This window comes from Pseudomonas sp. SJZ103 (genome assembly GCF_007828335.1).
In the GTDB taxonomy this organism is placed as follows: Bacteria; Pseudomonadota; Gammaproteobacteria; order Pseudomonadales; family Pseudomonadaceae; genus Aquipseudomonas.
In genome coordinates, this window is record NZ_VIUN01000011.1 from 113,758 (window position 1) to 171,428 (window position 57,671).

At 61.2% G+C, this 57,671-nt stretch carries 45 protein-coding genes, 1 tRNA gene and 3 pseudogenes (2 of these 49 only partly in view); 26 read left to right on the forward strand and 23 right to left on the reverse strand.

The window, feature by feature from the left end; translation table 11 throughout:
* A pseudogene (locus tag FBY10_RS32260) lies at positions 1–2,144 on the reverse strand (ATP-binding protein); its annotated part reaches 169 nt to the left of the window's first position; the annotation flags it as partial.
* Positions 2,145–2,159: 15 nt separating this feature from the next.
* Positions 2,160–3,260 (reverse strand): ABC transporter substrate-binding protein, encoded by a 1,101-nt coding sequence (locus tag FBY10_RS22060; protein WP_145337777.1) that lies wholly within the window; start codon positions 3,258–3,260, stop codon positions 2,160–2,162.
* Positions 3,261–3,721: 461 nt separating this feature from the next.
* Between FBY10_RS22060 and FBY10_RS22065 the strand changes: the two genes are divergently transcribed.
* Positions 3,722–4,327, forward strand: coding sequence for a cysteine hydrolase (locus FBY10_RS22065; protein ID WP_131696186.1), 606 nt, complete (start codon positions 3,722–3,724; stop codon positions 4,325–4,327).
* An 86-nt stretch (positions 4,328–4,413) separates the two neighbouring features.
* On the opposite strand, the gene FBY10_RS22070 is transcribed toward FBY10_RS22065, so the two are convergent.
* The 4 genes and pseudogenes from FBY10_RS22070 to FBY10_RS22085 form a co-directional block, all read right to left on the reverse strand.
* The gene (locus FBY10_RS22070) at positions 4,414–4,611 is read right to left on the reverse strand and encodes a hypothetical protein (protein WP_027606646.1); all 198 of its coding nucleotides are present in this window, start codon (positions 4,609–4,611) and stop codon (positions 4,414–4,416) included.
* Between the two features lie 295 nt (positions 4,612–4,906).
* A pseudogene (locus FBY10_RS31845) lies at positions 4,907–5,119 on the reverse strand (AraC family transcriptional regulator); the annotation flags it as partial.
* A gap of 5 nt (positions 5,120–5,124) precedes the next feature.
* The gene (locus tag FBY10_RS32265; protein ID WP_371920988.1) at positions 5,125–5,436 is read right to left on the reverse strand and encodes a hypothetical protein; all 312 of its coding nucleotides are present in this window, start codon (positions 5,434–5,436) and stop codon (positions 5,125–5,127) included.
* 90 nt (positions 5,437–5,526) lie between these two features.
* Complete coding sequence (locus tag FBY10_RS22085) at positions 5,527–6,009, reverse strand: Lrp/AsnC family transcriptional regulator (RefSeq protein WP_131696185.1); 483 nt, start codon at positions 6,007–6,009, stop codon at positions 5,527–5,529.
* Positions 6,010–6,152: 143 nt separating this feature from the next.
* On the opposite strand from FBY10_RS22085, the gene FBY10_RS22090 reads away from it, so the two are divergent.
* The 5 genes from FBY10_RS22090 to FBY10_RS22110 all read left to right on the forward strand — a co-directional run bounded on the left by FBY10_RS22090 (position 6,153) and on the right by FBY10_RS22110 (position 11,850).
* Positions 6,153–7,193, forward strand: coding sequence for a zinc-dependent alcohol dehydrogenase family protein (locus FBY10_RS22090; protein WP_145337776.1), 1,041 nt, complete (start codon positions 6,153–6,155; stop codon positions 7,191–7,193).
* A 243-nt stretch (positions 7,194–7,436) separates the two neighbouring features.
* The gene (locus FBY10_RS22095; RefSeq protein WP_131696183.1) at positions 7,437–8,288 is read left to right on the forward strand and encodes a sugar phosphate isomerase/epimerase; all 852 of its coding nucleotides are present in this window, start codon (positions 7,437–7,439) and stop codon (positions 8,286–8,288) included.
* A gap of 13 nt (positions 8,289–8,301) precedes the next feature.
* Positions 8,302–9,354 (forward strand): isopenicillin N synthase family oxygenase, encoded by a 1,053-nt coding sequence (locus FBY10_RS22100; RefSeq protein ID WP_145337775.1) that lies wholly within the window; start codon positions 8,302–8,304, stop codon positions 9,352–9,354.
* A 77-nt stretch (positions 9,355–9,431) separates the two neighbouring features.
* A complete protein-coding gene (locus FBY10_RS22105) occupies positions 9,432–10,235 on the forward strand; it encodes an ABC transporter substrate-binding protein (protein WP_131696639.1) in 804 nt (267 codons plus the stop codon).
* A gap of 106 nt (positions 10,236–10,341) precedes the next feature.
* Complete coding sequence (locus tag FBY10_RS22110) at positions 10,342–11,850, forward strand: amino acid ABC transporter permease/ATP-binding protein (protein WP_145337774.1); 1,509 nt, start codon at positions 10,342–10,344, stop codon at positions 11,848–11,850.
* Positions 11,851–11,924: 74 nt separating this feature from the next.
* Here FBY10_RS22110 and FBY10_RS22115 read toward each other — a convergent pair whose 3' ends face one another.
* From FBY10_RS22115 to FBY10_RS22135, 5 genes are all read right to left on the reverse strand, one after another.
* Positions 11,925–13,004, reverse strand: coding sequence for a GlxA family transcriptional regulator (locus FBY10_RS22115; RefSeq protein WP_145337773.1), 1,080 nt, complete (start codon positions 13,002–13,004; stop codon positions 11,925–11,927).
* Complete coding sequence (gene gabP, locus FBY10_RS22120) at positions 13,001–14,410, reverse strand: GABA permease (protein ID WP_145337772.1); 1,410 nt, start codon at positions 14,408–14,410, stop codon at positions 13,001–13,003. The genes FBY10_RS22115 and gabP overlap by 4 nt, the downstream gene beginning before the upstream one ends.
* Positions 14,411–14,612: 202 nt before the next feature.
* Entirely contained in the window at positions 14,613–15,998 is a 1,386-nt protein-coding gene (locus tag FBY10_RS22125) for an efflux transporter outer membrane subunit (RefSeq protein WP_145337771.1), read from the reverse strand.
* The gene (locus tag FBY10_RS22130; RefSeq protein ID WP_145337770.1) at positions 15,995–19,108 is read right to left on the reverse strand and encodes an efflux RND transporter permease subunit; all 3,114 of its coding nucleotides are present in this window, start codon (positions 19,106–19,108) and stop codon (positions 15,995–15,997) included. Before FBY10_RS22130 ends, FBY10_RS22125 begins: the two co-directional genes overlap by 4 nt.
* A 2-nt stretch (positions 19,109–19,110) precedes the next feature.
* Positions 19,111–20,280, reverse strand: a complete 1,170-nt coding sequence (locus FBY10_RS22135; protein ID WP_145337769.1) for an efflux RND transporter periplasmic adaptor subunit — start codon at positions 20,278–20,280, stop codon at positions 19,111–19,113.
* Between the two features lie 147 nt (positions 20,281–20,427).
* Between FBY10_RS22135 and baeS the strand changes: the two genes are divergently transcribed.
* A complete protein-coding gene (gene baeS / locus FBY10_RS22140) occupies positions 20,428–21,813 on the forward strand; it encodes a sensor histidine kinase efflux regulator BaeS (RefSeq protein ID WP_131696175.1) in 1,386 nt (461 codons plus the stop codon).
* 3 nt (positions 21,814–21,816) lie between these two features.
* Positions 21,817–22,512, forward strand: coding sequence for a response regulator (locus FBY10_RS22145; RefSeq protein WP_131696174.1), 696 nt, complete (start codon positions 21,817–21,819; stop codon positions 22,510–22,512).
* A gap of 47 nt (positions 22,513–22,559) precedes the next feature.
* Here FBY10_RS22145 and treS read toward each other — a convergent pair whose 3' ends face one another.
* Together treS and FBY10_RS22155 are read right to left on the reverse strand one after the other, a co-directional pair.
* Complete coding sequence (gene treS / locus FBY10_RS22150; RefSeq protein ID WP_145337768.1) at positions 22,560–24,623, reverse strand: maltose alpha-D-glucosyltransferase; 2,064 nt, start codon at positions 24,621–24,623, stop codon at positions 22,560–22,562.
* Between the two features lie 105 nt (positions 24,624–24,728).
* A complete protein-coding gene (locus FBY10_RS22155; RefSeq protein WP_131696172.1) occupies positions 24,729–25,496 on the reverse strand; it encodes an AraC family transcriptional regulator in 768 nt (255 codons plus the stop codon).
* Between the two features lie 209 nt (positions 25,497–25,705).
* On the opposite strand from FBY10_RS22155, the gene FBY10_RS22160 reads away from it, so the two are divergent.
* From FBY10_RS22160 to FBY10_RS22170, 3 genes are read left to right on the forward strand one after another with little or no spacing between them, the layout of a single operon-like run.
* Positions 25,706–26,632, forward strand: a complete 927-nt coding sequence (locus tag FBY10_RS22160; protein ID WP_145337767.1) for a 4-hydroxyproline epimerase — start codon at positions 25,706–25,708, stop codon at positions 26,630–26,632.
* Positions 26,633–26,672: 40 nt separating this feature from the next.
* Positions 26,673–27,611, forward strand: a complete 939-nt coding sequence (locus FBY10_RS22165) for a dihydrodipicolinate synthase family protein (protein ID WP_145337766.1) — start codon at positions 26,673–26,675, stop codon at positions 27,609–27,611.
* Positions 27,612–27,614: 3 nt separating this feature from the next.
* Positions 27,615–28,874: an FAD-dependent oxidoreductase gene (locus FBY10_RS22170; RefSeq protein ID WP_145337765.1), complete on the forward strand. Its 1,260-nt coding sequence runs from the start codon at positions 27,615–27,617 to the stop codon at positions 28,872–28,874.
* 118 nt (positions 28,875–28,992) lie between these two features.
* Here FBY10_RS22170 and FBY10_RS22175 read toward each other — a convergent pair whose 3' ends face one another.
* The 4 genes from FBY10_RS22175 to FBY10_RS31560 form a co-directional block, all read right to left on the reverse strand.
* The gene (locus tag FBY10_RS22175) at positions 28,993–29,913 is read right to left on the reverse strand and encodes an ADP-ribosylglycohydrolase family protein (RefSeq protein WP_145337764.1); all 921 of its coding nucleotides are present in this window, start codon (positions 29,911–29,913) and stop codon (positions 28,993–28,995) included.
* Positions 29,914–29,961: 48 nt separating this feature from the next.
* Complete coding sequence (locus FBY10_RS22180; protein ID WP_131696167.1) at positions 29,962–30,969, reverse strand: GlxA family transcriptional regulator; 1,008 nt, start codon at positions 30,967–30,969, stop codon at positions 29,962–29,964.
* 316 nt (positions 30,970–31,285) lie between these two features.
* Complete coding sequence (locus FBY10_RS22185) at positions 31,286–31,894, reverse strand: LysE family translocator (RefSeq protein ID WP_145337763.1); 609 nt, start codon at positions 31,892–31,894, stop codon at positions 31,286–31,288.
* 281 nt (positions 31,895–32,175) lie between these two features.
* Positions 32,176–32,334, reverse strand: coding sequence for a hypothetical protein (locus FBY10_RS31560; protein ID WP_167361111.1), 159 nt, complete (start codon positions 32,332–32,334; stop codon positions 32,176–32,178).
* A gap of 153 nt (positions 32,335–32,487) precedes the next feature.
* Between FBY10_RS31560 and FBY10_RS22190 the strand changes: the two genes are divergently transcribed.
* Entirely contained in the window at positions 32,488–32,745 is a 258-nt protein-coding gene (locus FBY10_RS22190) for a hypothetical protein (protein ID WP_131696165.1), read from the forward strand.
* Between the two features lie 131 nt (positions 32,746–32,876).
* On the opposite strand, the gene FBY10_RS31565 is transcribed toward FBY10_RS22190, so the two are convergent.
* The 3 genes from FBY10_RS31565 to FBY10_RS22200 all read right to left on the reverse strand — a co-directional run bounded on the left by FBY10_RS31565 (position 32,877) and on the right by FBY10_RS22200 (position 35,938).
* Positions 32,877–33,035, reverse strand: coding sequence for a hypothetical protein (locus tag FBY10_RS31565; protein WP_178116783.1), 159 nt, complete (start codon positions 33,033–33,035; stop codon positions 32,877–32,879).
* Positions 33,036–33,363: 328 nt separating this feature from the next.
* A tRNA-Cys gene (locus FBY10_RS22195) sits at positions 33,364–33,437 on the reverse strand.
* A 212-nt stretch (positions 33,438–33,649) separates the two neighbouring features.
* Complete coding sequence (locus FBY10_RS22200; RefSeq protein WP_145337762.1) at positions 33,650–35,938, reverse strand: acylase; 2,289 nt, start codon at positions 35,936–35,938, stop codon at positions 33,650–33,652.
* A gap of 237 nt (positions 35,939–36,175) precedes the next feature.
* Here FBY10_RS22200 and FBY10_RS22205 point away from each other — a divergent pair, with 237 nt between their 5' ends.
* Positions 36,176–36,556, forward strand: a complete 381-nt coding sequence (locus tag FBY10_RS22205; RefSeq protein WP_145337761.1) for a fe2+ zn2+ uptake regulation protein — start codon at positions 36,176–36,178, stop codon at positions 36,554–36,556.
* Positions 36,557–36,564: 8 nt separating this feature from the next.
* Here the strand turns inward: FBY10_RS22205 and FBY10_RS22210 are convergent, their stop codons facing one another.
* The gene (locus tag FBY10_RS22210) at positions 36,565–36,753 is read right to left on the reverse strand and encodes a hypothetical protein (protein ID WP_027606724.1); all 189 of its coding nucleotides are present in this window, start codon (positions 36,751–36,753) and stop codon (positions 36,565–36,567) included.
* A gap of 353 nt (positions 36,754–37,106) precedes the next feature.
* On the opposite strand from FBY10_RS22210, the gene FBY10_RS22215 reads away from it, so the two are divergent.
* On the forward strand, positions 37,107–40,628 hold the full coding sequence (locus FBY10_RS22215) for a hypothetical protein (protein ID WP_145337760.1): 3,522 nt from the start codon (positions 37,107–37,109) through the stop codon (positions 40,626–40,628).
* Between the two features lie 32 nt (positions 40,629–40,660).
* Here FBY10_RS22215 and FBY10_RS22220 read toward each other — a convergent pair.
* Both FBY10_RS22220 and FBY10_RS22225 read right to left on the reverse strand, forming a co-directional pair.
* Positions 40,661–40,753: pseudogene (locus tag FBY10_RS22220) on the reverse strand (ABC transporter permease); the annotation flags it as partial.
* Positions 40,754–40,755: 2 nt separating this feature from the next.
* Positions 40,756–41,667, reverse strand: coding sequence for a LysR family transcriptional regulator (locus FBY10_RS22225; RefSeq protein WP_145337759.1), 912 nt, complete (start codon positions 41,665–41,667; stop codon positions 40,756–40,758).
* 118 nt (positions 41,668–41,785) lie between these two features.
* Here FBY10_RS22225 and FBY10_RS22230 point away from each other — a divergent pair, with 118 nt between their 5' ends.
* From FBY10_RS22230 to FBY10_RS22285, 12 genes are all read left to right on the forward strand, one after another.
* Positions 41,786–42,781 carry an aldo/keto reductase gene (locus tag FBY10_RS22230; protein WP_145337758.1) on the forward strand — a complete coding sequence of 332 codons (996 nt, stop codon included), beginning with the start codon at positions 41,786–41,788 and terminating at the stop codon, positions 42,779–42,781.
* 166 nt (positions 42,782–42,947) lie between these two features.
* Positions 42,948–44,552, forward strand: coding sequence for a M91 family zinc metallopeptidase (locus FBY10_RS32035; RefSeq protein ID WP_306100635.1), 1,605 nt, complete (start codon positions 42,948–42,950; stop codon positions 44,550–44,552).
* 169 nt (positions 44,553–44,721) lie between these two features.
* Positions 44,722–46,716, forward strand: a complete 1,995-nt coding sequence (locus FBY10_RS22240) for a methyl-accepting chemotaxis protein (protein ID WP_131696159.1) — start codon at positions 44,722–44,724, stop codon at positions 46,714–46,716.
* 90 nt (positions 46,717–46,806) lie between these two features.
* On the forward strand, positions 46,807–47,265 hold the full coding sequence (locus tag FBY10_RS22245) for an SRPBCC family protein (protein ID WP_131696158.1): 459 nt from the start codon (positions 46,807–46,809) through the stop codon (positions 47,263–47,265).
* 81 nt (positions 47,266–47,346) lie between these two features.
* Positions 47,347–47,793 carry a DUF411 domain-containing protein gene (locus FBY10_RS22250; RefSeq protein WP_145337757.1) on the forward strand — a complete coding sequence of 149 codons (447 nt, stop codon included), beginning with the start codon at positions 47,347–47,349 and terminating at the stop codon, positions 47,791–47,793.
* Positions 47,794–47,796: 3 nt separating this feature from the next.
* Complete coding sequence (locus tag FBY10_RS22255) at positions 47,797–48,240, forward strand: YqaA family protein (protein WP_145337756.1); 444 nt, start codon at positions 47,797–47,799, stop codon at positions 48,238–48,240.
* A 44-nt stretch (positions 48,241–48,284) separates the two neighbouring features.
* Positions 48,285–49,286 carry an alpha/beta fold hydrolase gene (locus tag FBY10_RS22260; protein WP_145337755.1) on the forward strand — a complete coding sequence of 334 codons (1,002 nt, stop codon included), beginning with the start codon at positions 48,285–48,287 and terminating at the stop codon, positions 49,284–49,286.
* A gap of 25 nt (positions 49,287–49,311) precedes the next feature.
* The gene (locus tag FBY10_RS22265; RefSeq protein ID WP_145337754.1) at positions 49,312–50,265 is read left to right on the forward strand and encodes a D-2-hydroxyacid dehydrogenase family protein; all 954 of its coding nucleotides are present in this window, start codon (positions 49,312–49,314) and stop codon (positions 50,263–50,265) included.
* A gap of 492 nt (positions 50,266–50,757) precedes the next feature.
* Positions 50,758–52,314 carry a glycogen synthase GlgA gene (gene glgA / locus FBY10_RS22270; RefSeq protein WP_131696153.1) on the forward strand — a complete coding sequence of 519 codons (1,557 nt, stop codon included), beginning with the start codon at positions 50,758–50,760 and terminating at the stop codon, positions 52,312–52,314.
* A gap of 19 nt (positions 52,315–52,333) precedes the next feature.
* Entirely contained in the window at positions 52,334–54,079 is a 1,746-nt protein-coding gene (treZ, locus tag FBY10_RS22275) for a malto-oligosyltrehalose trehalohydrolase (protein ID WP_145337753.1), read from the forward strand.
* The gene (gene malQ, locus FBY10_RS22280; protein ID WP_145337752.1) at positions 54,076–56,160 is read left to right on the forward strand and encodes a 4-alpha-glucanotransferase; all 2,085 of its coding nucleotides are present in this window, start codon (positions 54,076–54,078) and stop codon (positions 56,158–56,160) included. The genes treZ and malQ overlap by 4 nt, the downstream gene beginning before the upstream one ends.
* On the forward strand, positions 56,157–57,671 hold the 5' portion of the coding sequence (locus tag FBY10_RS22285; protein ID WP_145337751.1) for a malto-oligosyltrehalose synthase. It continues 1,236 nt past the right edge of the window; only the first 1,515 of its 2,751 coding nucleotides appear in the window; its start codon is at positions 56,157–56,159; its stop codon lies off the right edge, out of view. The genes malQ and FBY10_RS22285 overlap by 4 nt, the downstream gene beginning before the upstream one ends.

The window sequence follows — 57,671 nt, forward strand, 5'->3', positions numbered from 1 at the left end:
GACGCGATGCCAATGCCCGAGTCTTGCACCGCGAGTTCAAATCGCTCGTCATCAAGCGCAGTGACGGCCAGATGCACGGTACCGCCAGCGGGGGTGAACTTGATGGCATTACTCACCAGGTTGAGCAGAATCTTCTCGAAGTGTCGGGGGTCCAGGAACACGGTACCGAGGGCAGGATCGATGCTGCAGGTCAACGTGCAGCCTTTGCCCTTGGCCACCATGGCGGCGTCCTCGGCCAGCACGCCCACTGCCTTGTTCAAATCAACGGGCGCCGGACACAGCTCAAACTTGCCTGCTTCGGCCTTGGAGAAGTCAAGGATATCGTTCACGCGGTTCATCAAGCGCAGTGCGTTTCGTTGTGCGCGGTCGATTTGCACGTGCCAGTCCGCCGGCGGGGTCATCGCCACCGAAAGCTGCTCCAACGGGGCGAGAATAAGGGTCAGGGGGGTACGCAGTTCGTGGCTGACCGTGGCGACGAAATCACTCTTTGCCTGGTTGGCCGTCTCGGCCTGGTTGCGCGCCTGAATAAGTGCGACCGCCTGTGCCTCCAGCACCTCGGTCTGTCGGTGCAGCGTGTCGGTCCGTTCGGCGACCATCCTCTCCAGAGAGGCCTGCACCTGTTGTCTTTCGGCTTCGGCCTCGGCCTCCAGCACCCGGATGCGCAAAGCATTCTCCTGGAACACCCGGACGGCCCGCGTCATGATCCCAATCTCATCGCCGCGTCCAGCGCTGGCGATCTCGGCGGTCAGGTCACCGGCAGCAAGCCGGCGCATGACCGAGGCCAGGGCGACGATGGGCTGCGCGACAAACCGCGAGGTGCTCCAGGCGATGGCACCGGCCAGCAGGATGGCGACGGTACCCGCGATGATCGCCGCAAGCATGCCGCGATCCTTGTGGGCCAAGGCGTCTGAGCGCGCCTCGCCAGCGAAGCGCGCAACCAACAGGCCCGCGCTCCGTGCCTCATTGCGCACTTGGTCGCGCGCGTCGCTCAAAGCGTTGCTCGCCTGATGGAACCTGGCAAATGCCGCTCGGTAGCCAGCGATCTGATCGCTGACCGTCAGGGGCGTAGCGTTGGCCTGCGGCCCCACAGAAGAAGGGAGAACCCGCGCGAGACGGGAGAGCTCATCGAGGATGACGCCTACAGAGCTGGCGACCTCGGCCGACGGCGCCAGGCGAAACGACAAGGTCTGCGCCTCCAGGGTGGCAACACGTTCGGCGAAACGCTTGGACAACGCGGCTGCATTTTGCAGTAAACCGGTGGCGGCCTGAATGTCACTTGCGTCATGGGCAATATGCTCGTCCACTTCAGCCAACATGACTTCAAGGCGCTCTGCCACACCTCCAACAGCACCCAGATACCGCAAAGCCTCGCCTCCCCGAAGCTTGGGAGCCTCGCCAAGCTGCTCGAGCGCCAGGCTGGCTGCAGCCACCGCCTTCGCCAACTGCTCCAGGGTCTCCACCTGCTGCGGCGCTCCCATCAACTCGCGCAATTGCTCGACCACAGGCGGCAGCGCCGCACAGGCGCTGCGCGCCGCAGTGGCGGCCGCACCATCACCGGTCACCAACACCTTGGCTACATTGGCGGTAATGATGCGTTCACCGTTGCGCAGGATATCCAGGATGCGATGGGCGCTCTGGGCGTTGCTCACCCGCGCCTCGTGGTCGGCGGCGCGGGAATCCAGGCCCTTCAGCCCATCGGCGATACCCTTCTCAACGAGGGCCGTCGCCTCTCGCATCCGGGCGTAATGGGCCGTCATATTCTCGGTTTCGCCATCCATGGTCAGGGTCGCCGCCCGCAAGGACGCGATCGCTGCAGCGAGCCTCTCCAGGCTGCCCTTGAGCGATTGCGCCTCTGCCGCCGGAATAGCGTTAAGGCCGCTGATAGCGGTCGCTACCAAGCCTTCGGCCTGGGACAAGCTTTCCTGATCGCGGGTGGCAATGAAGTTTTCCACTCGCCCGGTGGCCCCGTTGACCGAGGCCAGAATTTCCGCGGAATGGCTGGCGGAATCCACCGCACGTACCATGCCTCGCAGACCGTAGAGGTTCACGAGCGATACCGCCAGCATCAGCAACACCAGTGCGGCAACCGCCAGGCCAATCCTGACGGCAATAGGCCTGGCCGTGGCTGATTTGAATGTCAACATAGACCTCGCCCGCCGCTACTGCTTCGGCACCTCCGGCAAAAACGCCGGCGGCGCCGTATGGTTGATGGCCGCATCGATCATCGCCGCAACGGAAGCCTGGCCGTAGAAAGGATTGGCGGCGCCCCCCACCGGCATGGTGGCGAGCCAGGCGTCCAGGTCTTTGGCATCAATACGTACCAGCGGCACCTCGACGAACTTCGGCACCTGCTTGCCCGCCAGTATCTGCTGGGCCACCCAGAAACCCATCTGGGAGACGCTCGGGGAGGCAGAAACAGAGACGGTCTCGTAGCCATTGGCATCGCGTTCCTGTTTCCACAGGGCAAGTTCGTCCTGACGGTTCCCCATCACAATGATCGGCAAAGGGCGTCCCGCCGCCTTGAACGCCATGGCCGCGCCATATCCGTCGCCACCCTGAGTCGCCACGGCATCAATAGTGGGCAGCGACGGCAGCGCCAGCGTCACTTCCTTGCGGGCGACAGAAGCCGTCCAGTTCCCGTATACGGTCTTGACGAATTTCAGGCCCGGATAGTCGCTGGCGGCCTTGCGAATGCCATCGCTGATGTTTTTATCCGTGGCATCGCCAGCGATGCCACGGATCTCCAGCAACGTCCCGTTCCCCTTCAGGCGCTCGGCGATGTAATCCATTTCCACACGGCCCATGGCGGACCAGTTGTAATCCACGGTATAGACACAGGGCTCGGTGACCAGACTGGCCATGACAACCACCACGATGCCGGCGTTGCAGGCATCGCGGATCACCCCGTTGAGGGCCGTGTCAGAGGCAGCGAGGACCACGATGGCATCGACGCCCTTGACGATCATGTCCTGGATATGGGCCGCCTGCTCCGAAGCCGAGTTATTGGCGCTGACGACGGGAGCCTCACGGATCAAGCCGTCTTTTTGCGCCTGGAGCGCAATTTCCTGCCAGTTGCGCACCATCACCTTGCGAAAATCGCTGCCCGCATAGGAATTACTGAAGGCAATGCTATAGCTTGCGGTAGGGCCGCTGGCGATGCCGTCGTCGGCAGCATGGGCTGGGTTGGCGGCAACTATCGCCAGCCCCGCCACGCAGCCGGCGAAGCGCCCCAAGATCGTGTAGATCGGTTTGGTGTTCATGCTGTTCTCCATCATGCTTGGCATTTACCAACAGTCATCCATCTGCACCTGCCTACAGCCTGGATCGACGGCTTGTCCTGGTTGGAGCGGTTGGCCCCCGGTTTGGAGATTTTCGAACATGTAGGTTTGGGGCAGGCATTGAACGTATCCCCGTATGCCGCGTGCAGGTTGTTGCGTAGTGCCGTTGAAAAAGCCCGAAGCCCACCCCCCGGCTGTCTTGCCGATACAAGGCTGCTGGCCAACGTCAATGATTTCGATAAGGTCAGTGCCCTTGGCAGCCGAACATTGAAACCCGTATAGGGCTCGCATTGGCAATGAGCATAGTATCAAAGTGCCCGCTACGCCCGCGGTCTGTGAACGGATACGGCGTTCTGAGCCACGGTTATGTGTTTACTGCTGCCCTACTCAAACCCGCTTGCTGTTCTACGCTTGCTGCTTGACCCACTTATCGGAGACCCGACATGAACCCCCACACCACCGCCCTTGTGCTGATCGAATACCAAAACGACTTCACCACCGAAGGCGGCGTGTTCCATGACGCCGTCAAAGACGTGATGCACACGTCCAATATGCTCGCGAACACCGCCACCACGGTTGAACAGGCGCGCACGCTCGGCGTGAAGATCATCCACCTGCCGATCCAATTCGCCGAGGGCTACCCGGAGCTGACCACCCGCGACTACGGGATTCTCAAGGGCGTTGCCGATGGCAGCGCCTTTCGCACCGGCAGTTGGGGCGCCGACATCAGCGAAGCGATTACCCGGGAAGCCGGCGACATCCTCGTGGAGGGCAAGCGCGGGCTGGACGGTTTCGCCACCACGGGCCTGGATTTGGTGCTGCGCAACAACGGCATCCAGACCCTGGTGGTGGCGGGCTTCCTGACCAACTGCTGTGTCGAAGGCACGGTTCGATCAGGTTATGAGAAGGGCTATAACGTGGTAACGCTGATCGATTGCACCGCGACCTTCACCGACGAGCAACAACAGGCTGCCGAACGCTTCACGCTGCCGATGTTTTCCAGGACGTTGCAACACACCGAGTTTCTCAACGGGCTGAACGCCCGCTAGCCATCGCCCAGGAGGCGGCTTTACAGCCGCCTTCGGATTCGCAGTCACCTGCGACACCCTGGCCGGGTTCGTTGAACTGAAACACCTCAGTTGTCAGGGTGTTCGCTCGCCACTGAATCGGCGGCGTCCACATCAGACATATCCTCTTCAAGGGGGGCATCGTCGTCCGGCGGCAGCGGGATCTTATCCTCATCACGCTTCGGGTCGTGCCCTGTCTCGTTGTCCGTGCCGCGCGTTACAGCCTGCTGTGAAATGTTGCCCGGGGCATTCTCATTGATTTCCATGCTGGCTCTCCGTTCTTGGGCTCGGGATATCCGTGCTTAAGGTTGAGAAACGCCATGCCCCCCAGAGTGCCGGGCAACAGACGAATGGACGCGCCCAGACTGGCACAAGGTGACCCTGCCGGTGTGTATTTCGATCCATTCGGCGCCGTGGGTATTTCCCGGATGGCGCGGCTGGAGGCATTGCGATGTGGTGAACTGAAATTGAATGAGTCATCCAGCAGGCTCCAGCGGGGCTGCGTAAACGGTAGCACTAACGCCAGACGGCCTGGTCCGGTACCCATCGGTAAACGTCAGCACCTGGCTCGCGCCCGGCCGGCATCAGAATCAGATGCTGAGGCCCTGCGCGCATTTCCCGGTCATCCCATTGCAACAGTTTTTCCCCCTGCCGCACTCGACACAAAGTGGTCACGAACACCGGCACCTTTGGCAAGGTAAGGGCATGTCGCGCCCGTATGACAGATGCATCGATAATATTTTCCCGGTGCTGTATGCCGTCCCAACGGCACATCGTGCTTAACGTCCGTAAGTTGAAGTAATGGTCGCTTTGGCCAGGACGTTGGCGTTGAGCATGTAACCTACCAAGGCTCCGCTGGCCTGGTTGTCGAGCGGTAGCTTGTCGGCTTTCAAGGCCCACACGGTGAATTGATAGCGATGGGGTTTATCCTCGACAGGAGGGCAAGCGCCACCGAACCCCGGCTGGTCAGTGAGAAGTCCGCAGCGTAGCCACTGAGTGTTACGGCCATGGAGAGTGCAGGCAGGATTAATCTGATGTTCATCGCCGCTCCAGCTGAGTCTGAAAGTGAAGCTCGAGTCTAGGTTGAACAAAGACGGGGGACTGTGCCGAAATGCTCGATAACAGTGCCGAAATGCTCGATTGTCCGGGCGAACGATGACTCTCGTCCTGCCTGACAGCCTTCAGATACTCAAGAGCTCGCTGACGGGCAGTCGATGGGTGGTCTTCATCTCGCGCAGGGAGAGGTTCGAGCGAATACTTGAAACCCCAGGGAGCTTCCTCAGCACTGTTTCGACAAAGCGGCTATAGCTGTCCAAGTCCCGTGCAACCACCTCAAGTAGAAAGTCCGCCTCCCCCGTTGTGTTATGGCAACTCAATACCTGCGGGGCCGCCTGAATAATCTTTTCAAACCTTGCCGTGGCTTCTTCGCTGTGATCCGTGCAGGAGATCTGGACAAAGGCCTTCAGGCCCAACCCGAGTTTCTTTCGATTGAGAATGGCTTGGTATCCCTCGATAACCCCGCATTCTTCCAGCCGTCTTTGCTTGCGCCAACAGGACGCTTCGCTGAGGGACAACTGCTCGGCCAGCTTGACATTCGACAGCTTGCCGTCCCGCTGCAAACGCTCCGATATTGCAATGTCCGCCTTATCGAGCTGCTCAATCATGAAATAACTCCTCAAATTCTGACTTTAAAATGAAGGTTAATTTCAATTCTTGCGTTCGGTCAATTGCAACTTGAAAGGTAATTTCAAGGCGCTCATTCATAATGGCAATACCTGAATCGCCCCTCCAAGCCTAGGTAATTTGAATGAAAGCAGTCGTCTACGAAGCCTTTTCCAAGCCGCCGCGCCTGATGAACGTGGCAGACCCATCCCCGGAACGTCATGGTGTGGTGATCCAGGTGCTTGGCACCGGGGTGTGCCGCAGCGACTGGCATGGCTGGAAAGGTCACGACCCCGACATTGAACTGCCCCATGTACCGGGTCATGAACTGGCGGGCATCGTGGCCGAAGTGGGCAACGACGTCACGCGGTGGAAGGTCGGTGACCGCGTGACCGTGCCGTTCGTGGGCGGGTGTGGTGCTTGTGCGCAGTGCAACAGCGGCAATCAGCAGGTCTGCCACACGCAATTCCAGCCGGGCTTCACTCATTGGGGTTCTTTTGCCGAGTACGTCGGCATCCACCAGGCCGATCTGAACCTGGTCGCGCTGCCTGAGAGCATGGACTTCGCTACCGCCGCAAGCCTGGGTTGTCGCTTCGCCACCTCGTTCCGTGCAATCGTCGACCAAGGCAACGTCAGCGCCGGTCAGTGGGTAGCGGTTCACGGCTGTGGTGGCGTAGGCCTGTCTGCGGTGATGATCGCCCAGGCCATTGGCGCAAACGTGATCGCCATCGATATTTCCCAGGAAAAACTCGACCTGGCACGCGCGCTCGGCGCTGTCGCCACCCTTAATGCCCAGTGCGTCGCAGACGTCACCGAAGCCGTGCTGGAAATCACCCAGGGCGGTGCCCACGTCTCGCTGGACGCATTAGGCCACCCAACCACCTGTTTCAACTCCATCAACAACCTGCGCCGTCGCGGCAAGCACGTCCAGGTCGGGCTGATGCTCGCTGATCACGCCACGCCGGCAATCCCCATGAGCAAGGTTATCGCCCATGAACTTGAGATCTACGGTAGCCACGGGATGCAAGCGCATCGCTATGGCGCCATGATCGAGATGATCACCTCAGGCAAGCTGGCACCTGAAAAACTCGTGGGTAAAACCATCAGCCTGGCGCAGTCCATCGATGCGTTGACGAACATGGACCGCTTCGAGACGGCAGGTGTAACCGTCATAACCGAGTTTTAACGCATGACGCCACCCTGAGCCGCACTGAACAATAGTTTAGAAATCTCTGAACTATCTATTTGCACTTCCCTATTCTTTCCGCCAACCGCCCCTCCCTACTATTGGCGGCAACAAAGGAGCCTTTCCACAGAGATGCGGCCCGAAGATTGCCTTTTCTGATTGTCACTGCCGTTTTTTGTGCGTTTCGGTTAACGCCGCAACGCCGCTGTGTCAATCATGCGAAGGCACCTTTGGAGCAGATCGATGAAGTTGGAAATATTCCGAACGTTGTGGGGCTACACCGCGAGCAAGGCACAAGCGCTGGAGGAGCTGCTTGAAGCCGGGTTCGATGGCATGGAAGCTCGCCTGCCGATGACCGCCAGCGAACGCGCCGAGTTCGCAGCCTTTCTACGCGCCAACCACGTCAGCTATATCAGTACCGTCTTCAGCGCCTACGATGTTCTGCCGCAACAATCGGCGAGCGTCGACGAACACCTTCTGGACCTCGATAAAAAACTCGGTTGGGCGGCTGAGTTATCGCCGCGCTTCATCAACCTGCTGGCTGGCAACGACCGCTGGCCACTGGCACAGCAAGTCGACTTCTTTGGCCGCGCGATGGACGTCGCGCGCAAGCACGGCCAGGTATGCGCCTTTGAAACCCATCGTGCGCGCTCGTTGTTCAACCCCTGGGTCACCCTCGAGCTGATTCGTCAACTGCCGGACCTGCGCTTCACCAGCGACATCAGTCATTGGGTCGTCACCTGCGAGCGCCTGCTCAACGATCCGGAAGACGACCTCAGCGCCTTCGTCGAACGCGTTCACCACATTCAAGCCCGGGTCGGTTATGACCAGGGGCCCCAGGTTCCCCACCCCGCCGCCCCCGAGTATGCCCAGGCGCTGGCCTTCCATCAGCAACATTGGGAGGCCATCTGGCGATCCCAGGAAAACCGCGGCTATCAGGTCAGCACGCTGACACCGGAGTTCGGTGCCGACGGCTATCTGCATCACCTGCCCTTCACCAATGTGCCGGTGGCCGACCTGTGGTCGCTGAATGTGTGGATGGCAAACACCGAGCGCGAGCATTTCCGCCGCTTCAGCGGTGCCTCAACCCGATAAGGAGCGTTCCCACATGCCTGACAAAACGCCAAAGGCCGCCAACTTCAATCGCATTCCGCTGGTGGACATCGCCGGGCTGTACAGCGACGACATCACACAGCGCCAGGCAGTGGCCGAAGAGCTCGGTAACGCCGCCCGCGCAGTGGGTTTTCTGTACATCAAGAACCACGGCATCGAGTCGTCGCTGATCGACGGCTTGCGTCACGCGGCAAAGGACCTGTTTGCGCAATCCCTTGCGTACAAGATGCAGCACTACATCGGCACCTCCCGCAGCCACAAGGGTTTTGTGCCTGAAGGCGAAGAGGTCTATGCCAAAGGCAAACCCGATCACAAGGAAGCCTTCGATGTCGGTTTTGAAGTAGGCGAAGACGATCCGCTGGTCATGGCCGGGACCCCATTGATCGGCGCCAATGAATGGCCAGACCTGCCGGGTTTCCGTCCCGCCGTCGAAGCTTACTACGCAGCGGTGTTTGCGTTGGGTCGTCGCCTGTTCAAGGGCTTCGCGCTCGCATTGGGCCTGGAAGAGGACTATTTCGAAGCACTGGTTACCCGCCCACCGTCGAAACTGCGCCTGATTCACTACCCATTTGACCTGGCCGCCCAAGACGCACCCGGCATTGGTGCGCATACCGACTATGAGTGCTTCACCATTTTGCTTGCCGACAAGCCAGGCCTCGAGGTGATGAACGATCAGGGGCACTGGATTGATGCGCCGCCCGTGGAAGGTGCCTTTGTGGTCAACATCGGCGACATGCTGGAGGTCATGACTGCGGGTACGTTCGTCGCTACGGCTCACCGAGTGCGAACCGTCAGTGAAGAGCGCTACGCCTTCCCACTCTTCTACGCATGCGACTTCCATACGCAGATCAAGCCACTGCCACAGTTTCTTGAAGGCGCTAAGGATTACGAGGAAATCACCATCGGTGAGCACATGTTCGGCCAAGCGCTGCAGACCTATCAGTACCTGCGCCGCAAAGTCGAACGGGGCGAACTCAAGCTGTACGAGAAAGCGCGCAAGCCATCGAGCTTCGGTCACTTAAAGAGCCAGGCGCAGGACGCGTCCTGATGCAACCCTCAGCCTGGTCACACCGCCCTGTTTAACCACCCGCCCAGCCCTACTTTACCGACGTGGAGTCATCGATGATGCGCAATCCAATCAATAATGCTGTCCGCTTGACCCTGCTGGCCGTCGCACTCCTTGGTGCAGCTGGCGCCCATGCCGCAACGACGGTGACACCCGGCATACTCAAGGTCGGCATGGAAATCACCTATCCGCCCTTCGAGTCATACGACGAACATAAAAACGTCGTCGGTTCCGACCCCGAGCTGGCGCACCTGCTCGCCAAGCACCTGGACCTCAAGGCCGACTTCGTTGACACCAAGTTTTCCAACCTGATCCTCAGCCTGAACGCCGGTCACTACGACGCGATCATCTCCGGCATGTACATCACGCCCCAGCGGCAGACGCAAGCGCAAACCATCCCGTACGCCAAGACCGGCGCAGCGATCATGGTGCTTAAAGACAGCCCGCTGAAACCGAAAGTACCGGAAGACCTCTGCGGCCTGAAAGTCGGCCTGGAAAAAGGCACCACGTGGGTGGCGCAGTTCAACACGCTCTCGACGGACTACTGCACCCCGAATAACAAGGGCGCGATTATGGTCAGCGAGTTCCCGTCCGCACCCGAAGTGACCCAGGCGCTGCTCTCCGGCAATGTGCAGGCTCAGGTCGAGATCGACGGCGCCGCCGGCATGATCGCAGAACGTACCAAGGGTCGCGTCGTGGTCAGCACCGAGCACTCGATCTACCAGCAAACGCTGGGTATTTACGTCAAGAAAGGCAACGACGCGCTCTATCAGGCACTGCTCAAGGCCTTTGAGGCGAGCAAGGCGTCCGGTGAGTACGCCGCGCTGTTGAAGAAATACAACCTAGAAGAACCGACTAACTGACTCAGTGCAGCCCTGTGGGAGCGAAGCCGCTCCCACCGTCGGCGGCTTTCGCTTGACTGCCCGGCCCAGGTGAAGCCTGCGTCGACGCCAGCAGTTGGAGGTACACATGCAATTTGAATGGCCTTACTTTTTTTCTCTGTTTTCGCTCTCGGACTTCTGGAAAGCCTGCATTACGGTGGTGGAGCTCAGCACGTTGGCCTGGTTCATCGGCATGCTGCTGGGCTTCCTGCTGGCTTGGGCCAAGCTTTCGGCCACGCGTTGGATCAGCGTGCCGGCGTCGATTTATATCTGGTTCTTTCGCAGCGTGCCGCTGCTGGTATTGGTGGTGTTCGTCTATAACCTGCCGCAGATGTTCCCGGTCACCCGGGGGGTACTGTCCAACCCGTTCTATTCCGGCCTGTTGGCCCTGGTGGTCACCGAAGCGGCCTATATGGCGGAAATCCACCGTGGCGGCTTGATATCCGTGGCCAAAGGACAAAAAGAGGCCGGCCGCGCGCTGGGCATCGGCCTGCTCGGTTTACAGCGTCTGATCGTGATCCCACAGGCGTTCCGCATTTCCCTGCCGACGCTGATCAACGAATACATCACCGTGGTGAAACTGACCTCGCTGGTCTCGGTGATTTCCTTGACCGAACTGTTGACCGTGGGCCAGCGCCTTTACGCGCAAAACTTCCTGGTCATGGAAACCCTCTCGGCTGTGGCGGTGTATTACGTGCTGATCGTGACCGTGCTCGGCTGGCTGTTTCATTGGCTGGAGCACCACCTGGAACTCAACAACCGCACACCCCAAACGCTGGATGACATCAGCGTGGGGCGTCTACGCGCGTCACGGGCGACGCCCCCTTCGACAAGCGCTGGTAAAGCGCCTGGGCCTGGCTCCGCACCCGCCCTGCAACTGGTCAACATTCACAAGCGCTACGGCCAGCATGCTGTGCTCAAGGGCATCAACCTTGATGTAAATGTGGGTCAGGTGATTTCCATCATCGGCCCCTCGGGCTCGGGAAAAACCTCGCTGATTCGCACCGTCAACGCCCTGGAAAGCATCGACCAGGGCGAGATCATTCTGTTCGGCGAAAGCTATATCCACGCCGGTGACAACACCAACACGCAACAAGTACGCTGTGGGGTACAGCACATCGGCATGGTGTTCCAGAGCTTCAACCTGTTTCCTCATCGCACGATTCTCGACAACGTTACCCTCGCGCCGCGCTATCACGGCCGCGACCAACTCATCAGCGAACAGCGCGCCTACGCCCTGCTGGACAAGGTCGGACTGCTGGCTCACGCACAAAAATATCCGCATCAGTTATCTGGGGGTCAGCAACAACGCGTGGCAATCGCCCGCGCATTGGCCATGGACCCGCACATCATGCTGTTTGATGAGCCGACGTCAGCCCTTGACCCGGAACTGGTGGGCGACGTGCTCAAGGTCATCGGCGACCTGGCAAAAGAAGGCATGACCATGCTGATCGTGACCCACGAGATGGACTTCGCCCTGTCCATTTCCGACCGGGTGATTTTCATGGAAGACGGCCTGGTTGCGCTGGATGCGGCGCCTGGGATGATTCGTGCCGATCAGTGCGGCGAGAGAATCAAGGCATTTATGCGGGTTTAAACCCGGCGTGAGTGGGGCCTGAAACTCGAAACGCAAGCGTCGCTGATCAGCGCTCACACCCACTCACTGTGCTCTCAGCTCCGTGCCTTGAGCCGGACACTGGCAAACGTCGATTCCCCCCGCGCCTGCTCCAAGGCACTCATCGGCATCGGCATCGGTACGGCGCGAATCATCGGCTTCAGAATGACGGCTCGCTCTCCTGCCGTCACCAGGCGCTCGTCACTGGGCGGCACACCAAAGTACTCGCGGTAGCATTTGGAGAAGTGCGGTGTGGACACAAACCCGCAGAGCAAGGCCAGCTCCACGATCGAAATGGGGGTTTGCTTGAGCAACTGGCGCGCGCGGATCAGCCGCAACCGCAGGTAGTAGCGCGAGGGTGAACAGTGCAGGTACTTCTGGAACATTCGCTCAAGCTGACGCCGTGACAGGGCCACATACTCCGCCAGTTCATCCAGGTTGATCGGTTCTTCCAGGTTGGCCTCCATCAGCGCGACGATTTCCTGCAGCTTCGGTTGCTGGGTGCCGAGCATGTGCTTGAGCGGCACGCGCTGATGGTCTTGCTCATTGCGCATGCGCTCGTACACGAACATGTCCGAAATCGCCGCCGACAGCTCGTGCCCATGCTCACGCCCAATCAGGTGCAACATCATATCCATGGGCGCGGTGCCGCCCGAGCTGGTCAGGCGATCGCGGTCGAGGGTAAACACGCTGGCGCTGAGGCTCACCCGTGGAAAGGCTTCCTGCATGGCCGCCAGCCATTCCCAATGCACACTGCATTCAAACCCGTCGAGCAACCCCGCCCGGGCCAATACCCAACTGCCGGTACAAATACCACCCAGACGCTTCGAATAACGTGCCTGGGTACGCAACCACTTCATCAACTCGTCGGTCACCGTGCCTTGAATGCCCGTACCGCCGCACACCAGCACGATATCGGCGCAAGGCGCACTGCCTATCGAACAGTCAGGTGTGATGGGCATGCCATCGCTTGCCCATACGGGATTACCGTCGGTGCTGGCCGTCTGCCAAGAGTAGAGTTCCTGGCCTGATAGCTGGTTGGCCATGCGCAGCGGCTCTACGGCAGACGCCAGTGAGATCAGGGTGAACTGGTCCAGCAACACAAACACCAGGCGGGTCACCGGCCGAGCGTTCATGGCTGCGAGGCGACCGGCATCGACTTGCGCTCAGGTTCGGGTTGGCGTGCAGTCAGGACGCCGACCAAGGAAATCAGCAAGGCCAGGATGATCGTCGAAGACACCTCGAAGCGATGCTCGGGGGTCAACAGCATCACCGCCAATGCGCAACAGATGAAGACAATGACCACCCAGGTCAGCCAGGGAAACAGCCACATCTTGAACGTCAGCGTGACATTGCGGCGCTGCAGGACCTTGCGCATGCGCAGCTGCGAAACGGCGATCACCAGGTACACCAGCAAGGCGATGGCCCCCGAACTGGCCAGCAGAAACTGGAACAGCCCGGCCGGCATGAAGTAACTGAGCAAGGTCACACCGGCACCGAGGACCGTGCTGGCGATCACGGCGGCCCTTGGCACACTCGCCGCCGAGGTCTTTTTCATCAGCGCTGGCGCGTCCCCACGCTTGCCCAGGGAATACAGCATGCGCGAAGCAATGTAGATGGACGAGTTCATGCAACTGGCCACGGCGATCAACACCACCACGTCCACCAGTAACTTGGCGTGGGGAATGTTCATCAGTTCCAGGGCACGTTGATAAGAGCCTACCGACGCCAACAGCGGGTCATTCCACGGCACCACGGAAATCACCACAAAGATCGACAACACGTAAAACACGCCGATACGCCACATCACCGAGCGCGTGGCCCGGGCGATATTCTGCGCCGGGTTGCTGGACTCGGCTGCCGCAATGGTGACGGCTTCCGTGCCAATAAAGCTGAACATGATGGTAATGAAAGCCCCGACCACCGCAGACAGGCCGTTAGGTGCGAAACCACCGTGTTCTTCCATCAAGCGACTCAAGCCGCTGGCCTCCCGCTCGGGAATCCAGCCCATCAACACTGCGCCTCCCAGGCCGATGAAGCCGATGATCGCCACGACCTTGGCCATGGCAAACCAGAACTCGAATTCGCCGTACTTGGAGACGCTGAACAAATTGGTGACCACCAACAAAAAGATCGACAACAAGGCAAACAGCCAAGCGTCGATCTGGGGGAACCACTGGTTGAGGATATGCCCGGCGGCCAAGGCTTCGATGGGAATCACCAGCACCCAGAACCACCAGTACAACCAGCCGATCGTAAACCCGGCCCAGCGGCCGATGGCCTGGTCGGCGTAGGTCGAGAATGAGCCGGTGTCCGGATTGGCCACCGCCATCTCCCCCAGCATGCGCATGACCAGCACGACCAACAGGCCGGAAAACAGATACGCCAGCATCACCGCCGGCCCCGCCGCCGCAATGGCGTGCCCGGACCCGACAAACAACCCCGCGCCGATAATGCCTGCGATGGAGAGCATGGTGACATGGCGCGGCTTGAAGCCCTGCGCCAACTGGCCGTTTGAATCCTTGGAACTCAGGCTATTCATCGTTGTTTTTATTCTCTGTGATCGACGTTAAGACGTACTGACTGGAGGGTCAGGCGATCATCGTTTCTTAATGACGAGTCACAGTACGCGGCATCCCTGCCGCGAAAACAGCCTGATAACGGCACTCAGTCGCCTGATATCGACATCGAGACAGGCTGCTTAGCCGCATCGCAGAGCCTCGCTAACCACAGCACACCTGGGACTACTGCCACCCTCCCCCCATCACCTTATACAAACTCACCCGATTACTCTGCTCTGCCAGGCGCAGGGTGATCAGGTCCTGCTGGGCGCTGTACAGCGAGCGCTGGGAGTCCAGGGCTTCGAGGTAGCTTTGCGAGCCGGCGCGGTAGAGCGCGTCGGACAGGTCGTAGCTCTTCTGGCTCGCCTCGGTCAGCGCTTGCTGGGCGGTGAGACGCTGGTCCAGGGTGCTGCGCACGGCCAGGGCATCGGCGACTTCCTTGAACGCGGTTTGCAGGGTTTGCTGGTAGGTCTGCACCTGGATCTCTTTCTCGACTTTGGCGGCATCCAGGGTCGCGCGGTTACTGCCGGCATCGAAGATCGGCACGCTGATGCTCGGGGCGAAGGTCCAGGCGCCGCTGCCGGCCTTGAACAGGCTGGACAGTGACGAACTGGCGGAGCCCGCATTCGCGGTGAGGCTGATGCTGGGGAAAAACGCCGCACGGGCCGCGCCAATGTCAATATTCGCGGACTTGAGGCTGTGTTCCGCCGCGAGAACATCGGGGCGTCGCTGCAACAGGCTCGACGGCAGTTCGGCCGGCACCTGCACCAACGCCGCCGCCGATTGCAGGTGGGCGTCGGGCAGCAAGGCGTCTGGGATGTCGCTGCCAACCAGCAGGCGCAAGGCGTTGCGGTCCTGGAGAATCTGGCTCTGATACTCGGCCACATCGACCCGCGCCGACTCGACGGTGGTCTGCGCCTGGGCCACGGCCAACGCTGTCGAACCACCCAGGGCGTGGCTGCGCTGGGTCAATTCGTAGGTGGATTGCTGGCTGGCCAGGGTCTCCTCGGCCAGGTGCAGGTGCTCGTTGTCGGCGGCCAGGGTCAGCCAGGCGGTGGCCACTTCTGCCACCAGGCTGATTTGCGTACTGCGCCGGGTTTCGGTCAGCGCCAGGTAGTCTTCCAGCGCTTCGTCCTGCAGGTTCTGCACGCGGCCGAACACGTCGACTTCATAGCTGCTCAGCCCCAGTTGCGCACTGTAGTCGTGGCTGGTGACGGCCGTGCCGCTGCTGGACAGCGAACCCGGCGTGCGGCTATGGGTACCGCTGACACTGGCGTCGATGGTCGGGAACGCCGCGGCGCGCTGGATGCGGTATTGCGCCTGGGCCTTCTCGATATTCAGGCTGGCCAGGCGCAGGTCGCGGTTATTGGCCAGGGCCAGGGTTTGCAGGTTTGCCAAGCGGCGGTCGGTAAAGAACTGCTGCCACTGGATGTCGGCCGGCACCTCACCCTGCACACCCGCTTGCCATTCGCCAGGCACCGGAGCCTCGGGCTGCTGATAGTGAGGCGCCAGGTTGATGCAGCCACTCAGGACCAATGCGGCCATTAATGGGCAGAGAAAGCGAATCATGCGTCACCTTTTTCGACAATGGGCGTCGTGCTGACACGGCCAAATCGGCGGCGGATCAACACAAAAAACAGCGGTACAAAGAAGATCCCCAGCACCGTGGCGCTGAACATGCCGCCCAGCACGCCGGTACCGATGGCCCGACGCCCAGCGGAACCTGCGCCACTGCTCACGGCCAGGGGCAGCACGCCGAACATGAAGGCCAGGGAGGTCATCAGGATCGGCCGCAAGCGCTGGCGCACGGCGATCAGCGTCGCCTCGCGCAGGCTGTTGCCCTGCTCTTGCAGGTGCTTGGCAAACTCAACGATCAGGATCGCGTTCTTCGCCGCCAGCCCTACGGTACTCAGCAGGCCGACCTGGAAGTACACGTCATTGCTCAACCCGGTCAATCGCGTGGCCAACACCGCGCCGACGATGCCCAGCGGCACTACCAGAATCACCGAGAATGGCACCGACCAACTCTCGTACAGTGCGGCCAGGCACAGGAACACAAACAGGATGGACACCGCATACAGCAAAGGCGCCTGAGACCCGGACAGACGCAACTGGTAGGACTGGCCGGTCCATTCGTAGCCGATGCCATCGGGCAGTTGCCGGGCAATCGCTTCCACCGCGTCCATCGCAGCGCCGGAACTCACGCCGGGCGCCGGGTCACCGACCACTTCCAGGGAGGATGTGCCGTTGTAGCGCTCCAGCAAAGGCGAGCCATAGCTCCAGGCACTGCTGGCAAATGACGAAAACGGCACCATTTCATCGTTGCTGTTACGCACGAACCAGTGATCCAGATCCGCTGCTTGCATGCGGGTGCTGGCCTCGCCCTGCACGTAAACCTTCTTCACGCGGCCCTGGTTGAGGAAGTCGTTCACATACGTACCGCCCAACGCCGTGGACAAGGTGCTGTTGATGTCGCTGGTGCTCAGGCTCAAGGCCCCCGCCTTGCGGTCATCGATGCTGATTTTGAGTTGCGGTGCGTCGTCCAGGGCATTGCTGCGCACGCCCAGCAGGCGCGGGTCTTGCCTGGCCAGCGCGATAAACTGCTCGCGCGCCGCCACCAGCGCATCGTGGCCAAGACCGGCGAGGTCCTTGAGCTGCAAATCAAACCCTGAACTCTGGCCCAGGCCTCGCACGGCGGGCGGTTGCATCACGAACACATCGGCATCGCCAATGCTTGCCAGGGCCAACGTGGCGCGTTGGGCAATCGTGGCGGCATCGTCTGAGCGCTCACTCCAGTCTTTCAAGCGAATAAACGCACGCGCGGTGTTCTGGCTGTTGCCGCCCATACCCAAGCCGCTGATGCTGATCATCGCCTCGACTTCCGGCTGCTTGAGCATGTACTGCTCGAACTGGTGCAACACCGCCTGGGTACGGCTGTCGGTGGCCCCCACTGGCAGCTGGATTTGCGCCATGAGAATGCCCTGATCCTCATCCGGCAGAAACGAGGTGGGCAAGCTGGCGTAGCCCGCAGCCATGGCTGCGGCGATCAGCGCGTACACCACCAGGCTGGGCCGTGAGCGTTGCAGGACAGCGCCGACCAACGCTTCATACGCGCTGGAGCAACGCTCAAAAGAACGGTTGAACCAGCCGAAAAAACCCCGTTGAACTGCGTGCCCCGGCTTGAGCAACGTGGCGCACAGTGCCGGCGTGAGGGTCATCGCGACCACCACCGAAAGCACCATGGCCGAGACGATGGTCACCGAAAACTGCCGATAGATAATCCCGGTGGAACCCCCAAAAAACGCCATGGGAATAAACACCGCACTCAACACCAGGGCGATGCCGACCAGTGCACTGGTGATTTCATCCATCGATTGCCGCGTGGCCGCCAGGGCCGACAAGCCCTGCTCGGCCATCACCCGTTCGACGTTTTCCACCACCACGATCGCATCGTCGACCAGCAACCCAATGGCCAGGACCATGGCAAACATGGTCAGGGTATTGATCGAATACCCGAACAACGCCAACACACCCAACGTGCCCAGCAGGACCACCGGCACAGTGATCGCCGGGATCAGCGTGGCCCGCAGGTTTTGCAGGAACAGGAACATGATCAGCACCACCAGCACGATGGCCTCGCCCAGGGACTTGACCACTTCCTCAATGGACAGGCTCACAAAGGGCGTGGTGTCGTAGGCGATCACGTTCTTCAATTGCATTTCAGTGGGGTAAAACGGCGCCAGCTCCTTGAGCTTGGCCTTGACTGCCTCGCCCACGTCCAGCGCATTGGCGCCCGCCGCCAGTTGCACGCCCATGGCGGCGGCCGGCTTGCCATTGAGGGCCGAGTTGATGTCATAGCTCTCGCTGCCCAACTCTACGGTCGCCACGTCGCCGAGCAGCACTACCGCGCCGTCGCTACTGGACTTGACCACCACATTGCGGAACGCTTCGGCCGTTTGCAGTTTGCTGCGCGCGCTGATGGTGGCATTGAGTTGCTGGCCCTTCACCGCCGGCAATGCGCCGAGCTGGCCGGCTGACACTTCGGTGTTTTGCGCCTCCAGCGCGGCGCTCACATCCGACGGCATCAGCGCGTATTTTTCCAGCAGCGCCGGGTTCAGCCAGATGCGCATGGCGTAGCCCGAACCGAGGGTCTGTACGTCCCCCACCCCATCGATACGGCTGATGGAATCGAGCAAGGTGCTGGAGATGTAGTCACCGATCTGGGTGCCGGTGACACTGGGATTATCCGAGGCCAGGGCGGCAATCATCAAAAAGTCCGAGCCGCCCTTGGTCACGGTCAGGCCTTCGCTCTGCACCGACTGCGGCAAGCGCGACTCGGCCTGTTGCAGCTTGTTCTGCACCTGCATCTGAGCCACATCCGGGTCGGTGCCGGCGCCAAAGGTCAGGCTGATACTGGCACTGCCCGCCGAACTGCTGGAGGCCGACATGTAGGTCAGGTTGTCCAGGCCTTTCATTTGCTGCTCGATGACCTGGGTCACCGAGTCCTCGACGGTCTTGGCCGAAGCGCCGGTGTAGGTGGCGGAAATACGCACGGTGGGCGGCGCGATGTCCGGGTACTGTTCCAGCGGCAACTGGCTGATGGATAACGCGCCGCCGAGCATGATCACGATGGCGATGACCCAGGCGAAAATCGGTCGATCAATAAAGAAACGTGCCATGTTCAACCCTCCTGCGCCAGGGCGCCGGCATCTGCGGCCTGGGTCTGGACCACGGCGCCGATGCGGACTTTTTGCCCACCCTCGACGATCACCTGGTCACCGGCCTTCAAACCGGCGGTGACCCACCACTGGTTGCCCACGGCGCGGTCAACGGTGAGCACGCGTTGCTCGACCTTGCCGTCAACCACCAGCAACACCGAGGTCACGCCGCTGGCGCTGCGGCTCACGGCTTTTTGCGGGACCAGGATCGCCTGGTCATCGCGGGCCTGCTCTAACACGCCGCGCACGTACATGCCGGGCATCAGCAAATGCTCCGGGTTGTCGAACACTGCACGCAAGGTCACGGTGCCGGTGCCCTGGTTGACGCTCACCCCGCTGAACTTGAGACGGCCGTCGTGGTTGTAGGCGCTGCCGTCATCCAGCTTGAGGCTGATGCGGGCCTCGCCGTCTCCATTGGCCTGCAATACGCCACGGGCCAGGTCGCGCTTGAGGGCGAGCAACTCAGTGGTGGACTGGGTCACATCCACATAGATCGGGTCGAGTTGCTGCACGGTGGTCAGCGCGGTGTCCTGGTTGGCCACCACCAATGCACCGGGGGTGACCGTGGAGGTCTCAATGCGCCCGGCCACCGGCGAGCTGATGCGGGTGTAGGCCAGGTTGATGCGAGCGGTGTCGAGGTCGGCCTGGGCCACTTGAACATCAGCGGCGGCGGTCAGCAGGGTGGCCTGTGAGTCCTCGTTGGTTTGCTGGCTGATGGCGTCGATCTTCACCAACTGGGCATTACGCGCGGCGGTGGCCTGAGCCGACTTCAAGGTGGCGCGCGCCTTGGCCAGGCTCGCCTGCGCCTCAGCCAGCGCCGCCTTGTACGGTGCCGCATCCAGTTGGTACAGCGCCTGCCCGGCTTTCACCTCGGCGCCTTCGACAAACAGGCGCTGTTGCACGATACCGCCGACCTGCGGGCGAATCTCGGCGACCATAAAAGCCTGGGTACGCCCGGCCAGTTCAGTGGTTCGCACCTGGCTCTTGGGTTGCACGGTGATCACCGAGACTTTGGGGGTGGCGACGTCGGGCACGGGGTCGCCAGCCGAGCAGCCGCCGAGCAGCACCAGAATGATGAAGGACATGAGAACCGCGGCGGTTACCAGGTATTTGGCGAAAAATTTAGTCGACATAGTTGCCTCTGCAAGACGGGGTGGTGCAAGCCTCACCCTCATGCTGAAAGGCAAATGTGCAGGAAAATTGAAGATTGCCGGCCTGGGTTGAATCTTTCGTCCGTGGGGGCCTAAATGGACGCGTCCCTTTGGTTACGGCCCCCATTCATGAAGTTGAGTATCTCCACCAAGTTGTTTGTCGCGGTGCTGGCCGGTGTGTTGCTGGTCATCCTGAGCATGGGCCTGGCCACCAGTTGGAGTTTTGGTCGCGGGTTCCTGGGCTTTATCAATGAGCAGGCAATGGAGCGCATGGCCCAGGTGGTGCCGCGCCTGGCCACGGCTTACCAACGTGAGGGCAACTGGGACTTTCTGCGCAATCGGCCGGATCGCTGGTTTGACGTCATGCGGCCTGACCCGGATGCAGCGCGTGCGTCGGATGATTTCCGCCCGCCGCTGGCGTCGGACTTGACCGGTGCACTGTTTCGCATCGCCCTCCTCGATAAAGACAAGAAACGCGTCACCGGCTACCCGGCCATTGGCGAGGATGCGCTGATACAGCCCGTGGTGGTGAACAGCGAAACCGTCGGCTGGCTGGCCGTCACGCCGTTCCAGAGCGTGACCGAAGCCGGTGGCGAACGCTTCCAGCAGTACCAACTGCGCACCAGCCTGGTGATGGGCGTGTTCTCGTTGCTGCTGGCGATGCTGATAGCCTGGTGGATCGCCCGCACGCTGCTGGAGCCGGTCAAGCGCGTGGCCGCCGCCACCCACCGTCTGGCCAGCGGCGATTACGGCAGCCGCGTGGCCGTGGCCTCCGACGACGAAGTCGGCCAATTGTCCCGCGACTTCAACCAATTGGCCTACACCCTGGAGCGCAACGAAAAAATGCGCCGGGAGTTCATGGCTGATGTCTCCCACGAACTGCGCACGCCGCTGTCGGTGCTGCGCGGCGAACTGGAGGCGATCGAGGACGGTGTGCGCAGCCTTGACCAAAGCTCAATGAAGTCGCTGCAAGGCGAAGTCAGCATGCTCAGCAAGCTGGTGGATGACCTGTATGAACTGTCGCTGGCGGACGTGGGCGCCCTGACCTACCGCAAGGCCCCATGTCGGCTGAACGATTTGCTCGAAAACAGCCTGGCGATGTACCGGGAGCGCTTCACGGCCCGCCAGTTGCAGATCGACCTGGAGCTGCCGCGCCAGCCCGTGGAGCTGCTGGCGGATGCCAGTCGCTTGCAGCAATTGTTTTCCAACCTGCTGGAAAATGCCGTGCGCTACACCGACGTCAACGGCACGTTGCGCATCAGTGTCGGTGTCGACCGCGACACGGTGCGTATCGACTTTCTCGACTCCGGGCCGGGCGTGTCCGCCAGCCAGTTGCCACGCTTGTTCGAGCGGTTCTACCGCGGCGAGTCATCGCGCAACCGCGAGCATGGCGGCGCGGGCCTGGGCCTGGCAATCTGCCGTAGCATCGCCAACGCCCACGATGGCAGCCTGGTTGCCGACCACTCGCCCTACGGCGGCCTGTGGCTGATCCTGCGCCTGCCCCGGAGCCTGTGAACCATGAACGATGAACAGCCGATCCTGATCGTCGAAGACGAACCCAAGCTCGCGGCCCTGATGCGGGACTACCTCGAGGCGGCCGGCTACACCACCCTGTGCCTGGACAATGGCCTGCACGTGGTGCCCGCCGTGCGCGCCCACGAACCCAAATTGGTCCTGCTCGACTTGATGCTGCCCGGCCGTGACGGCATGCAGCTGTGCCAGGACCTGCGTGGTTTCAGCGCGGTGCCGATCATCATGATCACCGCCCGCGTCGAAGAAGTGGACCGCCTGCTCGGCCTGGAACTCGGCGCCGACGATTACATCTGCAAGCCCTTCAGCCCCCGCGAAGTGGTGGCCCGGGTCAAGGCCATCCTGCGCCGCAGCCCGCAGTTGCTGGACACCAGCGCGCCACGCCTGCTGATCGATGAGGCCCGCTACCAGGCCTCGCTGGACGGCATCACGCTGGACCTCACGCCTCTGGAGTTGCGCCTGCTCAACACCTTTGCCCGCGCCGCCGGCCGCGTATTTTCCCGCGACCAATTACTGGATCACATCTACTCCGACCACCGCGTGGTGACCGACCGCACGGTGGACAGCCATATCCGCAATCTGCGGCGCAAGCTGGAACAGGTGTGCCCGGGGGAAACGCCGATTGAGTCGTTGTATGGGGTGGGGTATCGGTTTCAGTTGGCTGAAAAGCAGCCACATGCCTGAAAACACCCCCTCCCACATTGGATTCTTCGGTATTTGGAGGATTGGGGTTACATCGGCGTGCTGCCGATAACCCGCAGCGCCAACCCCTCGTACGCATCCAGAGTAATGGTGAACTCACCCTCTGCAGTCAGGTCCCCTTCTACCCGTTCGTTGATGATGTCCACCACCATCCCCGCCGCGATGTCCGGCAGGTGCAGGGTTTCGGTGATCGGCGTGGCGCCGAAGTTCAGCGCGGTGATTTGCGTGCCTTTGTTGGCCGGCAGTTCGTGGACCATGATCAACAGCCCAGGGTTCTGTACGTCTGGCACCAGTATCTGGCGGCTGGCGGCGATGTCGTAGGCACGGCGCACGGCGAGGATTTTTTGCAGTTGCGAGGCAAACGATTCCGGGTCCTGCAACTGACTGTTGAGGCTGCCGTAGAGGCTTTTCGAACGCGGCATCTGGCCGGCCGACAATTCTGCGTCCGGGTTCAGGTCCACCAGGTCGTAGGCGCCGCGATGAATCCAGCGGGTGTCGCCATCCTGCATCAAGTGCGCGACTTCCTCGGCGGCCAACGGCAGCGCGCCTACCAGGTCCCAGCCGGACAAGGCGAACACCCCCGGCTGCATGGCGTTGTACATCACCAGCAGCAAGTGGATCTGGCGAATCTGTTGAATGTCCGCAGCACTGATCGCCTCCAGGTCGCGAATGCCCAGCGCCGCCGTGATGATGCTGGCGGTGGTGCAGGACACCCCATTGGTCACGAACTTAAGGTTATACGGCGCGTGCTCGCCGGCCAGGCGCTCGTACATCTGCTCGCGGATATGCTCGCGCAGGATATTGCCGGGGAACGTCTGGCCCTGATACAGGAAGGTGTCGTGGGCATGCAGCGTCCAGAAGTGCACCAGCTCCAGGGTCAGCTCATCGTGGTTCTGCAACGCATGGATCAGCGAGCCGGGGTCGATGCCCTGGCGATGCATTTCGCGCAGCATCAGGCGCAGGAATTCGGCGTCGCCCATCAACAGCGCGTGCTGGTACGCCGGGCGGGTGATGAAGTCATAGGACAGGTCGGCACCGCCATGGGACATCGACGCAATGTCATCCACCGTGAGGTTCAACTCCTGGAAGCTGAAACCGCCCGCCTTGCGAATCGCCCCGCCCAGCAACTGGTTGCCGGTAATCGACAGCGGATGGCTCTCGGACCAGGCCGTGCCATCGAGGGTGCGTTCCACGCCGAGGAAACCATTGGCGTCCAGGCGCAGGATTTTCGCGCCCATCACGTCAATGGCGTGCAAGGCGTCGCCGATGATCATCTGCTGCGCGGCGAAGGTCGGGTCGAGCCAGTTCAGCGAGGGCTGGCCTTCCTTGAAGTAGTGCAGGTACACCCAGCGGCGCGGCTTGCCATCCACGCCTATGACCACGGGCGTAGTGCTCCAGTCGGTTTCCTTGACGCCGGGCTCGAAGAAAATCACCCGCTGCAACTGACCGACAATGTAGTGCTTGTCGCGCAGGGCATCGACTTGCAGCGGGCTGAGGTTCTGCGCGTCGCGGCCCTCGGCTACATCGGGCAGCAACGGCCAGTCTTCCTCGCGGATCTCCACCATGTGGTAAAGGCCGGGGTAATCCTCGTAGGCCATCTCCGCCAGGCGAAAGTCCGCGCCCTTGCCGGTGTGGGACGGAATCACGTCGTCGATGATCACCGCGTTGTGCGCCGCCGCCATGCGCGTCAACGCCTGCAACTGCGCCTCGGTGCCCAACTGCGGGTCGATCTCGAAGCTGATGCGGTCGAAATTGCCGTCAATGGTTGGCGTGTGCTGGTTGCCGGTGAGGCCACCGGATTTTTTCAGCGGGCCGTTATGAATGCCCTGGATGCCGATTTTCGACAGCGCGTGCCACAGCGTCTCGTCCCCCAGCGCCTCCAGCACCGTACCGCCCTCGCGCGTCACAATCGACGCCGGGTAGGCGGTAAACCACACCGACGACAAAGCCGAAGCATCACGCGGCCGGGTCTGCGCATACGGCTGTTGCCACAACCGGCCCTGGCCCGAATAGAGCTTGGCGCGCTGGCGTGCTGCGTGCAGCATCGATTGTTCCACCAGCCAGTTCACATGGTTGTTTTCAGCCGCGGTCATAAGCTTGGTACCTGTCGTCGTTAAACATTACTCGTGAACATATGAGGGTTCGGCGGGCCATTCGTTGCATTGCAATGTGGCTTGCCTGAACGGGGGCTCGGGCGTTCAGCAGGTTTCCCGATACTGCCTCGGCGTAAACCCCGTCGACGCCTTGAACTGCCGCGTAAATGCGCTGTGGTCGGTATAGCCGCACTGCAGCGCGACTTCGGTAATCGGCATGTCGCTGTGCAACAACCGATGGGCGTGTTCCAAGCGTACTTTCTGGATCATCTGCCGGGGTGTCAGGTGGAACACGCGCTTGCAGTAGCGCTCCAGCTGCGCCACGGAAATCCCGGCGATGCGCGTCAGTTCGCCGAGGGTGACGCGGCGATTGAAGTGCGTGCGGATGTGCTCGTCCACGGCGGCCAGTCGTTGATAGGCCGGGTGGGTTTGGCTGGCCGATTGCAGGTCGACCGAGATGCCGGCCAGGCCGATGATGCGGCCTTCGTGGTTGTACAGCGGCCATTTGTGGGTGAGGCACCAGCCGGGTTCGCGGCTGCCGTAGAGGTGCAGTTCGAGTTGGTCCTCCAACACAAAGCCCTGCTCCAGCACGCGCCGATCCTGCTCGGTGTAGCCCGGCCCCAATTGTGCGGGAAAGACGTCGGCGCTGGTCTTGCCCAGCAACGGTTGCAACTGCTTGAGGCCGCAGCGCTGCACCAGGGTGCGGTTGGCGAGGACGTAACGGGCGTCCAGGTCCTTGATGAAGATAGCGGCATTGGGGATCACATCCAGCATCGGCAGCAGCTGCGCCACACCGGCCAATAGCTGCTCGATGCTGTGGGGAGGGCTTGCCCCGTGCCCTTGGCAAAGGCTCGCAAACGCGCTTTGAAGCATGAGTGTCACTCCCCGTGTTCACCTCGATGGCAAGCAGATTGCCCCATGCCCGGGGTGCTGTCGAGCAGGGCGGACTGTGCTGAATTCGTCATCGACGCCAGCAAAAAACATCAATCGCCGCCGCGCTTGCGCGTTCACGATAGGGCCACTGCATGCCTATCCATACACTCACAAGAAGGCCCCCACAGCCTTCATAGAGGGAGCGCGTTATGAAGCGACTGCATGTGATCGACTCCCACACCGGCGGCGAACCCACACGTCTGGTGATGACCGGCTTCCCCGCGCTCAAGGGCGCGAGCATTGCCGACCAGCTGGAAAACCTGCGCACCGAGCACGACCTGTGGCGCCGCGCCTGCCTGCTGGAACCCCGTGGCAATGACGTCCTGGTCGGCGCGCTGTACTGCGCGCCCGTCACCCCAGGCGCCACCTGCGGGGTGATCTTCTTCAACAACGCCGGTTACCTGGGCATGTGCGGCCACGGCACCATCGGCCTGGTGGCGTCCTTGCACCACTTGGGGCGTATCCAGCCGGGCGTGCACACCCTCGACACCCCGGTGGGGCCGGTGGCCGCGACCTTGCACGACGACGGCGCCGTGACCCTGCGCAACGTGCCTGCCTATCGCTATCGCCAGCAGGTGACGGTGGATGTACCGGGCCACGGTGCAGTCCAGGGCGATATTGCCTGGGGCGGCAACTGGTTCTTCCTGGTGTCCGAGCACGGCATGGCGCTGGAGATGGACAACGTCGACGCCCTCACCGACTACACCTGGGCGATGCTCAAGGCCCTCGAGGCCCAGGGTATCCACGGCGCAGACGGTGCCCTGATCGACCATATCGAACTGTTCGCCGACGATGCCCACGCCGACAGCCGCAACTTCGTCATGTGCCCCGGCAAAGCCTACGACCGCTCACCCTGCGGCACCGGCACCAGCGCCAAGCTGGCGTGCCTGGCCGCCGATGGAAAACTCGGCCCCGGCGAAACCTGGGTACAGGCCAGCATCACCGGCAGCCGCTTCGAAGGCCGTTATGAATGGGACGGCCAATGTGTCATCCCCTTCATCACCGGCCGCGCCTACATGACCGCCGACAGCACCTTGCTGATCGACGAGCAGGACCCGTTTGCCTGGGGCATCTGAGCCCATCCCTTTTGATTGAACGCTGCAAGGAGCTAGGACAATGAGCGATAACGTCTTCACCGGTTGCATCCCCGCGCTGATGACCCCGTGCACCGCCGCGCGCAAGCCGGACTTCGACGCGCTGGTCGCCAAGGGCCGCGAGCTGATAGATATCGGCATGAGCGCCGTGGTGTACTGCGGTTCCATGGGCGACTGGCCGTTGCTCACCGAAGCCGAACGCCAGGAAGGCGTGGCGCGCCTGGTGGCGGCCGGCGTGCCGACCATTGTCGGTACCGGTGCGGTGAACAGCCGCGAGGCGGTGGCCCACGCCGCCCACGCGGCCAAGGTCGGCGCCCATGGCTTGATGGTGATCCCACGCGTGCTGTCCCGTGGTGCTTCGGTCACCGCGCAAAAGGCGCATTTCTCGGCGATCCTCAAGGCCGCGCCCAACCTGCCGGCGGTGATCTACAACAGCCCCTACTACGGCTTTGCCACCCGCGCGGAGTTGTTCTTCGAACTGCGCCGCGAACACCCGAACCTGATCGGCTTCAAGGAGTTCGGTGGCGCTGCCGACCTGCGCTACGCCGCCGAGCACATCACCTCCCAGGACGACAGCGTGACCCTGATGGTCGGCGTCGATACCCAGGTGGTGCACGGTTTCGTCAACTGCAACGCCACGGGCGCGATCACCGGCGTCGGCAATGCCTTGCCCCGCGAAGTGCTGCACCTGGTGGCCCTGAGCAAGCAAGCCGCCAAGGGCGATGCCAAGGCCCGGCGCCTGGCGCGGGAACTGGAAGCGGCGCTGGCGGTGCTGTCGTCCTTCGACGAAGGCTGCGACCTGGTGCTGTATTACAAGCACCTGATGGTACTCAACGGCGACCAGGGCTACGCCCTGCACTTCAACGAGACCGACGTGCTCAGCGATGCCCAGCGGCGTTACGCAGAAACCCAGTACGCGCTGTTTCGCCAGTGGTACGCCAACTGGTCGAGAGAGGCGTAGCTGATGCACGACCCTGACCCTGCAGATATCGCCGTAATCGGAGCCGGCATCATTGGCGTTGCCTGCGCCCTGCAGCTGGCGCGCCAGGGGCGGAAAGTGCTGGTGATCGACCAGCAGGCACCCGGCATGGGCGCCTCCTACGGCAATGCCGGGCATCTTGCGACCGAACAGGTGTTCCCGATCGCCGACCTGTCGATCCTCAAGCGCTTGCCCGCCATGCTCATGGACCCCATGGGCCCGCTGCGCCTGGACTGGAAATACCTGCCGCGCGCCCTGCCCTGGTTCATCCGCCTGCTGCTGAACCTGCGCCCGGCGAGTTACCAGCGCACGGTGGAGGGTATTCGCGCGCTCAATGAAGCGAGCCTCGGCGCCTGGCAGCGTTTGCTGGCAAGCATCCAGCGCGGGCACCTGTTGCGTGAAGACGGCTCGCTGCTGGTGTTCGAACGTACAGACTCCCGCACCGCCATTGATGAGTTGCAACGCCGCATGCAGGCGCAAAACGTGCCGGTGGATTTCTGGTCGGGGGATGCCATACGCGAGGTTGCCCCGCAATTGAGCGCGCAGATCCAGGGCGGCCTGTTTTTCCCGAGTACAGGGCACTTCCTCGACCCTTACCGGTTGGTCTGCGAATTGGTGGATGCGGCCAAGGCCAATAGCGTGCAGTTCCTCCAACGCCAGGTGCTGGATGCACGGGTTGAAGGCGACGGCGTCAGCGTGAGTACCGATCAAGGCACCTTTGCCGCCCGCCAGGTCCTGATCGCCTGTGGCGCCCACTCGGCCAGACTCACCGCCGCCCTGACCGGCAAAAAAGTCCCGCTGGACACCGAACGGGGCTATCACCTGATGCTGCCCCATGAACAGCAACGCCTGCCGTTTGCCGTCACGTCCCTGGAACGCAAGTTCATCATGACGCCGATGGCAGGCGGCCTGCGCCTGGCCGGCACGGTGGAATTCGCCGGCCTCGACCGCCCACCGAACATGGCACGCGCGTGGCAGTTGCATCGGTTGAGCCAGGGGCTGTTTCGTGAGGACCTGAGCGCAGAGGATGCGACGCCGTGGATGGGTTTCAGACCGTCGCTGCCGGATTCGCTGCCGATTATTGATCGGGTGTGTGACGGGAAGGTGCTGCTTGCGTTCGGGCATCAACATCTGGGGCTGACGCAGGCGGCGGTGACGGCGGAGATGGTGGGGCAATTGGCGTCGGGGGCGCCTGCGCTTTCAGGGTTGCCGGCGCTAGGGCCGTATCGACTGGGGAGGTTTTGAGAAGAACCGCCACGTCCAAGCACAGCAACTTGCACAAGCTATTTCAAACGCGTGCTTTTTGTGGTGAGCTCGACAACTCCCACATTTGATCTTCATGGTTTTGCAGACGGTGCTCGCTTCACTGAACGAGACTACCGGTCGAAGCTGCCAACAGGGCATCCGCCATGCCTTGGATTTCCTCGCGCATCCACAGCTTTTCCAACCAGCGGCCAGGAATCGCTTGGGCGCCATAATACGCACCGGCCAGTTGGCCAACGATGGCTGCGGTGGTGTCGGCGTCATCGCCCAAATTGGCCGCCATCAGCACTGCCGCCGCAAAGCTGTCGGTATGGTGGAAGCACCAGAGTGCGGCTTCAAGGGACGCCACGGCGTAGCCGGTGCCGACGATGTCGTCACGGGACTTCTCCAGGTAATTGCCCTGCGCAAGTGCGGCGACTTTGGCGGTCGCGAGGTCCATCTGCGCCAACTGCAAGACCTGATCCTTTGACCCCCCCTCAAGCGCATTGCTGATTGCCTGGGCCAGCACCAGGCAGCACTCGATTGCTTCCTGAGCAGCGTGGGTGGTGCGCGAGCTTTCGGCGGCGTAATGGCGGATACGTTGAAGGTCCGGAAAGTAAAACAACACCACCGGTGCAAGGCGCATCATCGAACCATTGCCGGCGGAATACGGATCCGTAGAACCTGAAAAGGGGTTTGCACTGTTTTGATACGCCGTGAGCGCTTTGCTAACGGTCAGGCCGATATCGAAGCAGTCGCCGGTGGAGCTCAAATAGCCCCATTTCCACCAATTCAGATAGCGGCCCATCTGATCTGCCGCGTCAAACCCCTCTTTGCGCAGCAGACTTTCGGCCAGGCACAGCGCCATTGAGGTGTCGTCGGTCCACTGGCCAGGCTTGAGGTTGAATGGCCCTCCTCCCACCATATCGGTGAGCGGTGTAAAGGTGCCACGGGGCATGAACTCGACCGTGGTACCGACTGCATCGCCGCAGGCCAAGCCCAGCAAACTGCCGCGATAACGATCCAAACGTGTAAGAGACATGGGTCCTCCTTGAAAAATCATGCCAGCGTGCATAGAGCGGCAGCCACTTTACTTGACCAACCGCTTCTCCTTGGAGGGGCGATATCCGAAATACGAGCTGTAGCACTTGCTGAAATGGCTCGGCGAGACAAACCCGCACGCCACCAGCACCTCCACCTGTGACAGTTCGGTGTGCTGCAACAGCCGGCGTGCTTCGGTGACGCGCAGCTCCATGTAGTAGCGCTGCGGCGTGGTGCCCAGTTGTTCCTTGAACAGGCGCTCCAGTTGGCGGCGCGAGCGGCCGGCATAGACAGCGAGTTGGTCGAGCTCCAGCGGTTCTTCAAGGTTGGCGTCCATCAGCTTGACCACTTCGCGCAGGGGCGCGCTGACGCTGACGTTTTCGGTGGGTTTGATCCGCCGATAACGCGATTCTTCGAAGGCCAGGATGTCTTCGATCCCTTCGACCAGGGCTTTGTCATGCAAGCTTTTGATCCAGTCCAGGGCCATGTGGAAGGCACCGGAGGGGCTCGACGCGGTGAGGCGGTCGCGGTCGATCACGTAGGGTTCGCTGGTAACGTGGGTGGCCTTGGACACTTCCGCCAGGGCCGGGCGGTGTTCGGGGTGGATGGCGCAGCGGTAGCCTTGCAGCAGGCCGGCGCGGCCGAGGAACCATGCGCCGTTCCATAACCCCGCCAGGCTCACGCCCTGCTCGGCGGCCGTGCGCAGCAGCTGGATCAAGGGGTCGCCAGCCTTGAGTTCGGTGCGAAAGCCGCCGCAGATCACCAGCAGATCCAAGCCTTGCAGCGCCGGGGCATCGAGACGCGCATCCGGGCGGATCACCAGGCCCAGGTCGCTGATGACTTCCCCGTCATCACAACCGTAGGTGCGCGAAGCGAACAGATCAGGACGCAGCAGGTTGGCGGTGACCACGGTGTCGAGGGTCTGGGTGAAGGCAGGCAGGGAGAAGTGTTCGAGCAGCAGGAAGCCGACGCGGGTGACCGATGCCGGCTGGGAGGTTTCGTTGAGGTAGCGCAGGTTCTTGCCTTTCATGCCACCGCTGAACTGACGTCTTTCCATCGAGGGTTGGCCCAGTTTTATTGTTGATGCAATGGGCGCCATCTTAGGGGGAAAAGCCGTGGTTGTCCCAGGCACTGATCTTGAAAAAATCGCAGCCCCCCAAAGCCCGTAGCAGAACAGTCGCAAGCGCATCTGATACGGTTTTTTCTTTGCTATCTGCGCCTGTATTGAAATGCCGCCTGGGCGGACAATAGCCCACATCCCCACCCCCTTTCCCTTCGGAGGCCGTATGACCAAGATGGCGATTTTCCTGTTCGGTTTTTTAGTGCTGACCATCGGCATCGGCCTGCTGGCGACCATCTCGCCGGTCTGACGCCTAGCCGGCAAACAACATCGGGTACAGCGACAGCACCAACAGCCCGGCCATTGACCAATTGAACAGTCTCAACCAGCGCGGCTCGCGCAGCACATTACGCAAGCCGCTGCCACATCCGACCCACACGCACACGCTGGGCAGGTTGACCACGGCAAAGACCAGCGCAATCACCAGCACGTTGGTGACATAGCCCTCAGCGGGCGTATAGGTGGTAATGGCCCCCAGCGCCATGATCCACGCCTTGGGGTTCACCCACTGAAACGCCGCCGCGCCGAGGAAGGTCATGGGTTTGCCGTGTTCATCATTACTATCGGACAGGCCGCCCGCCGTGGCGATCTTCCAGGCCAGGTACAGCAAGTACGCCGCGCCCACGTAGCGCAACACCGTGTAGGCCCACGGGAACACCTTGAATACTTCGCCGAGGCCCAGGCCGACCGAAATCACCAACAGCATGAAGCCGATACTGATCCCCAGCGCATGGGGCATCGAGCGGCGAAACCCGAAGTTCACCCCCGAGGCGAGCAACATGGTGTTATTCGGCCCCGGGGTGATCGAGGACACGAAGGCGAACAGCACAAAGGCTGAGAGCAGGCTGGTAGACATGACCATGGTGCGGCATCCGAGCGGTGTGATATGCCTGTGACAGTAGTGAGTTATGCCCCTCGGCGCCCCGTACAGCCAGGCACGGATCGAGGCATACACTTCAGGCGCAAATAATTCAGGCGCTTTCACAAACCTTTCACAGACGCCCCCTTATGGTGAATCCAGCTCCTAATGAACATCCCTTTTAGCCCGTGCTCCCCATCGCGGGCTTTTCTTTGCCTGGGATTTAAGCCGGGCAAAAAAAGAGGCAGGCCATTGTTCATGGCCTGCCTCTCGTTGACTAACTATTAACGCGGACCGCCGCCAGGGCCGCCGCCTTGACCATGCCCCCCACCGCCATGGCCACCACCCCCGCCACCGCCCGGCGGCATGAATATCCAGCAGCCCGACAAGGTCGACAACAGCGCGACAACAACAGCCGCCTTGGTTAGGTAATTCAACTTCATGACAACGCTCTCTGCTTTACAAGGTTGGGTGTACGTAAAGTAAGACCGCCGCAACTGAAGTCCGTCACGGGTTTCGTGTAACGTCTTGGTAGGGTTTGTGTAGGGGTGGATACACGTCAATTCATTGATGCGAGTTAATCCGGAGTGACGGAAATGAAGGAGTTGATACAGGGCCTGGACGGACCCAGAACTGCCCAGCAGGAATTGTTTTACGACCTGGAAGATGCAGCGGCGGTCATCGGCTGGTCCGTGGTTGAGCTGACAGCCCTGGCAAACAGCAGCAGGACGCCGAGTGAAGCGGTGGCGTTGATGAAGGTCTGTACGTTGCTGACAACTCAGCAGGAGAAACTGGCCAAGTACGCGGGTGAAGTGAAGGAGCAGCGCATCAGCAGGTCCGAGACTGAGTGCTGAAAATTGAGGTCAGTGCGGTCAAGAATGGGGGCCTCGAGTCGGAATCGTAGTCGGCCCCCAATTCTTTACGTCGGTGAATAGCGCGAGCCAGCTGCAGCCGACTGGCTCGAACAGGTCGTTAAACCGCAGCCTTACGTTGAGCGGCGTTCGCCAGGACCATGTTGTTTTTTAACGCCCTTCCCGGTCTTTCGCTCGTATTGATGATGAAAAAACCAAACGACCAAAAGCAGCATCGCCAGACCAAAAACGAATAGCATCAGCTCTATCGCGGGACCTTCGTGTGAAAACATTTTCGTTCCTCATCCTGAAGTAGCGTGACCCGAAAACGGTCACAACCGAAACTGTTCGTAACAATACGAACATTTTCAGGGTAGTCGCCAACACGGGTCGTGACAACCTTAAAAGCCTCCTAACCCTTGATCTAGACACGTCACTCGTCGAAAACCCTGCGAGCGCGTGAAGGGACACGGCACAACGTCTTACTCACGAGAGAGGAACGGCGCCTGCACGGGCTGATGCGGATGGAAATAGGTCGGCATGCTCAAACGGTTGGTGCCCGGACCTTTCTTTCGCCCAATAAAAAACCCCGTAGACGTTAATCTACGGGGTTTCTAAGAGTGGAGGCCGAGGTCGGAATCGAACCGGCGTAGGCGGATTTGCAATCCGCTGCATAACCATTTTGCTACTCGGCCTCAAACGATCAATGCCTTTGCTGCTGACATTCACCGCATAAAAACTTGAGTGGGCTATAGAACCCTGCCTCTACTCTAACTAATTGAATACATTGAAGTTTTTAATGCTTCGTTGCGTTCGATGGGCGCCATTATGTACTCATTTGCTTTTACCTGCAACCCCTTGATTTCGAAAATATTTCGCATTGGCATCAAGGGGTTGCGTGCCTGCCCTACTCCTTGATGAGCTGCTGCTGGTACTGCGGGTCGGCCTTGATCTGGGCGTCGGTGAACGGCAGCGGATGCAGTTTTTTCTGTGAGAACGCTTGGGTCTGGTCCTTGGCGTAGGGGGATGCCGGGTTGCTGGACAGGGAAAACGCGAGCACGCCTTGGGCGTGTGGGCCCTGGTCGTCGAAGGTGACGATCTGCAGGTAGCTGCTGCCGCTGACCACTTCACGCTTGCCGTCGGCCCGGGGCACGGTTTGCATGGCGTTGTAGACCCCCAGTTCCTGCGGGCCGCCGTGGATCGGGGTTTGGCCGCTGACCTGGATATCGCTCCACTTGCTATCGGCGCCAAGACCGAGCTTGGCGACGGCTGCGGTGGAGGCCAGCATGGCTTCGCGCAGGGCCTTGGCCACGGGGGCGCGCTCGATGGCCAGGCCGCGTGGGGTGGTGAGGGGCTGGGCCGGGTCGAACGCGACTCGCCAGGCATCGGGGATTTGTTGCAGGTGTTCGATCAGATTGATGAAGTGCACCAGGCCCAGGCCGCTGTCGAGGTTGGCGTGTCGGTCCCAGACGTTGAAGCTGGTGCAGAGCGGCTTCAGCGCAGCCGCGTCGGTGCCCAGGTGTTTGGCGCAGAATTCCAGCAGGTCGGGCATGACCTGACCGGCGAGGTAGACCTCGTTGTCCATGACCATGTTTTGCAGGTCGGTGACACTGATCGGTTGCTTCTCCAGGGATTGCAGGCGTTGCAAGGCAAAGCGTGCGCGCGGGCCGAGGCCGATGTGGTCCTGGCTGATCACCGGGGAGAAGCCGGTCAATGGTGCCTTGGGGTTGGCCAGCCACGCCGAATCGTTAGAGTGCTGCACGTAGTCGCTACGCTCCAGCTGCGGCAACTGGTCGGCGGGGAAGATGCCGGCCTGGGCGGCCCGCGGGTCGACGTCCCAGGCACAGGCACTGCGGGCGCCGTCGAGCATGATCATCTGCAGGCCGGCACGTGGGTCGCTGCATTGCGCCAGTTTGGCCGCGCTGACGTTGGGCACCACCGACAGGTTCATGTACAGGCTCTGGCCCTGGTCATCGGCGGCCAGGGTATTGACCCACGGGATGCCTTGCAGGGTGTGCACCGAGGTTTGCAGGTCCTTGAGGCTGGCCGCGCGGTTCATTGCGTACCACTGTTGCAGCACGCGGTCGTTGCCCAGGTTGGCATCGCGTAGGCTGAAGGCGTGGTGACTGTCCCAATCCAGCTTGCCGGGCCATTGCACCACGGGTCCGAACTGCGAGCTATAGACCGGATGGGTCACCGGTTTCACGCTGCCGTCCGCTTGCCTGACCTGCACCGTCACCGAGGTTTTTTCCAGGGGGATGGATTTTCCATCCAGCATATAGCGCGTGGAATCCTTGGGATCCAACGTCAGGCGATACAGGGTGAAATGCTTGGACGTGTCTACCGTGTGGGTCCATGCCACATGCTGGTTGAAGCCGATATTGATCACCGGCAGGCCGGGCAACGCGGCGCCCATCACATCCAGCTGGCCGGGAATGGTCAGGTGCATTTCATAAAAGCGCATGCCGCCCACCCACGGGAAATGAGGGTTGGCCAGCAACATGCCACGGCCATTGAACGAACGGTCGCGGCCCACCGCCACGGCATTGCTGCCACGATCGAGGCTGAAGCGCTGTTGATTGGCGGCGGCCAGTTCAAACGCCTTGGCGCTGGGCTGCACACTCGCCGTTGCCTGAGGCGGCTTGGCGCCGACCAGGGCTTCGGCGAATTGGCCGACACCGCCCTCCACCAATAGCCTGCGGGTCAATTTCACCAGGTCCTCAACCATCAGCGGCCGCACCCAGGCGGCCTGGCACTGGGCTGGCGTGCCGTGCTCTCTCAGGTAGCGGTTGTAACCGGCCACGTAACCTTGCATGCGCTGTTGGATCTGCGGGCTCTGCGCCTTCCAGAAAGCAGCCACGGCATCCGGTGTGTTCAGCCAGGTGAAAAACACATCGCTGGCCAGGTTGTTGCGCTCTTCCAGAGTCGACTGTTCAGGGCCGAAGTACCTGGCTCGCTCGCCGTTCACCGTGACCACTTCATTGGCCAGCAGACACAGGTTGTCCTGGGCATAGGCGTAACCGATGCCCAGGCCCAGGCCGCGCTCGTCGGTAGCGCGAATATGCGGCACGCCGAAACTGGTACGCCGGATTTCCGCCGACGCTTGCGTCACCTGTTCCCGCGCCGATGCGGCCAGGCTCAACCCCAGCAACAGCCCCGCCACACACACCCTGGACAACCCGTTGGAAATAATCACGCCGACTCCGCAGTCAAATTGAACACCCTCACAGGGGGTAGCTACCCCACCGTAAGAACGCAAAAGACCGGGAAAAATTTAATGCTGGAACGCGTTTATTCAAGGCGACACAGATGTGACAAAACCGATACCGACAAATTTTCTACATCCTGCACTTCATGATTTCGCTCGCTCGTTCGTCTTATTGACTAAGAGCGCCATCATTTTCCTGATCAGGCTCTGATAAGGAGTTTTTGCATGTACAACCCGCAAGTGCCCACGGACGGACATTCATCCGCAGTCGATGCTCAATTTGGCAACGGCGCACAACCGTTCAGGAAAACGCCCGAACAGCAAGGCAACCAGCGTATTCGCCATTTGCTCAAGTGTTTCGGTCTGCGCACCAGCCTGATTCGGCTGAAGGTCATCGACGCCCTGCTCACCGCCGCCGACAACCAGCGCACCCTGGGTGTGCGCGGCGTGCACAGCCATTTACTGGAGCTGGGTATCCCGTTGTCGTTCCTGAGTGTGCGCGAGGTGCTCAAGCGCCTGTGCAGCGAGGGTGTGATCACCCTCAACGCCGATAAAAGCTACAGCCTCCATGAAGAGGCTGCGAAGGTACTCGACGCTCGAAGCTGAGGTAGACCTTAAAGCTTGACCTTGCGGCGCATGATGCCGTTGATCACCACTACGACCACTGCGACGGCAATGGCGATGGTCTGGAACGTCTTCTCACTGATAAACCCGATGTTCTGCAGGTAGGACAGGCCAAACATCGTCGCCAGTACGGCCAGGGCGATCAGAATCGAGTATTTCAAGCGTTGCTTTTGGGTCATGACGGGTTCCTGAACCGGAAGAGTTATCCACTGTGTAGCGCCGAACAGGCCAGGCACATACCCGGGCGACGGGATGCACCGAGGTCGACAGGGGCTTATGTTACAGGTGATGAAAAACTTTGGCTCGTCCGGCGTGCCGCTCACTCCCACGGCAGTGGGCCGCTGGGCTTGCACGATGGGTGGACGAGTGCATTGAAACACTCGCGCGAGCATCTACATCCTACCTTACACACTGCATGCCTTCGAGAAGGAACCCCGGCGGGTGTTTTCCGCACCCAAAAGGGGCGTCTGGGGAACAGGGAACCTCCTAATAACAGGCGCCTTTGTTGATATGTCAAAAAAGGTACCCACCCATGCAGACACCCTCTTCCGTATCCATCCACCCGCCTCACTCTTTTCTGCCCTGCCCCCAAAATGATAGCCAAAGCCAGCCAGCGCCCGACCAGTCGTCCACCGCCCCACAACCCGCCACGCCCCTGCATTTACACCGCCACAAGCGTGTTGCCAATGCCGGTTTGGAGCAGGCGCAGGCAGACAAGCACAACCTGCGGACCCTGGGGCAAACACTCAACGAAACCGCCAAACGCCTGGGCGCGAACGCAACGCCCCAGGCCATCCTGGGCGCGCTGAAAACGACGACCATCGATATTCATCCCGAGTCCTCCTCGTCCGAAGCCGGTGCCACCGTCACGCTTGAGGCTTACATCAGGTCGTCCGGCTTGAGCGTACCCACCAGCCACTTTGCCCTGACCGCCCTGGCGGACGCGGTGCTCAACAGAGCCCAGGAACACCCTCTGGGCAATTTTGGCGGCGCGCTGTCCTGGCCACTACCGTTGGGGGCCGCTGGGCAACGTTCGCTGGTGGACGCCGCCCGGCGCTATGCGACCCAGCATTCGAACCCACCACGGATGGGGGTAAGCCCGAGTGTGCTGGAGTACTTGAACAGCAACCAGCCACTTTCCGCCGAGGCCATGAAAGATCCGGCCAAGGCGCTGGAAACGCTCCTAGGCACGCCCCGCGCGCAAGCGTTGGGCAAATTCTTGCAGGCTCAGTTGAACGGTATTGCCACCGACTCCAGCGTGAACGACTACCTGTTGGCCGCCATGCATCTGCTGCTGGATCCGTCATCCATTGCCGAGACCCAGCCGAACAAGGTTGCCGGCTTCGATCTGGCACAGCGAGATCACTGGGGCAAACCCGCTTCAGCGCTGTTGGGCAACCTCAGCGCGCATTTGGATAACGAAGGCCACACCACGCCTGGAATGGCCAAGGTCGGCGCTTACCTGTTACTGGCGAGGAAAGCCCCCGAACTGCTGATCAAAGACATCCCTGCCAACGTGACCTATGGAAGTCCAGCCTGGGTCAGCCTGTCCATCGCAGCGGCAACGATAGAAGCCCAGACACCGGGTAAAGTCCCCAATATGACCTTTGCCCAAGTCATGCTGGAAGCCGAAAATGCCGGCCTGCAAGACCTGGACGTGACCCAGCAGGCACAGACCGCCGCGCTGCGGACCTGGGGCGTCGTCAACGGCGTGCTCTCTGAAGATGAAGCCGCTCGGTACAACACCAGCGACATTGAAAAGGTCAGAGGCGCCTTCAACCTGCAGGCCGATGCGCGGGTAAATGCCAGCGACCAAATCGAAGCCAAAATCCCCAGTCGCAGGGAAATCGCCCTGGCCAAGCTGAAAGAAAGGTTTGGCGAGAACGTGCCTTTTGAAGAGAAACTCCTGACCGTAAAGAGCACCACACAGCCCTACGTCCAACCGCTCTATGACCCCAATCGGGCGCCCGCCGGCCCACACTCGTTGCTGGATATCGCGATGAGCGGGCTGCATCAGTATGAGTGGGAATCCACAGACGATCGGATCATCGATGCCACACGAGGCAAGTCCCTGCAATTCGACGTAAACCAAGTGTTCGACGCAGAACTCACCCAGGCCATGAGCACTCGGAAAAAAGGCATCGCCACGGCCGTCAAGCAAATGATCAGTCAGCTTCCGCTCAAAGACCGGGAGAATCTGGAATATGGGAAACTTGAGTTCTATCAAAACCATACCTACACCCTGGGTATGGGCTTTACCGACCGAACCCTGACGGAAAAAAATCACAGGTTATTGATCAAGTCCACGGGGGTGAATAGCCAAACGGTTTATGAAGTGGATTTAAAGCAAGGCACTGTTAAACCCGTTCCCGACACCGTATTGACCCAAGAGCGCGAGCGCAACGCCAACCGGGTCTACCCCATAGAGGCGTTCCCCCCCAAAGGTATGGCTGAAACGGTGTTTGAACACAGCCAGAAAGCCCAAAACCCACTGCCCGTTCCCAACAGTTTCTCCAGTACCCGGACGCAGGCCCTCACTGACGTGTTTATCCAACACTTGGATATCGATAACGAAGATGTGATCAAGGAGGCCAAGGGAGCGACCACCTTCGACCGGCAAATGGAAACCCAGTCGAAACTCGCCAATTTCTTCCTTGACCTGATTCCGTTCAAATCGGCGATCCAGAACTTTGTCGAGGGCAACTACCTGGATGGCGCCGTCGACCTGGGCATGGATATCTTCGGCTTTGTCACTGCCGGTGTGGGCACGGCAGCGAAAGTGGCCAAAGTCGGCGCCAAGGCGGTCAGCGCGACGACCAAGGCCCTCAAGATCGCCAAAATCCTCGGCACTACCCTTATCGGCGAACTCAATCCTGTCAGTGGGGTGGGCAATCTCATCGAGGGTAGCGTCAAGATGATCGGCAAGGGCGTGGACAAGATCAAGGCCACCAGTGGCACGTTAATCCAGGCTGTCAGCCGCGAGCATGGGCCCATCACACGCGGCACGTTCAAGATCGCGGACCAGACCTATGAGGCAGACACGATCCTCTCTAATGGACAACGGTATGCCTACGACGCGGCCAAGATGAAACCCTACGGGACGCCCCTGAACGATTTCAACCCGCTTGACACACTGTCACCCAGGTCGCCATTGACGCACTCACCCAGGCAGCGTCATGGGCAGAGATTCAACCCCATTGACAGCAGCGGTCGGTCGCTACGTGTTCGAAAACCATTGCCCGAGGGCGACTATGTCGAAAGCATGCGGGGGAAACTGGAGGCGGACCATTTCAAACCGGATACCAAGCTGGCAACGATGAACAAATTCAAACAGGAAATGGACGATTACTACGATGCGCTGAAGCATTCGGGGCTTCCGGCACGCCCAACCCTGCCACCGATGCCGAAAGAGGTGTCTGTACCCGAGCTGATTGAAGAGGCCTATAAAGCCTCGGACGGCGTGGTGTTTGGGGAAAGCCATAAACAGATGGCGAGTTTCCGGACAATTTTCGAAAACGTCGAAACGTTAAAAACCCAAGGCGTCAAAAAATTCTATTTCGAAGGCTTGATCGATATGCCCCACGGGCTTGTGGATGACGGCATTGGCATCATCGGGCAAACCAAAACCCCTCGCACTAACCCGACCTTTGAAGAGCTGAAAAAAAAGCTCAGTGACAACGGCATAGAAGTCTTGCCGCTCGACCACTATTACCTCACACGGCATAAGGACCTTCACGACGCGCGCGTGCCAACCACCACAGGCGCCGGCTCTGAAAAACGACTCAGAGAGTTCAACTACTATGCCGCAGAAACCATCCAGGCAAATTCCGGCACTGAAAAATGGGCGGCGTTGGTGGGGCATTCACACATGAATACCTCCGAAGGCGTCCCCGGCCTGGCTGAGTTGACTGGTGGCATCGGCGTTGGTGTCTACACCCATCCAAAATACTCAGCCCCTACGGGCATGAGGCTGAGGAACCATGCGACAGACCCTGCCAAACCGGTAAATGCTGGAGGCGTTCCGGGGGATCTACAGATATACCGGACGCAGTAGCTTTCCCCCACGCGAAAACCATAGCCCAGGGCCAGACCCCCAATGGCCCCGAGCATTTCGCATGGCACCAGCACGCCCGACAACATCCCGATGGCCAGCCGCACGCCGGTCAGCACGTGGCCCAGGCCTAGCGTTGCAAACCGGTGCCTGGCTGGCTGCACAGCTCAACCAGCCAATCCACAAACACCCTCACCCGCTGCGACAACTGGCGATGCGGCGGATACAGCGCCGTCAGTGCCATTTTCGGCACCGGCAATTGCGCCAGCACGGGCACCAGGCTGCCTTGGGCCAGTTGCCGCATCGCGTGATAGTGCGGCGCCTGAATCAGGCCGTAGCCGGCTTCGCACGCGGCGAAATAGCCGTCGGAGCTGTTGACCGCCACGCGCTTGGGCAAATGGATCGGGCGCACGGCGTTGTCGACCAGAAACTCCAGGCCGAACCGCTTGCCGCTGGCCGTGGAGACATACTCGACCATCTGGTGATTGGCCAGATCCTCAAGGGACGCGGGTACGCTCATGCGCTCCAGATACCCGGGGCTCGCCAAGGTCAACTGGTCCATCATTGCCAAAGGCCTGGCTACCAGCGACTCATCCAGGGCCAGGCCGCCACGCAGCACACAATCGACACCTTCGCGGATCAGGTCCACCGGGCGGTCGTTCAGGCCTATGTCCAATTCGATCTGCGGATAGCGCGCGGTGAACGCCGGCAACGCGGGAATCACAATCAAGCGCCCGATGCCCGAAGGCATGTCCACACTCAAGGTGCCGCGCGGGTTCTGGCGGCGAGTGGAGAACACCGCCTCGGTTTCTTCCAGGTCGGTGAGCAACTGTACGCAGCGCTGGTAATACGCGGCGCCATCCAGGGTCGGGCTGACCTGGCGCGTGGTGCGTTGCAGCAACTGCACGCCCAGGTGCGCTTCCAATTGCTTGATCAGGATAGTCACCGAAGCGCGCGGCAGTTGCAGGCTGTCGGCGGCCTTGGCAAACCCGCCCAGTTCAACAATTCGGGTAAATACGCGCATCGCGTTGAAACGGTCCACGGGCGACTCCTTACGCGGATTATTTAGATATTACGAATAGTGATAGTGCTTTTAGCCGGTTTATCCCAATTTTGTCGAGAGTAACAATGGAGCCCTTCCCCACTCAGGAGCTGAACCCATGCACACTCGTCCACTCGGAAAAAACGGCCCACGGGTCTTTGCCATCGGCCTCGGCTGCATGGGCATGACCGACTTCTACACCCCCGGCACCGACACCACGGAGGCCACCGCCACCCTGCATCGCGCCTTGGAGTTGGGCGTCAACTTTCTCGATACCGCCGATATGTACGGCCCCCATACCAATGAGCAACTGATCGGCAAAGCCATTGCCGGTAAACGTGACCAGGTGTTCCTGGCGAGCAAGTTCGGCATCGTGCGTGACCCAACCAACCCGGCGTTGCGTGGGGTAAACGGGCGCCCCGAGTACATTCGCGATGCCATCAACGGCACCTTGCAGCGCCTGGGGGTGGACACCCTGGATCTCTACTACCAGCACCGTATCGACCCACAGGTGGCCATCGAAGAAACCGTCGGTGCCATGGCCGAACTGGTGCAGCAAGGCAAGGTGCGTTACCTGGGGCTGAGCGAGGCATCCGCCGCCACGCTGGAACGCGCCCATAACGTGCACCCGATCAGCGCCCTGCAGAGCGAATATTCCCTGTGGAGCCGCGACCAGGAAAGCAACGGCTGCCTCGCGGCCTGCCAACGCCTGGGGATTGCGTTTGTGCCTTACAGCCCACTGGGCCGAGGATTCCTGACCGGCGCCCTGAAAAGCCCGGATGACTTCGATGCCGATGACTACCGCCGCACCAACCCGCGCTTCCAGGGCGAAAATTTCGCGAAGAACCTGGCGTTGGTGAAGCAGGTTCAAACCCTCGCGGCAGACAAAGGCGTAACCGCCGGGCAACTGGCATTGGCGTGGGTATTGGCACAAGGCGACTTCATCATTCCGATCCCCGGCACCAAGCAACGCAAGTACCTGGAGGAGAACGTCGCGGCCGTATCGCTCGACCTCAGCTCGACCGAGCGGGCGGCACTCAATGCGATCTTTCCCGCAGAGGCAACCGCCGGCCTGCGCTATCCCGCAGACGTGATGGCCATGCTGGATATCTGACGGCCAAGCTCACAGGGGGCACCTGGATTGCGGTGCCCCAACGACGAAACCTGGTGCACTAAATCTGCCCCGAGCGCCTGGAACGTTTGCGGTCGGAACTCCACGTAATAGCAACCCTGATGCGAAGTCAGGCTTCTATTACGCGTCGACCCAAAAGGACATGCCCATGTTATCTGCGCTTGCGCACTCCTTGACCTCCCAACTAAACGCCCAGCTACCCACGCCTCTCGATAAGACAGACGCCTCGCCCTACACGCCCCCGACCGACCTGACGCCAGGCATCATTAACCGCAGGACGCACCTGCTGTTCGCCGAAGGTGACATCAAAATCAGCAGGATCGTCGACTGGGACCCAAGTGACCCCGCAAAACCGGAGATCCTGAATAATTATCTGCAAGTGGAAACCGGTGACCGCGCTGACCATCTCCATGTGCGCAGTTGGCCGGGCGACAAGCTGCAAATACTGATCAACGGCAAGCCCCACGTAATTGATATCAAAGAAGAAAGAGACCGCAATCAAGAACTGTGGATCGACACCACTGGCGGTGACGACACAGTCATCATCGACGATGACGTCAAGCTTCGTGTGACCGTTGAAGGCGGTGATGGCCATGACTTCATCCAGGCGGGAGGTGGCCGCAGCAGGCTCTACGGCGGGCTTGGCAACGATACCTTGCGCCTGGGCAGCGGCCTCGGTTATGCCGAGGGCAACGACGGCAACGACACGCTTATCGGTGGCAGCGGCAATACTGTCATGTACGGAAATAAAGGCAGTGACTTGCTTCTCGCGGGCTTTGGCCCTACTCATAAACAGAGTTATCTGGACGGCGGGGATGACGGCGACGTACTGGTCTCAGGCAGTGGACATACCGTTGCACATGGCGGCAATCAGAATGACGTGTTGATCGGCAACCACTTCGGTCGCACCACGTTTTACACCGGCAAAGGCAATAACGAGATCTGGAATAACCAGCGGCACGACCGTATTTACGCCAGCGCCAACGATCGGTTTGACCGTACGACAGGCTCTGCCTTTACCGAGGTGAAACCGAGCAATGTCGGCGAGCAGGGGTTTACGGCAGAAGGAGTAACAGGTGCCTCTGAGGAGCAGCAGCAGGCATTCAGACAACGCGTTGCCGACGATTTCGAATTTCTACGCAGCTCACCCATCGGCCAACAGGCCCTCACCAAAATGGATGAACTCGCAGTGACGAATGGTGGGAAGGTCACTGTTCGGCAAGAGGGTAATGCCAATACTTCCTACCTGTTTGACGCCTCGCAAGAGCACGAAGAATCATATGTTGAAGAAGCAAGCTCGACAGTGGATGACGTGCCAGAAGACACTGGGGTTCCCGCGAGTTACTTCATCGAGAATGGCGTTGCAGGTGATGCGCGGGCTGATCTCGCCACGATCACTTATGACCCGGCGGCCACCAGGGAGCGCGCTGACGGTAAACACACGTGGGTTCCCGTAACCCAACTCTTCCATGAGATTGGCCACGCGTACAACGGCGCTACCGGAACCTTCCTGGATGGTGTAACCACCGAGCATCTGCACCCTGGCAAAGAGTTGCAGGTCAACAATTTTGAGCGCCAAGTTGTTGGTTTACCTAACGACGCCGACCCCTTCGACTTCGATAACGACCCCTCGACAGCACCGGGCACAATCAATCCGAAACCGTTCACCGAGAACGCCTTGAGCGAAGAGATGGGCAAGCCATTGAGGCGTTTTGTCACTCTTGAGACCAGCGAACAAGGCGACGGTACCTAGTAGAACGCTTATAGATCAGCCTATATAGCGAGGAAAGCCGTCAACCTCGCTGTATAGCCGTTCTTGAACTTCGCACCAGGATACCTAAAGCTCTTCCTCGCCAAGCCGATAGCCCTACGAAGCTCCAAAAAGCCGCGTCGATAATAAACGCTTCGTAAGGACGACCCCCATGCCCCCACTGCGCTCCATCCAAGCTCGCTATACCCTGTTTCTGGTGCTGTTCGTCCTGGTGCTATTCGTGTTGACCGTCGTCGGTATCGGCCAGTTGGTCGCGCCCACGCTGCGCCATACCGAAGAACAGGTGGTGCTCAACCGCATCAGTGAGGTGGCCGAACAGATCCAGGGCGAACTGAACAAGGTTCAGTCCCAGCAACGCACCATCACCCAAACCATCCCGCTGCTCGACAGCGATGCCATCGACAAGGTCCTGCCCGGCCTGGTCGACCAATATGGTGAGCTGAAGGTCTTCGGTGGGGGTATCTGGCCGCTGCCCAACCAGCGCACGCCGGGGCGCAATAAACACAGCACCTTCTGGCACCGTGATGCGGCGGGCAAGCTGGCAGTGAACACGTTCTGGAACAGCGACCCCGCCCCCAACTATTACGACCAGAGCTGGTACAAGGGCGGCCTCGCTTCGCCACGCGGCCAATGTGCCTGGGCCGCGGCCTACAAGGACGACGCCAGCCAGGAGCCACGCACCAACTGCGCCATGGCGATCCAGCGTGACGGCGCGGCGTACGGCGTGGCCACCATCGACGTGACCCTGGGCTTCTTCAACGAACTGGTTGCGAGCAAGGAAAAGGACATCGGCGGGCAGATGCTGATCGTCGAAGGCGACGGCAAGATCATCAGCAACAGCACACGCCTGAGCAGCCCCGTGGTCCTGAAGAACATCAGTGAGTTGACCGGAACCTCAGCCTTTGCCACCCAGGTCAGCAAAGCCCTCGCCCATCGCGACCAGGCCTTGCAGCGCAGCGAGTTCGACAACCAGGGCGTGGCCAGCACCTTCTACATGCGCCCCATCGAAGGCACACCGTGGTTCCTAGCGACCGCCCTGCCCACCTCGCTGATCACCGCCCAGCGCGATGACGTGCTCGGCAGCCTGGCCCTGCTGCAGATTCCCATGGTGTTGCTGCTGGTGCTGCTGGCGGTGTATGCGATCCGCCAACTGGTGCAGCGCATGAAAACCCTGAAGACCAACATCGACGCGCTGTCCACCGGCGATGCCGACCTGACGCGGCGCATCACCATCCGCGCCGAAGACGAACTGGGCGCCATCGGCCATTCGGTGAACCGCTTTATCGTCTACCTGCAAGACATGATCGGCGAAGTGACCCAGGCCACCGGGGCCATGTCATCGGGCCTTGAGCAATTGCAGCACACCTCGGCGCACACCAACAGCATCCTGGTGCGCCACGCCTCGGAGACCGACCAGACCGTCACCGCGATCACCGAAATGAGCTCCACCGCCGACACCGTGGCGCAAAACGCAGCGGAAACCGCCTCGTTCACCCAACGCGCCAACGAACATGCCGACCGCTCCCGCGTGGTGGTGGGTGAAGCGTCCACCAGTGTCAGCGCGCTGATCGGCGAAGTCGCCAGTGCCACCCACACCGTCGAGAACATGCGCCAGGACGCAGCGCGCATCACCGAAACCCTCGGCGTGATCGGCGCGATTGCCGGCCAGACCAACCTGCTGGCCCTCAACGCCGCGATTGAAGCCGCGCGGGCTGGCGAGCAAGGTCGTGGTTTTGCGGTGGTGGCAGACGAAGTCCGCGCACTGGCGGCGCGTACCCAGGCCAGCACCTCGCAGATCAATGAGATGCTCGCGCGCCTGACCACCGGTGTGAGTTCGTCGGTAGCGGCCATGGAAAACACCCAGGCCAGCTGCCAGTCGGCGGCGGATGCCACGGCGCGGGTGAACAGCGGCCTCGACGAGATGGCCGGTTCGGTCAGCCATATCAATAACCTCAGCACCCAGATCGCCACCGCTGCCGAGCAGCAAAGTGCGGTGACCGAAGAGATCAACCGCAGCATGGTGCATATCCGACATATGGTCGAAGAGCTGGTGCAAAGCGGGCATGCCACGGAAACCAATACGCAAAGCCTGCTGGACGCCAATGGCCGGGTGATTGCATTGATGAGCCGTTTCAAGGTGCGCTGATAAATGGCTGAAACACTCCCGTGCAATGTGCGGGAGTGGGACTATTCTGACAGTTCCAAGTGTTCAGCCCCGCCACACAGGAGGTGTGCCATGCGCGCTGCCGAGCAGTCGGTCCGATTGGAGCGGATCAGTCAGGAACGTTTTATCCAGGCCCCTATCGATGCCGTTTACGACTATGTGACCCAACCGGATCGCTGGCACGAATGGCACCCCACTTCCCTCGGTGCCGACACCGGCACCACCGGCCCACTCCACGCCGGTGCACGCTTTACCGAAATGATCGACTTGCTGGGCGTACGCGTGCCCATGAGCTACCGCGTGCAGATCGCCCGGCGTCCCGACGAGTTCAAGACGGTGTTCACCTCACTGGCGGTCGACGGCTCGATTCACTACTTTTTGCAGGCCTTTCGCGACGGCACCCTGTTCAAGCGCGTGCTGACCTATGAAACCGAATTGCAGTTGGCCAGCCTCCATGAACGGATGATCGAGCTGTCGGCGATTGCACTGGACCGTCTCAAGCAGCGGATGGAAAACTCGCACTCTGTATAATTTTGAAACATTACCGCGACGCCCTCTGCGAAAAAGCAGGGAGAATGCCCCGCCTACTGCCCGGTATTGGACGAGACCTCGATGAAAACCCCCTTGCGATTGGCCCTGCTTTCAGCGCTGCTCACCACCACCTTGGCCCAGGCCGCCGACCTGATCCCCATCGATGTGCACCGCGACGCCAATTGCGGCTGCTGCAAAAAGTGGATCAGCCATCTGGAAAGCAACGGCTTCAAGGTCAACGACCATGTCGAAGCCGACATGAGCGCCGTCAAACGACGCCTCGGCGTGGCCCCGCGCCTGGGCTCGTGCCATACCGCCGTGATCGACGGCAAGTTCGTCGAAGGCCATGTGCCCGCCGAGCAGGTATTGGCCTTGCGCAAGCGCGACGACCTGCTGGGAATCGCCGCACCGGGCATGCCCATGGGTTCGCCCGGCATGGAAATGGAGGGTCATGCCGAGGCGTATCAAGTCATCGGCCTGACCCGCGACGGTCAGGATGTGGTGGTGGCGGACTACCCGGCGCACTGATCGGTGCCGGTGGGTTACCTGGGGCTGTTTCTCGCCGCATTCGGCGCGGCGACGTTACTGCCGCTGCAATCGGAGGCGGTGCTGGTCGGCCTGTTGATCAGCGGGCATTACAGCCTGTGGTTACTTCTGGGGATTGCCACCTTGGGCAATGTCCTCGGCTCGCTGGTCAATTGGTGGCTGGGACGCTGGGTGGAGCACTTCAAGCAGCGCCGCTGGTTTCCGGTCAGCGACAAGCAGTTGGAAAAAGCCCGCCTCCATTACCAACGCTGGGGGCACTGGACGCTGCTGCTCAGTTGGGTGCCTGTCATAGGCGACCCGCTGACGTTGGTGGCCGGGGTGATGCGTGAGCCGTTGTGGCGGTTCCTGCTGCTGGTGACCCTGGCCAAGGGCCTGCGATACGCGGTACTCGCCGCTATCACCTTGCAGTGGGTGTTAATCCCCCGTTAATCCCCCGCAAACAGCATCCGAGCACCCTACTCGGAGCCCCGCCCATGCCTCTATCCCGTGCTTTTTGCATCGCCGGCCTGCTGACGGCCAGCATCGCCCCGGCGTTCGCCGCCAGCTATGGCCCTGAGCTGCAAGGCTTCCAATACCCCTATCCCCTCGAACATTTCCAATTCCAATCCCAGGGTAAATCCCTGCAAATGGGCTACATGGACGTGCCGGCCAAGGGGCAACCCAACGGTCGCAGCGTAGTGCTGATGCATGGCAAGAACTTTTGCGGCGCCACCTGGGAAAGCACGATCAAGGCCTTGAGCGACGCCGGTTACCGGGTGATTGCACCGGACCAGATCGGCTTCTGCAGTTCCAGCAAGCCCGACCACTACCAGTACAGCTTCCAGCAGTTGGCCCTCAACACCCACCAACTGCTGGAAAAACTCGGTATTCAGAAGGCCACGCTGCTCGGCCATTCCACCGGCGGCATGCTCGCCACCCGTTACGCGCTGATGTACCCCGAGCAGACCGAACAGCTCGGGCTGGTCAATCCCATTGGCCTGGAAGACTGGAAAGCCTTGGGCGTGCCCTCGCTCAGCGTCGACCAATGGTATGCGCGGGAGCAAAAAGTCAGCGCCGAGGGGATTCGCAAGTACCAGCTCAACACGTATTACGTCGGGCGCTGGAAGCCTGAGTACGAGCGTTGGGTAGACATGTATGCGGGCCTGAGCAATGGCCCCGGGCACACGCTGGTCGCATGGAACTCGGCGTTGATTTACGACATGATCTTCACCCAGCCGGTGTACTACGAGTTCAAGAACCTGCAGATGCCCACCCTGCTGCTCATCGGTACCGCCGACACCACCGCCATCGGCAAAGACATTGCGCCGCCGGCGGTCAAGGCCAGGATCGGCAACTACGCGGTATTGGGCAAGCAAGTGGCCAAACTGATTCCCCACGCCACACTGGTGGAGTTTCCAGGCCTGGGCCATGCACCGCAGATGGAAGAGCCCGCGAAGTTTCACCAGGCGCTGTTGCAGGGGTTGAACGCCCTTTAATCCAACTTTTTCGAGGCACGCGAGCATGTCGGTACAGATCGCAGTCATTGATGATTGGCAGAATGTGGCCAGCGGCGTGGTGGATTGGTCGGTGCTGGAGGCCGTGGGGCAGGTGCATTTCCTGCACGATTACCCGGCAGATACCGCCACGATGATTGAGCGTTTGAAGGGGTTCGCGGTTATTTGCGTCATGCGTGAACGCTCGACCTTCGACAGAGCCCTGTTGCAGGGTCTGCCCAACCTCAAGTTGCTGGTCACCGGCGGCATGCGCAATGCCGCCATAGACCTTGCCGCCGCCAAGGCCCTGGGCATCCAGGTGTGCGGCACCGACAGCTATAAGCAAGCGGCGCCGGAGCTGACCTGGGCGCTGATCATGGCGTCTACGCGCAATCTGCTGGCCGAAGCCAGCTCACTGCGCGCGGGTGGCTGGCAGGTGGGCCTGGGAGGCGACCTGTACGGCAAGACCCTGGGCATTCTCGGGCTGGGCAGCATTGGCCAGAAGGTCGCGCAGTTCGCCCAGGTATTCGGTATGCGGGTGCTGGCCTGGAGCGAAAACCTCACGCCGGAGCGCGCGGCGCAAGCCGGGGTGACCTGGGTCAGCAAGCGCGAGCTGTTTGAGCAGGCCGACATTCTCACGATTCATTTGGTGCTCAGCGACCGCAGCCGTGGCCTGGTCGACGCCGAGGCATTGAGCTGGATGAAACCGACGGCCCGGTTGGTGAATACCGCGCGCGGGCCGATTGTTGATGAGCAGGCGCTGGTGCAGGCATTGACCGCTGGTCGCCTGGCAGGCGCGGCACTGGATGTGTACGCCGAAGAGCCGTTGCCGGTCGATCACCCGTTCCGCCACTTGCCCAACGTACTCGCCACTCCGCATGTGGGCTATGTAAGCGAGCAGAACTACCGGCAGTTCTATCAGCAGATGATTGAAGACATCCAGGCCTGGACCAATGGCGCGCCCATTCGCGTGCTCGGCTGACGCACCATTACAGGGCGGCTGCGCTACTGTGGAGAGGGAGCTTGCTCCCGTTGGGGCGCGAAGCGGCCCTGAAATCCAGGGAGCGCCTCGCATTCCAGCGGGAGCAAGCTCCCTCGCCACAGGCCCCCCGCCCCCACAAAAATCTCGTAGCGTACAACTTCGCATATCGTTACAAGTTTTTGTCCTACAAAATTCCCACATAAACCCTACAGGCTCTGGGATCTGTCCTAGACTGATGACCGATGGGTCCGTTCCAAAACAAAAACCCCGCAAAAAATCGAAACTTTCGAACTCTGCCGTAGGTCCAGTTTTAAGGTAAGGCGAGCGTATACGGTTCACAGCCCGATGCCCGTCTATCCAATCTATTTAAGCCGACCGTGCAACTGGCATAAGCCTTGCCAGTTTGTATAGCGCTTGTGCGCCTGGCCGCAGGATGCGGTCTTCGGAGCTAGTGGCAGCGGGCCATTAGCCAACCAACATTGGGAGAGAACTATGATCAGTGCCGCTGTAGATACTCAGGGAGAGCGTTTTAGTAAGGCGGCAGAGGGGCCAACGTCACTGGCCGACCTGCCCAACACTGTGCGGCCGATCGTGAGTAATAATCCCAATCGAAAGAAGGTATTGTTCGTCACCTCCGAGTTCGCCGACCTGGTGAAAACCGGTGGCCTGGGCGACGTGTCCGCGGCCCTGCCGCGCGCCATGGCTCATTTGCACGATGTTCGCGTCCTGATCCCCGGTTATCCGCAGGTGATGGAAAGCGACAACCCGATCCATATCATCGGTGAGCTGGGTGGCCACGCCGCGTTGCCGCCGTGCAAGATCGGGCGCATGGACCTCAAGGACGGCCTGGTCATCTATGTGCTGATCTGCCCCGAGCTCTACGAGCGCGAAGGCACGCCGTACGGCGCCAACAATGGTCGCGACTGGCCCGACAACCATATCCGCTTCGCCCGCCTGGGCCTGGCCGCTGCCGACATGGCCGCCAACCTCGCCCAGATCCACTGGTGCCCGGACCTGGTGCACGCCCATGACTGGCCCGCTGGCCTGGCACCCGCCTATATGCACTGGCGTGGGTCACGCACACCGACCCTGTTCACCATTCATAACCTCGCCTATCAGGGCGTGGTCAGCCTGGCCTCTACACCGGAGCTGGGCATTCCGCCGCACGCCCTGCAGCAGGAAGGCATGGAGTTCTACGGCAAGATGTCGTTCCTCAAGGCGGGCATGGCGTATTCCAGCCACATCACCACCGTGAGCGCGACCTACGCCCAGGAAATCACCACGCCGGAATTCGGCTGTGGTCTCGACGGTTTCCTCGCCGCCAAGACCCAGCAAGGCCTGCTCAGTGGCATCCCCAACGGCATCGATGAAAGCTGGGAAACCTCCACCGACACGCACCTGACCCATAACTTCAATATCGGTGACTGGGAAGGCAAGGCCGTCAATGCCGACCACGTGCGCGAACTGTTCGGCCTGCATGCTTCCACCGGCCCGCTGTTCGCGGTGGTCTCGCGCCTGGTTTACCAGAAGGGCCTGGACCTCACCGAAGCAGTAGCCAGCTTTATCGTCGAAAACGGCGGCCAGATCGCCATTATCGGGCGCGGCGAGCCGGAAGAAGAACAGGCCATGCGTGAACTGGCGCTGCGCTTCCCAGGCCAGGTCGGTGTACGCATCGGCTTCAACGAGACCGATGCGCGGCGCATGTTCGCCGGCAGTGACTTTCTGCTGATGCCTTCGCGCTACGAGCCCTGCGGCCTGAGCCAGATGTATGCCCAGCGCTTCGGCTCGCTGCCGGTGGCACGTAATACCGGCGGGCTGGCGGACACCATCGAGAATGGCGTCACCGGCTTCCTGTTCAATGAGTCCACCGTAGAAAGCTACGAAGAAGCCCTGAGCCGCGCGTTCCGGGTATTCGCCAATAAAGGCCTGCTCAACGCCATGCGCAGCCGCGCCATGACCCAACCCTTCAACTGGTGCCAGGCGGTGGAACCGTACGCCGAGCTGTATGAACAACTGGTGGCCAAGGCCTTGGGGAAATCGACTAAATAATCAAGGGAGGTCTTCATAGATGCCGTTACGGACTTTGGAAACCTGGCCCCACGGCGCATTCATGCTGGACGCGCAACACACGCGTTTTGCCTTGTGGGCGCCAGACGCGTTTTATGTCAGCGTTGAATTGGAAAACGGTAAATCCATCGCCATGCTGCCCCAGGCAGATGGCTGGTTCGAGACTGAAGTAAAGTGCCCGGCGGGCACGCGCTACCGCTACAACATTGATGGGGAAATGGATGTTCCCGACCCCGCGTCCCGGGCCCAGGCCTCGGACGTGCATGGTTGGAGCCTGGTAGTCGACCCGCTCGCCTACCCATGGCGCCACGCCAATTGGCAAGGCCGTCCCTGGCACGAAGCGGTGATCTACGAATTGCACGTAGGCGCGATGGGCGGCTACGCCGAAGTCGAAAAGCACCTGCCACGCCTGGCCGAGCTGGGCGTCACCGCGCTTGAATTGATGCCGCTGGCGCAATTTCCCGGTGAGCGCAACTGGGGTTATGACGGCGTGCTGCCCTACGCACCACACTCCTCCTACGGCTCGCCCGAGCAACTTAAACACCTGATCGACAGCGCCCACGAGCACGGCCTCGCCGTGATCCTCGACGTGGTTTACAACCACTTCGGCCCTGACGGCAATTACCTGGGCCAATACGCCAAGGGCTTCTTCCAGGAAGACGTGCACACGCCGTGGGGGGCCGGTATCGACTTCGAGCGTCGTGAAGTGCGGAATTTCTTCCTCGACAACGCACTGATGTGGCTGCTCGAGTACCGCTTCGACGGCCTGCGCCTGGACGCGGTGCACGCTATCGACAACCCCGGTTTCCTCCAGGAACTCGCGCATCGGGTACGCCAGCAGGTGGATACCGGTCGTCATGTGTGGCTGGTGCTGGAAAACGAGCTGAACCAGGCCAGCCTGCTCAAGGAGGATTTCGACGCGCAATGGAATGATGACTTCCATAACGTGCTGCACGTGTTGTTGACCGGCGAAACCGATGCCTATTACAGCGACTTTGCCCAGGACCCCACGACCAAACTCGCCCGCTGCCTGGGCGAAGGGTTTATCTATCAGGGCCACACCACCCGCCATGGTCATGAACGTGGCGAGCCGAGCAGTGAACTGCGGCCCACGGCCTTTGTGTCCTTCCTGCAGAACCACGACCAGATCGGCAACCGCGCCCTGGGCGAACGCCTGCACCAGCTTTGCTCGCCCCAGGCGCTCAAGGCTGCAACCGCCCTGCTGCTGTTGTCGCCGATGATTCCGCTGATGTTCATGGGGGATGAGGCGAACGCCAGCGAGCCGTTCCTGTTTTTTACCGACCACCACGGTGAACTGGCCGAAGCGGTCCGTGAAGGCCGGCGCAATGAGTTTGCCGACTTCGCAGCGTTCCACGATCCCGAGCGACGTGAACGCATCCCCGACCCCAACGCGCTGTCGACATTCGAGCAATCGGCCCCAGTGATCGCCGGCAACGAACACGCTCAGCTCTATCGCCAACTGCTCAGCCTGCGCCATCGGCATATCGTGCCGCACCTGCCGGGCGCCGAGGCATTGGGCGCGCAGGTGCTTGCCTACGCGGCCGTCAGTGCGCGCTGGCGCCTGGGTAACGGCAGCCTGCTGCAGATCGACCTGAACCTGAGCGCCACGCCACTGGATCACCCGGCCACCGCGCCGGTCCTGTTTGAAACGCCGGCCCTGCAAGGTGCGCAACTGCCGCCCTTCAGCGCCCGCGTCACTTTATCCCCTGTTGGAGAGCACCCTTGAGCGAAGCGAACCTGGAAATCCTCGCCAGCCGCGCGGGCCTGGCCGTCGATTGGATCGATGCAAACGGCCGCCCGCAACGAGTGACACCCGACGCCCTGCGCGCGGTTCTCAAAGGCCTGGGCCACCCGGCCGACAGCGATGCCGACATCAACGCCAGCCTGCTTGAACTGGAGCGCGTGCAACAAGACAAGCACCTGCCGCCCCTGATGACCGTCGACAGCGGTGAAGGCCTCGACCTGGCTCGCTACTTCGAACCTGACACCCTGTGCCGGGTCAACCTCGAAGGCGGCGAGACCCTGGAGCTGCGCCTCGACGGCGACTCCGTATTGCCCGGCGTTATCGCCCTGGGCTACCACCAGGTGCATATCGACGACCAAAGCTTCACCTTGGCCGTCGCGCCCACCCATTGCTACAGCGTGGCCGAAGCGGTGGACACCCGGCCCGCCCGCGCCTGGGGCCTGAGCGCCCAGCTGTATTCACTGCGCCGCTTGGGCGATGGCGGTTTCGGCGACACCCTGGCCCTGGAACACCTGGCCCGCTCCGCCGCCGAACGCGGCGCCGATGCCCTCGCGATCAGCCCGATGCACGCGATGTTCAGTGCCGACACCGAACGCTACAGCCCTTACTCGCCGTCCAGCCGCCTGTTCCTCAACAGCCTGTATGCCTCGCCCGCCTGTATTCTGGGTGAACGCGAGGTGCGCAATGCGATTGAAGCCATTGGCCTGGAAGAAGAGTTGCACGCGCTGGAACAGCACACCCTGATCGACTGGCCTGTCGCCGCCCAGGCCAAACAGCGCCTGCTACGCGCGCTGTATGAAGACTTCCGTCACGGCCATCACCCGCAGCACGCCGACTTTCTGAGCTTTCGCCAGGCCGGTGGCGAGGCCCTGGAAAACCATTGCCGCTTCGAAGCCGTGCAGGCTGTGCGCGCCGCTGCAGGCGAGGACCTTGACTGGCGCCACTGGCCCGAAGAGTGGCGTTCGCCGCAGAGCCCTGCGCTGGTTGCGTTCGCCGAAGAGCATCACGCCGAGATCGGCTTCTACGCCTTCGGCCAATGGCTGATCGCCCGTTGCCTGGAGCGCGCCCAACAAGCCGCCAAAGGCAGCGGCATGGGGGTCGGCTTGATCGCTGACCTGGCCGTCGGCGCCGACGGCGGTGGCAGCCAGGCCTGGAGCCGCCAGGATGAGTTGCTGGCCGACCTGACCGTGGGCGCGCCACCCGACATCCTTAACCGCGCCGGCCAGGGCTGGGGCATTTCCGCGTTCTCGCCCGAGGGTCTCAAGCGCAACGGCTTCCGCGCGTTTATCGAGATGCTGCGGGCCAACTTCGCCCATGCCGGCGGCTTGCGCATCGACCATGTAATGGGCCTGCAACGCCTGTGGGTGATCCCTATGGACGCCTCGCCGCGTGAAGGCGCTTACCTGTATTACCCGGTAGACGACCTGTTGCGCCTGCTGGCGCTGGAATCCCACCGCCACCAGGCCATTGTGCTCGGTGAAGACCTCGGCACGGTGCCCGATGGGCTGCGCGAAAAACTCATCGCCCGCTCGATCCTCGGCATGCGCGTGCTGTTGTTCGAACAGGGCCACGATGGCCAGTTCAACCCGATCCTGGACTGGCCGGATAACGCCCTGGCCACCACCAGCACCCACGATTTGCCGACCCTCAACGGTTGGTGGCACAGCCGTGATATCGACTGGAACGTCCAGCTGGGCCTGATCGATGCGCCCACCGTGGAGCAATGGAGCGAACACCGCCTGCGTGAACGCCAGGCGCTGCGCCAGGCCTTGAGCCAGGACCCGCAGAACTTCGTCGATGAGATCCGCAACGAAACCGACCACATGATCGACGCCAGCGTGCGCTACCTCGGCCACACCCGTGCGCCGCTGGTGCTGTTGCCGCTGGAAGACGCCCTGGGCCTCGAAGAACAAGCCAACCTGCCCGGCACCACCGACACCCACCCTAATTGGCGCCGTCGTTTACCGGGCGAGGCTTCCAGCCTCCTCGACAACGCCGGTGCCGCGCGCCGCCTCGAACTGCTGGCCGTCGCGCGCAACCAAGCCTATGAGCGAGACCGATGAAAGCCCTCCCCCTGCGCGCTACCCAGCGCCTGCAATTTCACAAAGGTTTTACCCTGGATGACGCGGTACCCCTGGTGCCGTATTTCGCCCAATTGGGCATCAGCCACCTGTATGCCTCGCCATTGTTGAGCGCCCGCGCCGGCTCCATGCATGGCTACGATGTGGTCGACCCCACCAGCGTTAACCCGGAGCTGGGCGGCGAACCGGCCTTGCGCCGTCTGGTCGCAGCCCTGCGCGAGCACGATATGGGGCTGATCCTCGATATCGTGTCCAACCATATGGCTGTGGGCGGCGCCGACAACCCTTGGTGGCTGGACCTGTTGGAATGGGGCCGCTTGAGCCCCTACAGCGAATTCTTCGACATCCAATGGCATTCGCCCGACCCGCTGCTCAAGGGCCAATTGCTCATGCCCTTCCTCGGCAGCGACTACGGCGGAGCTTTGCAGAGCGGTACGCTGACGCTGCATTTCGATGCAGCCCACGGCGTGTTTTACGTTGAGCACTACGAACACCGCTTCCCTATCTGCCCACGGGATTACGCGGCCATCCTCGGTGCCGACGAGCGGCTCAAACCTCTGGCCGACCGCTTCAGCGCCCTGGCCTATCAGGATGATGCCTACGCCGAAGCCGCCTGGCTCAAGCAGGTATTGGCCGAACGCGCCACAGAAGTCCTGGAGACTATCGAACAGCGGCTGACCGAGTTCGACGGACGCACGCCGGAGGGCTTCAACCGTCTGCACCACCTGCTCGAGCAACAGGCCTATCGCCTGGCCAGCTGGCGCACGGCGGCAGACGACATCAACTGGCGGCGCTTCTTCGACGTCAACGAACTCGGCGGGTTGCGCGTGGAGCGCACCGCTGTGTTCGAAGCCACCCACGGCAAGATCTTCGAACTGATCAGCGAAGGCTTGGTGGATGGCCTGCGCATCGACCATATCGACGGCCTGGCCGATCCGCGCGGTTACTGCCGCAAGCTGCGGCGTCGGGTGGATTCGCTGTCGCCCGAGCGGCACTTGCCGATCTTCGTGGAAAAAATCCTCGGCGAGGGCGAAACCCTGCGCGAAGACTGGCAAGTGGACGGCACCACCGGCTACGAATTCATGAACCAGTTGTCGCTGCTGCAACACCATCCCGAGGGCTTTGCGCCGCTGGCGGACTTATGGACGCGGCACAGCGAACGGCCCTCGGCGTTTATCGAAGAGGCGCGGCTGGCCCGCCAGCAAATCCTCAACGGCTCCCTCGGCGGCGACTTTGAAAGCGTGGCCCAGGCCCTGTTGCAAGTGGCCCGCGACGATGTGATGACCCGCGACCTGACCCTCGGCGCGATCCGTCGCGCGTTGCAGGAGCTGATCGTGCATTTCCCGGTGTACCGCACCTATATCAGCGCCCGCGGCCGTAGCGCCGACGACGACAAAGTGTTCCAGCAGGCCCTGGACGGCGCCCGTACGACACTTGGCGAGGGCGACTGGCCGGTGCTCGAACACCTGGAAAAATGGCTCGGCGGCCAACCC

Excerpts from the sequence above, each read along its gene's own strand:
- FBY10_RS22185 (WP_145337763.1), bottom strand. The coding sequence starts at position 31,894 with ATGGTCATGTCTACCAGCCTGCTCTCAGCCTTTGTGCTGTTCGCCTTC.
- FBY10_RS22110 (WP_145337774.1), top strand. The coding sequence starts at position 10,342 with ATGCAATTTGAATGGCCTTACTTTTTTTCTCTGTTTTCGCTCTCGGAC.
- FBY10_RS22065 (WP_131696186.1), top strand. The coding sequence starts at position 3,722 with ATGAACCCCCACACCACCGCCCTTGTGCTGATCGAATACCAAAACGAC.
- treZ (WP_145337753.1), top strand. The coding sequence starts at position 52,334 with ATGCCGTTACGGACTTTGGAAACCTGGCCCCACGGCGCATTCATGCTG.
- FBY10_RS22205 (WP_145337761.1), top strand. The coding sequence starts at position 36,176 with ATGTACAACCCGCAAGTGCCCACGGACGGACATTCATCCGCAGTCGAT.
- FBY10_RS22125 (WP_145337771.1), bottom strand. The coding sequence starts at position 15,998 with ATGATTCGCTTTCTCTGCCCATTAATGGCCGCATTGGTCCTGAGTGGC.
- FBY10_RS22260 (WP_145337755.1), top strand. The coding sequence starts at position 48,285 with ATGCCTCTATCCCGTGCTTTTTGCATCGCCGGCCTGCTGACGGCCAGC.
- FBY10_RS22090 (WP_145337776.1), top strand. The coding sequence starts at position 6,153 with ATGAAAGCAGTCGTCTACGAAGCCTTTTCCAAGCCGCCGCGCCTGATG.
- FBY10_RS22170 (WP_145337765.1), top strand. The coding sequence starts at position 27,615 with ATGCACGACCCTGACCCTGCAGATATCGCCGTAATCGGAGCCGGCATC.
- FBY10_RS22175 (WP_145337764.1), bottom strand. The coding sequence starts at position 29,913 with ATGTCTCTTACACGTTTGGATCGTTATCGCGGCAGTTTGCTGGGCTTG.
- FBY10_RS22105 (WP_131696639.1), top strand. The coding sequence starts at position 9,432 with ATGCGCAATCCAATCAATAATGCTGTCCGCTTGACCCTGCTGGCCGTC.
- FBY10_RS22115 (WP_145337773.1), bottom strand. The coding sequence starts at position 13,004 with ATGAACGCTCGGCCGGTGACCCGCCTGGTGTTTGTGTTGCTGGACCAG.
- FBY10_RS31560 (WP_167361111.1), bottom strand. The coding sequence starts at position 32,334 with ATGAAGTTGAATTACCTAACCAAGGCGGCTGTTGTTGTCGCGCTGTTG.
- FBY10_RS22100 (WP_145337775.1), top strand. The coding sequence starts at position 8,302 with ATGCCTGACAAAACGCCAAAGGCCGCCAACTTCAATCGCATTCCGCTG.
- gabP (WP_145337772.1), bottom strand. The coding sequence starts at position 14,410 with ATGAATAGCCTGAGTTCCAAGGATTCAAACGGCCAGTTGGCGCAGGGC.
- glgA (WP_131696153.1), top strand. The coding sequence starts at position 50,758 with ATGATCAGTGCCGCTGTAGATACTCAGGGAGAGCGTTTTAGTAAGGCG.
- FBY10_RS22165 (WP_145337766.1), top strand. The coding sequence starts at position 26,673 with ATGAGCGATAACGTCTTCACCGGTTGCATCCCCGCGCTGATGACCCCG.
- FBY10_RS22085 (WP_131696185.1), bottom strand. The coding sequence starts at position 6,009 with ATGATTGAGCAGCTCGATAAGGCGGACATTGCAATATCGGAGCGTTTG.
- FBY10_RS22070 (WP_027606646.1), bottom strand. The coding sequence starts at position 4,611 with ATGGAAATCAATGAGAATGCCCCGGGCAACATTTCACAGCAGGCTGTA.
- FBY10_RS22155 (WP_131696172.1), bottom strand. The coding sequence starts at position 25,496 with ATGCTTCAAAGCGCGTTTGCGAGCCTTTGCCAAGGGCACGGGGCAAGC.
- baeS (WP_131696175.1), top strand. The coding sequence starts at position 20,428 with ATGAAGTTGAGTATCTCCACCAAGTTGTTTGTCGCGGTGCTGGCCGGT.
- FBY10_RS22180 (WP_131696167.1), bottom strand. The coding sequence starts at position 30,969 with ATGGAAAGACGTCAGTTCAGCGGTGGCATGAAAGGCAAGAACCTGCGC.
- FBY10_RS22230 (WP_145337758.1), top strand. The coding sequence starts at position 41,786 with ATGCACACTCGTCCACTCGGAAAAAACGGCCCACGGGTCTTTGCCATC.
- FBY10_RS22095 (WP_131696183.1), top strand. The coding sequence starts at position 7,437 with ATGAAGTTGGAAATATTCCGAACGTTGTGGGGCTACACCGCGAGCAAG.
- FBY10_RS22215 (WP_145337760.1), top strand. The coding sequence starts at position 37,107 with ATGCAGACACCCTCTTCCGTATCCATCCACCCGCCTCACTCTTTTCTG.
- FBY10_RS22210 (WP_027606724.1), bottom strand. The coding sequence starts at position 36,753 with ATGACCCAAAAGCAACGCTTGAAATACTCGATTCTGATCGCCCTGGCC.
- FBY10_RS22250 (WP_145337757.1), top strand. The coding sequence starts at position 47,347 with ATGAAAACCCCCTTGCGATTGGCCCTGCTTTCAGCGCTGCTCACCACC.
- FBY10_RS22060 (WP_145337777.1), bottom strand. The coding sequence starts at position 3,260 with ATGAACACCAAACCGATCTACACGATCTTGGGGCGCTTCGCCGGCTGC.
- FBY10_RS22135 (WP_145337769.1), bottom strand. The coding sequence starts at position 20,280 with ATGTCGACTAAATTTTTCGCCAAATACCTGGTAACCGCCGCGGTTCTC.
- FBY10_RS32035 (WP_306100635.1), top strand. The coding sequence starts at position 42,948 with ATGTTATCTGCGCTTGCGCACTCCTTGACCTCCCAACTAAACGCCCAG.
- FBY10_RS22145 (WP_131696174.1), top strand. The coding sequence starts at position 21,817 with ATGAACGATGAACAGCCGATCCTGATCGTCGAAGACGAACCCAAGCTC.
- FBY10_RS31565 (WP_178116783.1), bottom strand. The coding sequence starts at position 33,035 with ATGTTTTCACACGAAGGTCCCGCGATAGAGCTGATGCTATTCGTTTTT.
- FBY10_RS22265 (WP_145337754.1), top strand. The coding sequence starts at position 49,312 with ATGTCGGTACAGATCGCAGTCATTGATGATTGGCAGAATGTGGCCAGC.
- FBY10_RS22160 (WP_145337767.1), top strand. The coding sequence starts at position 25,706 with ATGAAGCGACTGCATGTGATCGACTCCCACACCGGCGGCGAACCCACA.
- treS (WP_145337768.1), bottom strand. The coding sequence starts at position 24,623 with ATGACCGCGGCTGAAAACAACCATGTGAACTGGCTGGTGGAACAATCG.
- FBY10_RS22190 (WP_131696165.1), top strand. The coding sequence starts at position 32,488 with ATGAAGGAGTTGATACAGGGCCTGGACGGACCCAGAACTGCCCAGCAG.
- FBY10_RS22130 (WP_145337770.1), bottom strand. The coding sequence starts at position 19,108 with ATGGCACGTTTCTTTATTGATCGACCGATTTTCGCCTGGGTCATCGCC.
- FBY10_RS22245 (WP_131696158.1), top strand. The coding sequence starts at position 46,807 with ATGCGCGCTGCCGAGCAGTCGGTCCGATTGGAGCGGATCAGTCAGGAA.
- FBY10_RS22240 (WP_131696159.1), top strand. The coding sequence starts at position 44,722 with ATGCCCCCACTGCGCTCCATCCAAGCTCGCTATACCCTGTTTCTGGTG.